Source organism: Dyadobacter jiangsuensis (assembly GCF_003014695.1).
Lineage (GTDB): Bacteria > Bacteroidota > Bacteroidia > Cytophagales > Spirosomataceae > Dyadobacter > Dyadobacter jiangsuensis.
On record NZ_PYAS01000004.1, the window covers coordinates 403,701 to 461,371 of the forward strand.

Below are 57,671 nucleotides of genomic sequence, written 5' to 3' on the forward strand. Positions count from 1 at the left end.
TTTCTGGCCGGAATCTACCGTGTCTGTCAAAGCGGTGGAGAAAAGTTCTCTGCTCGTGATCGAGGTTCCTGAGAAGTGGTAGCATATTAATTTGAAAGGATCGGTAACATGTTGCAAATCAATATCCTGGCAGTAGCCAACCATCCCGAAATCCTGGAAACGATTATCCGGTTGATCAACCAGAACGAGCTCTGGAATGGTTTGCCTGCCGGTTCTTTGGAAGAAGCGGAGGAAGTACTTCGCTTAAATTCGGTTGATTTAGTACTTTTGGGGGTCGGTGTAGATGAGGAAACAGGCGAGAGAATCACATCACTTTGCCAGTCCATCGACCCGCGGATCGTCTGCCTGCGTCACTTCGGGGGCGGCAGCGGACTGTTATATTCTGAGATCCGGCATGCGTTGGCCAGCGGCTGATCGCCGGTGGCCAACCGTCGGTGGCTAACCGCCGGTAGCTAACCCATTAACCTGATGTTTGAAAAAATTAACAACTACGCACTGAGGTGCTTGCCATTTACTCCACAGGACCTCGAATTTTTCGATTCGTTACTCCAATTCAAAACATACTCCAAAAAGACTTTCCTCTTACAGCAGGGGGAAGTTTGTCAGTTTGAGGCCTACATTCTGAAAGGCTGCATTCGTACCTACTTCATCGACAGCGCCGGTGCTGAGGTTACGCTGCAATTCGCGGTGGAAGACTGGTGGGTGAGCGATATTACCAGTTTTCATAACCAGACCCCCAGCCACGTTTACATTGAGACGCTGGAAGACTGCGAAGTGCTTATCCTCACACCTGAAACAAAGGAAAAGCTCCTGGCGACCGTTCCAGGTTTCGAACGGATGTTCAGGCTCATGGTACAGCGCAACCTTGCCCAAACGCAAGAGCGGCTATTCAGGACTATCTCCAACAGCGCCGTTGAGAAATATCTTGATTTTCTGGAACGGTATCCAGCCATTCCCCAGCGTGTGCCGCAGCACTACATTGCGTCATATCTCGGCTTTTCTCCGGAGTTCCTGAGCAAGGTGCGCAGAAAATTGAGCGAAAAATAACTTACCTGAGTTAGCAAGCGGCTGATTACCTGCATATACGGCGCAAAAACATCCACAAATCGCAGGGATACACCGGCCTGGCTGCCTGGGAGCGGTTTGGAACAATAGTTTTTATCAATGCCGCATCACTAATCATGAATAATCATGGCAAATGCAGCAATCATAGAAACATTGAACGACCTGATCCTCATCAACAATGATCGCATCGTGGGCTACGAAAAGGCTTACGACGAAACGGAGACCAGTGACACCGACCTTCGTTCGGTTTACAACAGCCTGGCAAATCATAGCCGCGACAATGTGGTCGAACTGAGTAGCGAGGTTACCGCATTGGGCGGTGAGCCTGCCACGGGGACCATGGTATCGGGTAAATTGTACAGAGTGTGGATAGACGTCCGGGCTGCATTCAGCAGCGATGGCCGAAAAACGTCATTGGAAAGTTCGGAATTCGGCGAGGATGCAGCTCAGAAGGCATATAACTCGGCGCTCGAATCCGATGAGCTGACGCCAGAACTTCGCGCACTGATTACCCGTCAGAAGGCTACGCTGAAAAGCGGCCATGATACGATCAAGCGGCTTCGCGATGCCGAAAATGCTTATCATTAAAATCAGTTACAGTTCATCAGCAAAATGCAAGAGGCCGGCAAATCGCCGGCCTCTTGCATAATACCTCGTTATACTTTGTATGTCGTAATCAGTATTTCAGAATCCGCCATCGCCTTGATCGAGTGGGCGAGGTGCGCGTGGAAGGACATCATCTGGCCGGCTGTGGTGTAAAATACCCGCCCTTCGGTTTCGACTTTCAGTTCCCCGGCCAGCACCTGGAAGGTAAGCGCCTCATCTATCGAATGGTCGTTGACCATCGCACCCGATTTGAGAATGGCGATCACGATCGTGATTTTGTCTGATTTGTAGACGGTGATTGCGTTCCGGTCATTTTTTACCCATGATTTCTCCGATCTGAGCTGTTCAAGGTAGGTAGGAATATCGCTGAAAACATAAGGCGCATCCAGGATACGATCTCCTTCAGGTCGGTTTCCGGTCGAGTGGTTGGATTTGATTTCCATTGACATGGTGAATAAGTTGTTGATCAATAGGTTTTGGGACGCAGGAAAATCATGCCATTATGATATTAATAATTATTTTAATAAATTTTATAAAAAAATCCTGTTAAAGCAACCCTTTGTCCTACTTCGCCCGGGAGCGGAATCGCCTCACCTGAATTGATTTTTACCGAGAAATACTTGGCTCAAACAAATGACTTTTGCCTTTTGATCACAAGATCGACCGTTGAATAAATGAAATGGTACTTTTTTTAGAGTTAATCCATTATTTTTGGGCATCACACTCTTAACTAAAATTTAGCTGTGGAATTTAATAACAGGGAAATCGGCGCTACACTTGTTCTGGTCTGCATGGTAGCTTTTTGGACTTTATCGTCTATCCGCAGGCGGATCGCAGAAGAGAGAAAGAAGAAGATTCTCAAACAAGGCGTTCAGGCGAACGCTACCGTTCTGGCTATCCGGCCGACGGGCGAATACCTCAACAACCTGCCTGAGTTTCAGGTACAGGTGCAGGTACAACCAAAAGCTGGTAATGATTTTGTAACGGAGATGCGGGAGGTTCTTCCTTTTGCCAAATACGACTCCCTCCGCAAAGGCACGCAAGTACTCGTTAAATATGACCCCGAATACTACAAAAGAGCGATTTTCCTGCAAATGGCAGAGACTTTGATCTAAATTCTGACTTCACTGACTTTCATAAAAAAGGGCCTTGCGGCCCTTTTTTATTTACAAAACCATGAAGCAAGTGTGTGCATAGTGCTTACCGAACTGTGTGTGCAGCAGCCTGTGATGTGTATAGCAGATCAGGCTGACTGTTACAAATCAAATACCTAAAATTGACCTTCCCAAAGTTGCTGAATGAGAGGCTGGTGCGAATTATCAATCGGTAAATCGCGCTCTGATTAGCCCGTTTTTGCAGACTTTATGTTATTGTTAAGGGTGTTTTCGGAAGCCACTCCGGTGGTACCTTTGCAATCTCAAAAAAATCTCCCATGAAGCAACTTTTCTCGCTGATGCTCGCCTTTGTTCCGGTAATGTACTCCGCCGACGTATACGGCCAGGGGAAGGCAATCGGTCTGATAGCTCACCGGGGCGGGGTAGTGGATAGCACTTTTACGGAAAATGGACTGCCGGCGCTGCGGGAAGCTGCCCGTCAGGGCTACAAGATGGTCGAAACCGATATGCGTGTAACGGCCGACGGTGTTTTGATCGCCAACCACGATGCTGATTTCAACCGGTTCTATGGCGATCTGCGGAAGGTGACGGAGACGAGCTGGGCGGAAGCCCGGGCGTTGACCAGCAGGCTGGACGGAAATCATCCCATGCTCCTTGAAGATGTGTTCAGGTTTTGTGCTGAAAATAAAATGGCCGTTATGCTCGACAACAAGATCGCCGGGTTGGACACTGCCCTGTTCTCCGGGCTGACCGTCCTGCTGGACCGGTACCATCTTCGGGAGTCGGCCATCATGATCGGTACCGACGAGTCTACCGGATTTTTTACAGGAAAAGTACGGCTAAGCTGCTCCCGGAAGCAGTTAGAGGAAAACATGAAAAAGCCGGGCTATCGGCCGGATCATTATTATCTGTTCGAAAGGCCTGCCAGCCTCACGCGTGAGGACGTGGCGTGGGCACGGAAACATAACATCCGCGTTGTGGCGGCGATCAATAAATACCATTACCGCAAATCGGCAGACATGATGGCCGACGCAAAACGGGATTGCGAGCGCATGCTCGCGTACGGTGTGACCGAGTTTCAGATCGATTCGGAGTTTCGGCAATTCCTGCTGAAATAATTTTTCTAAAGAAAATGACAAATCGTTTTAGGGATTGACGGAAGTTGTTTGACTATACATACAGATCCGAGTAAAGGAGCACCCTCATGACTAAATTTCTAACTGATGAACAGCTGGTGACGCAGCTTCGCGAAGGCAACAAGCGTGCTTTCGAGGAGATCTACGACCGTTACTGGTATAAACTGTTCTGCATTTCCTATCATCAGGTAGGATCCCGGGAGGAGTCGGAGGAACTGGTGCATGATATATTCGAGAGCTTGTGGAACAAACGGTCGGATACCGAAATACGGAACCTGGCAACATACCTGGTGATATCGATGAAATACCGGGTGACCAATTTTATCAAATCGCAGATCACCTGGCGGCGCTATCAGGAATACCTGATCCTGAACAAAATTCAGGAAACCTATTCGACGGACGAGATCGTGCAGTTTTCGGATCTTTCACGGGCGGTGGACGAGGTGATGCGCAAGCTGCCGGAGAAGACCAGCCGGGTGTTCCAGCTGAGCCGGTTTGAGAACCGTCCGGTGAAAGACATTGCCGAGGAGCTGAATATTTCCGAAAAAGCCGTGGAATACCATATTACCAAATCATTGAAAGCATTAAGAGAAAATCTCTGGATGTATTATTCCAGCAACTAAAACCTATACACGCCTCCGCAAATGACATCTGATAACTACGAGAAACTGATCGAGAGATATATAGCCGGGGAAACCTCGGCGGAAGAGGACTTGCAGGTCGAGCAATACCTGAGGAAAAATCCCGCGGACGATTCCGAAATACTGCTGTCGGAAAAAGACGAGATAGGCCAGCGTATCCGGCAAAAGCTGCTGGCGAATACGACCAGAAAGCCCGTGAGAATAGGCTGGTGGGCGGCTGCTGCTGCATCGGTAGCATTGCTGGTGGGGGTATTCTTGTATAATGCCCCGAAACGGACTGCCTATTTTCCCGCATTGAGCTCATTATGGACCTGGAACGATGATGGCGAAGGTTTTGCGGTAAGCAATACCTCACACAAGCCCCAGCGGCTTACTTTGGAGGATGGGAGCGTGGTAATCCTGCAACCCAACAGCCGGATCAGCTATCCCGAGCATTTCGGAGAACGTAAAAGAACGGTTTACCTGCACGGTGAGGCATTTTTCCAGGTAAAAAGAGATGTGACCAAGCCGTTTATTGTTTCGACGGAGAACCTGGCTACACAGGTTTTGGGAACGAGTTTTAATGTAAAATCCTATGACGGCGCCGGCTCGATCGAAGTGCAGGTGGCTACTGGGCGCGTTTCGGTGTACGAGACTTCCGACAAGAAGACGTCCAGTAAGAACGGTTTCATTCTGACGCCGAATCAGAAGGTGGTATTCGATAAGGAATCGCGGAAAATGGAGCTGGGCATTGTGAAAAACCCGGTGGCCGTGAAACGTGCCGAGGCGGGCACGCGGTTTGAGTTTGCCGAAATACCCGCCGCGGAAGTACTGGCATTGCTGGAAAAGACCTATGGTATTGATATTGTCGTAGAGGGCGACGTCCTGCGGAATTGCCTTTTCACAGGAGACCTTAATGAACTGCCGATGTTCGATCAGCTTGACTTGATCTGCAAGGCGGTGAATGTCGAATATGAGCGCCGCGGTGCTTCGCTGTTTATTTCAGGCGAAGGATGCGGTAACTGATGGAAAAAGAAAAAGCAAGCCGGCCATGCGCTAACATGTCCGGCCGTTTTGAATACCCTTCCTGGCAGAAGGATACTGTTTGTTTTTGAGTTGTTCAGTTCACAAAAACCTTTAAAATTATGCATAAAAAAATACCCTACAAAAGGGTTGTTTACAAAGTCATGAGTACTACCGCTAAACAACTTTTGCTTGCTTTGATATGCTGCGGGATCTCCATGGCGCACGGCGTTTATAGCCAGGAGTTGCTGAACAAAGAGATTTCACTGAAAGTCGAATCGTTGGAAATCAGGCAGGTATTGCGCCAGATTGAAAAACAGGCCGACGTCAAATTCGTATACAGCTCGGGCAGTATCCAGGGCAGGAGCACAGTGGCGGCGAAGCAGCTTCAGGGTTCGCTGAACCGTGTGCTCGACCAGCTGCTCACGCCCCTCAATGTGTCTTACGAGGTAGTGGGTAATTCGAGGATATTGCTGAGAAAAAAGAACGACCCGCAAAGCGCAACGCCCTTTAGCGCCAGAACCGCGGGCATTATAGCCGATCGGACGATTACCGGAAAGGTAGTGGACGAAAAGGGCGACGGCCTGCCGGGCGTAAATATCCTCATTGTAGGTAGCCAGCAAGGTACTACTTCCGATCAGAACGGTCAGTATCAGCTTGCTGTGCCGGATAATGGCGCCACACTCCGTTTTTCGTTCATAGGCTACGTGAGCCAGGACGCGTTAGTGGCCAACAGCTCCGTCATCAATATTACAATGGCTCCTGATGTGAGCGCATTAAAAGAAGTGGTGGTAGTGGGTTATGGAACGCAGGAAAAAAAGGATGTAACAGGTGCAGTATCGTCGGTTAAAGGTTCTGATTTTCAAAACCTTCCATCGGGTGGTGCGCAGCAGGCATTGCAGGGCCGTGCGGCGGGTGTGAATGTGATCCGTAACGGCGGTGCGCCGGGTGATGCGGGTACGATCCAGATCCGCGGTTTTGGTACGGTGAACAACGCCGACCCGTTGGTGGTCATCGACGGCGTTCCTGCCGGTTCGATGAACGACGTGAACCCGAACGATATCGAATCTATCGAAATCCTGAAAGATGCTTCTGCGTCAGCTATCTATGGAACGCGTGCGGCAAACGGTGTGGTGATTATCACGACCAAGCGCGGCACTTTCGATAACCCGATCAGTGTAACATTGAATGGCTATGCCGGTATCAGCAACCGCATCAAAACCCTTGATATGCTGGAAGCTCCGGATTTGGCGGCATTGAAACGTGAAGCGTACAAAAACGACGGCTTGCCTGTGCCTCCGATTTGGGAAGATGCCCAGTACCAAACCCAGAAAACCAACTGGCAGGATGCGCTGCTCAAACAAGGCGTTACCCAGAACTACGACGCGGCGATCCGCGGTGGCGGCAAGTATTCGTCGTTCTCGATTTCGGGCGGCTACTATAATGAAAAGGGTATTATCGGCAAATCGTATTATACGCGATACACATTCCGCGTCAACTCGGATCACAAGATCGGATCGAGGCTGAAAATAGGACAGAACCTGCAATTCACGAATACGCACAATACCTCGCCCAACACGACTTCTTCGCAAACCGGTTTGCTCTGGAGCGCCATCCGCTTTCACCCGGGTCTTCCGATCCGCAATGCCGATGGTTCTTACAGCTCAACCAAGGGTATCGGAGCATTCGGGGATATTAACAACCCCATTTTTACGGTCGATACGCAGGATCAGAACAATATCCGCAACCGCATTTTGGGTAGCCTCACCGGCGAGCTGGAATTGTTGAAGGGCCTGAAATTGCGTGCGAACCTGGCAATGGACGCCACTTTTTCAGAAAGCACGAATTTTGAAGTAAAAATCAACGATCAGTTCCGTACCAATTCCTACAACCAGCTGGATTTGACCCATGGTAAATACTGGTCGTTTTTGCAGGAGTATTTCCTTTCTTATGACAAGAAGTTCGGTGCGCACAGCCTGAACCTCGTGGGCGGTTATACTTCCCAGACATTCAATAGCATTTCTTCCCGGCAGCGCGGCCGCGATTTTGCAAGCGAGGATCCTACGCTGCGCTACCTGCAATATGCGGGAACGATCGTATCGGTGGCGGGCGAAGACGGTAACCGCAGCTACGACGCGCTGGCTTCGTGGTTTGGTCGCGCCAACTACTCGTTCATGGACCGCTATTTGCTTACGGCGACTTTCCGTTCCGATGGTTCGTCCAAATTCGCACCGGGTAACCGCTGGGGCTATTTCCCGGCATTCTCATTGGGATGGAGACTTTCGGAGGAAGATTTCTTCAAGAATGCATTGCCGGTGTTTAGCAACTTCAAGCTAACGGGCGGCTGGGGACAGCTCGGCAACCAGAACGTGAACTCATTGCAATACCTGGCGCTGATCAACTCGTCATACCGTTATGCGCTGGGCGCCGGCGGCACGCAAAATCCAATCTCGGGCGCTGCACAAAGCCGTCTGGCTAACCTGCAAATAGGTTGGGAGACTGCCGAAATGAGCAATTTCGGTGTAGAAGCAGGGCTTTGGAAGAATGCGCTGTATTTGTCAGTCAATTACTTCATCAAGGATACCAAGAAAATGCTGCTGGCGCCGCCGTCTGTCGGAACGATTGGTACTTCTATTATTCCTGATCAGAATATCGGTCAGTTGCGCAACAAAGGGGTGGAAATCGAGGCGTCTTACCGTCATTCATTCGGCGACTTGACCCTGAACCTGAGCGGCAACGCAACATTGATCAAAAACCGCATTACGCAACTCGCTACGCCCGGCGGCTTCCTTGCATCGCAGCTGTACGGGCGCGGGCAACAGGAGATCGTGCGCACTTATGAGAACAATCCTTACGGCACGTTCTACGGCTATAAGACCAATGGCCTGTACCAAAGCCAGGCTGAGATCGATGGCGACCCTAACATTGCCAACGATTCGCGCAAAACGAATGGCCAAATTCACCCGGGCGACGTCCGCTTCCTGGATTTGAATGGCGACGGCATTGTTGACGACAAGGACCGGACGATTATCGGAAGCCCGCAGCCAAAGATCAACTACGGTCTGAATGCAGGTTTGAACTACAAAGGATTTGATTTTAATCTGTTCTTCGTAGGCGTAGGCGGCGTTTCGATCTTCAATGCCGACCGTATGCAGGGTCTGGATGCAAGCTATTCTTTCAACTTGTACCAGGAAGCCAATGAGCGCTGGAATGGTGCCGGTACCAGCAACACCGTGCCGCGCCTGAGCATTGATAACCCGAACCGCAACTTCCGTCCTTCGGATCTCTTTATCGAGAAAGGAGACTTCTTCCGCTTGAAAAACTTCACATTGGGTTATACCATCCCTAAAACCGTGATCGAGAAAGTGAAACTGACCCAGGCGCGGATTTACATCACCGGACAGAACGTGTTTACGCTGACCAAATATACTGGTCTGAACCCCGAGTTGGGTTATGTAGGAGGAGACAAGGCAGCAGGATTGTACAATCAGCTGAATGTCGACTATGCGCAGTATCCGCAGGCACGCACCTGGACGATCGGCGCAACTTTGTCCTTTTAATCCCAACCCACACCAGCTCCCAAAGAGAACCCGATATGAAAAAGATATATGTAATGGCCGGATGGCTTTTCCTGATGGCCGCAACCAGTTGTAACGACGACCTGCTCGACAGCACCCCTTACGGACAGGTTACCTCTCAGCAATTCTGGCGCAATGGCGATGACGTGGTAGCTGCTACCAACGCCATTTATGCCCCGTTGCTGAACGAAGACGGCTTTGCCCACACCGAATATACCTTCGACAACTGCTCGGACGACATGAACCGCGCCGGCGACCACTCCGACGAGACCTCGCTCGAAATGTTCACCTTCGATGCAGCCAATTCGCACATTCTGGCCACGTGGTCGACCAAATATGAGGTGATCTCGCGCGCGAATGCGGTGCTGATCAACGCTCCGAAAGTGACGATGGACGAGGCATTGCGTAACCGCAGCATGGGCGAGGCATATTTCCTCCGCGGATTCGTGTACTGGCGCCTTTCGCTGATTTACGGCGAAGTGCCTATTATCCTCGAAGACGACGCGCTGAAAAACAACTATAATAAACCGAAAGCCACCCTCGCCGAGGTACGTGCGCAGGCTGAATCGGATTTTCAGAAGGCGGCTGCGCTGCTGCCCGTGAGCTATGACGATGCACAGTCGGGCCGGGTAACGCAGGGCTCTGCGAATGGTTTTCTGGCGAAATTGTATGTGTACCAGGAAAACTGGGCGAAGGCGATCGAATCGGGACAGAAAGTGATTGGAAATGCGGCTTACAAGCTGGCTTCCAATTATGACGAAAACTTCCAGCTCGTGACCGAGAATAACCCGGAAATCCTGTTCTCGCTGCAATACGAAACCGGCTGGACGACCGACAACTCGCCAACCTTCTACCACACGCCGCAGGCATTTGGCGGTTGGGGCTTCCACGAGCCGATCGAAGACCTCGTGCAGGAGTTTGAAAAAGGTGACCCGCGCCGCTCTTACTCCATTTACAGTCCCGGTGATAAGGTTACCCGCGGTTCGGCAGGTACCACTACTTTCGCGGCTAATATGACCCGCGTAACCGGCTACTCATTCCGCAAGTATACCAGCTTTACCGACGCCGGCGACATGAGCCAAAGCCTGAATGCGCCTTTCCTCCGCTCGGCAGACGTGTATCTGTTGGTGGCCGAGGCGAAGATCCGTTCCGGTCAAAGTGGGGATACCGAGCTCAATGCCGTACGGAAACGCGCCGGACTGGCTGCTAAAACCGGTGCGAAAATGACCGACATCATGCACGAGCGCCGCGTGGAGCTCGCAGGCGAAAACGAGCGTCACCAGGATTTGATGCGTTGGGATAAAGCAGGGCTGATCGACATCGCAGCACATTACAAAATCGCCCGCGGGCCGTTCAAGCCAAGCCGTAATTTCATCAAACCCAAGCATTACTATTTCCCGCTTCCGCAGCGTGAGGTGGATTTGAGTAATGGGGTTTTGAAGCAGAATAGTAATTATTAATGATTGAATGAATAGTCAGTGGGTCAGGAATTGTCATTTATTGAAGTAATTTATTTACAGTTCCTGACCGCTCCTGACTATCAATGACCATTCCTGACTACCAATGACCATTCCTGACTATCAATGACCACAGTACGCTCTTTCCTGATCGTCATCGTTCTACTCTATGCTGCATTCGCTTGCCAAACCCGCGAGCACGCGCTCACCGGCGTGTGGCGCACGGATTCGATCAGCAACTTTGTGAATGGGTTTAGTTTTACCAATAATGCATTCGATGAGCATTGGTCGACATTCGAATATGGTGCAGATGGCGTGATGACCGAGCGCAAGAAAGAGAAGTTTAAGACCTACCGTTACCAGCTCCTGAGCGCCGATTCGCTCGTATATACCGATTCGACGGGCCACCGGCTGAGCGGGTTTCAGATCGTGAAACTCTCGGATGAGCATTTGATATTGAAAAAGGCGCAGAAGCCTTACCTTCCCGGAAAAAACCAGGAGCTGTATGAAGTCCGGTTTTTTACCAAAATCCACGCCGACGGAAAGCAGTAAATGTATTCGCCCATGACCCGCCCGCTAATTCTGTTTATTTGCATTGCCTGCCTGATCGGAGCCTGTACTCCCAAAAAAGACGATCAAAAGCTGTTTGAATTGCTTTCGCCGGATGAAACCGGCGTTCATTTTAACAACCGGCTCCATGAGGACGACCAGCTCAACATTCTCACCTACGAATATTTCTACAATGGCGGTGGGGTAGGTGCGGGTGATATCAACAACGACGGCCTTACCGACTTGTTTTTCACCGGCAATATGACCGAGAGCAAGTTGTATGTCAACAAAAGCAAGGATCAGCGAATTGAATTTGAGGATATTACCACAAAATCGGGTATCGAAATACCCGAAGGCTGGGCAAGGGGTGTGGCGATGGTGGATATCAATGTGGACGGCTTTCTGGATATTTACGTTTGCCGCGCAGGTCCCGCGCAGGCTGGTAAGCTATCCAACCTGCTCTTCATCAATCAGAAAAACAACACATTTAAAGAGGAGGCCAAAGCCTACGGGCTCGATTACAGCGGCAATACCACGCAGGCCGCATTCTTCGATTACGACCACGACGGAGACCTGGACGCTTATCTGGTCACGAACGTGATGAATATGCGAGGGCCGAACAACATCCGAGCGAAGGTCAGCGACGGCTCGTCGGCCAACGCCGACCGCCTTTTTCGCAATAATGGAAATGGCACATTCACGGACGTTTCGAGGGAGTCGGGCATTCTGGAAGAAGGTTACGGCCTGGGCATTGCGGTTACCGACGTGAACAGCGATGGCTGGCCGGATATCTACATTTCAAATGATTATGTGTCCAATGACCTGCTTTACATTAACCAGCGAAACGGTACGTTTAAAAATGAAATAGCCTCTTATTTCAAACATCAGAGCTACTCGGCGATGGGGAACGACGCGGCAGACATCGACAACGATGGGCTCGTCGACTTCATTACCGTGGATATGTTGCCCGAAGACCCGGTGCGCCGCAAGAATATGTTCGGGCTGATGAACTATGACCGGCATTTGTCGGAGCTGAGAATGGGTTACGAGCCGCAATTCATGCGGAATACATTGCAGCATAACGAGGGTATGATCCCGGGGCAACACCGGCCCGCATTCAGCGAAATAGGGCGATATGCTGGGGTGGAAGCGACGGATTGGAGCTGGGGCGCATTGTTTGCCGACTACGACAACGACGGTTTCCGCGACCTGATGATCACCAACGGATACCCCAAGGACATTACCAACCGGGATTTTGTGATTTACCGCATGGCTGAGTACGAAATGCAAATGCGCTCAGGCAGCGGTGACAGTCGCAAGTTAGCCGAAGCACTGAAAAAAGTGGAAAGTGCCCACGTCCCCAATTACCTTTTTTCCAACAATCACGACCTTACATTCGCCAACAAATCGGCCGAATGGGGCTTTGATATTCCTTCATTTTCGAACGGGGCCGTTTATGCCGACTTCGACAACGACGGCGACCTGGACGTAGCGATGAATAACATCGACCGGGAAGCGTTTTTGTATGAAAACCATTCGGACCGGAAGCCTGACCAGCATTCGCTGACGGTCAAACTGAAAGGCCCGGCCCTGAACCGGGATGGTTTTGGCGCGAAAATCTGGGTTTGGACCGCCAAAGGCAAGCAATATGCCGAGCATTCACCTTACCGCGGTTACCAATCGACGACCGAACCGAACCGTGAGCATTTCGGCCTTGGTAATGCTGCGCAAATTGACAGTCTGACGATCGTCTGGCCCGATGCCCGAATTCAGGTATTGAAGCAGGTTAAAGCGGACCAAATACTCGAACTGGATCATACAAAAGCAGCAGGTAGTGCTTCTGCGAACTACCCGGCATCGGCAGTAAATGCTCCTTGGTTTACCGCCTTGAAAAGTGGAGGCATTGATTTTCAGCATAAAGATGATCTCTACATTGATTTCAAAATACAGCCGCTGTTACCTCATTTACTGTCCCAAAACGGCCCCGGGATTGCGGTGGCGGATGTGAATGGCGATGGCCTCGATGATTTTTACGTAGGCGGGGCATTCAATCAGTCAGGCCGTGTTTTTGTCCAGGATAAGCAGCAGCACTTCACTTCGGGAGCGTTGGTAGCCGGGCAAAAATACGAAGAGGATATGGGCTCGCTTTTCTTCGATGCCGATGGGGATGGTGACCAGGATTTGTATGTGGTGAGTGGGAGCAATGAGTTTGAAGCCGGTTCCCGTTATTACCAGGATCGGCTGTATATGAATGATGGGAAAGGCCATTTTAAGTTAAACGCCGACGCGTTGCCGCCACTCGCTGCCAGCGGTTCCACGGTAAATGCGGCCGATTTTGACCGCGACGGCGACCTCGATCTTTTCATAGGAAGCAGGCTTTCTCCCGGTGCCTATCCAATGCCCGGCGAAAGTTACCTACTCAGGAATGACGGTGGCAAGTTTGCGGAAGTAACGCAGCAGATTTGCCCGGAAATCCAGGGCATAGGCATGGTAACCACCGCATTATGGACTGATTTCGACCGGGACGGCTGGGTAGATCTGATCGTTGCCGGCGAATGGATGCCTATTGTTTTTTATAAAAATAACCAGGGAAAACTGGTTAATGTGAGCGCGCAGACTGGCCTGAAAAATACGACCGGCTGGTGGAATAGCATCGTTTCCGGCGACTTCGATGAGGATGGAGACATCGATTACGTGTTGGGCAACGTAGGCCTCAACAGCGAAGGAAAACCTTCTGTCGACAAGCCCCTGACGCTGCTGGCCAAGGATTTTGACAAAAGCGGAACAATGGATCCGGTATTAGCCCGCTACATCGGCGATGACTTGTACCCGGTGCACCCGCGCGACGAAATGACCAGCCAGATGAATTTTCTCAAAAAGCGGTTTGTCTACTATGCCGACTATTCCAAAGCCAAAATCATCGACGTTTTCAAACCGGAGGAGCTTCAAGATGCCCGTCAACTGGTGTGCGAGACTATGCAATCGGTGATGCTGGAAAACAGGGGAGGCGGCAAGTTTGCGTTGAAATACCTGCCACCGGCGGCTCAAATGGGCCCGGTTTACGGCTTGCTGGCCGAAGATTTCGACCACGACGGCCATCTGGACCTGCTGCTATCAGGTAACAGCCATGCTACCGAGTCCATCAGCGGGCGGCTGGATGGGCTGAACGGGCTACTGATGCAAGGTGATGGCAAAGGTGGTTTCAAACCATTGACTGCCGCGCGGAGTGGCATTTTTGTGCCCGGCGATGCCAAGGGAATGGCGTATTTGCGGCTGGCAAACGGCAGCTCGCTAGTGTTGGCGGCGCAAAACAATGCGCCCTTGCTGGCATTCGCTGGCGATGGCGGGCAGAAAATGGCTTACATCAAACCAATGCTGCAAGACGCTATACTCGAAGCGACTTATGGAAACGGAAGCAAAAGGCGCATTGAATTAGCTTACGGTTCGGGCTATTTATCGCAGTCGAGCCGCAATGTGGTGCTACTGCGGGACGGATTGAAAAAGGTTGAATTAATCGATTTTCGCGGGCGTTCGCGCGAGGTACCATTTTAGCGACGCATAGCAGGCTGATAACAGCCGCATTTCAGCAGTTGTTACATGCCTGACGGCATTTTCGGCATCGATTACGCCTGAGATGCTACCAATATTACATGCCTAACGGCATTCATGCGAGTCGTCAAATCGCGTAGCGATGTAATATTGGTAGCAAATAGACCGTAATGCAAACCGTCAGGGATGCAACAACAACTAATTTGCGCGAAAAACGTCCCCCGGCGACTCTACCAGACAAACGTCCCAACCGATCCCGCTTTCAAACGGGTTACCACAAAATTCGCTCCATCCTGAATCGTGAATTTCTTTTCCGCGTCCGAATCGTTCATGACGATCAATACCTTTTTGCCGTCGGGTCTTAAAAACGCCACATTTAGCAACTTTTCATCGGGGCTTTTGCCGATACTGGCGTTCGTACCCGAATCGATCCGCACCGAACCAGGGAGCACGAATTTCGACGCATGCGCGACGACATAATAGGCAGCATTGCGGGTGACATTGTCGCCGTCGATCGTGACGCCGCCCAGGCAGCGGTCGCAGCCGCCGCGGTCGGTGAAGGGGCGGTTTTGCGGGTTGCTGGTCAGGTTCCATTCCAGTACAGTACGAGCCCAGTTTCGCGTGGCGCCTATTGTGAGGTTTTTAATATGATTTGGAAAATCTTTTTCAAAATTTCCGGGCGCGCCCATCCATTGTTCGGTAAAATAGAGGTGCCTGTCGGGATGTGCGTCATGGACTTTCGATAAGGCATCGATGGTGCCGCCGTAGAGGTGAAATGCGGAGCCATTCACATACTTTTTGGCCTCCGGATCGTCCAGGATCGTGATCGGGTATTCGGGTTTATCGGCATTATGGTCGTAAACGATGATCTTGGTATCGATTTTGGCCTTTTCAAATGCAGGTCCCAAATGGTTTTTAACAAAAATGGCCTGATCCTTGGCGAGCATCAGCAAGCTGGGGTTGTTGCCGGGGTGTAGAGGCTCGTTCTGCACGGTAATGGCGTCGATGCGAACCCCTTCTTTTTGCATATCCTGAATGTAGCGCACAAAATATCGGGCATAGGCATCGTACCACTCCGGTTTGAGGCTTCCGCCGCGGGTGTCGCCATTGTCCTTCATCCAAACCGGCGGCGACCAGGGCGAGCCGAGGATTTTCAGTTTTGGGTTAATGGCCAATAGCTCTTTTAAAATGGGTAGCACATCGTTGCGATCGGGACCGAGGTCGAAATGGCGCATTTCGGGGTCGGTCTGGCCTTGCGGAAGGTCGTCGTAGGAGAACACTTTTTCGTTCAGGTCGGATGCCGCGATGCTCACGCGCAGGTACGCCATCCCGATTCCACTACCGGCGGTTGAAAAGAGTTCTTTCAACAACGCCGTGCGGGCCGTTTTGCTCATGCCCATCAAATGCTGCGCGCTTCCGCCAGTGAGCGTAAAGCCGAAACCATCGATCTCCTGGAATTTTTTCTTCCCATTGATACTCACGACCGGCGTTTCGATCGCTTTGCTTTTGTCCAACTTTTGAAGAGGCATAGCAGGCTCGTGCCGAAACAGGGCCGACTTGTCCAGATTGGTCAGCCAGAAGTCGACTTTCTTCGATTGGCCGGATGCGATCAGGGATGTCAGCAAGCAAATGCAGGCGAGCAGAATGGGTTTAGAAGTAAGGATTTTCATGCGGCATTGGGACAGATATGTGAACGACAAAGCAGTGTAACCATTTATGTTGAAATACACTGAAAATAATGTAATATATTGCGAGTTCAAATGTAGGGCAGCCTGCACAAGAACGTGCATCGCGAGCTACTACATTACTACAACAACCCGATAAAAATTGCAAAATAGATACCCTGGCGCAGTTCCCGACTACGTCAATCCTCTCATCGATGTACTACAATGCCGGAATATGATACGGGTAGCCGTTCTGCTTTTGCTTATGCTGTTTGGCCGGGAGCTGCGTGCACAGAACACCATCGGCTTGCCCGAGGTAGTTAACTATTCCAAACAAACCTACCACGCCGGAACCCAGAACTGGGCGATTCGGCAGGGCCGGAATGGCATGATGTATTTTGCCAACAACGAAGGCCTGCTCACTTTCGACGGCATTTACTGGCGGACGTATCCATTACCGAATAAAACGAAGGTTCGGTCACTGGAAATTGGTGCCGACAACCGCATTTACATTGGCGGCGAGAACGAATTCGGCTACTTTACACCCGACGACCGAGGGGTTTTGCATTATGTTTCCCTGCGCAACCTCGTACACGAGCGCGACCGTGGCTTTGCCGATATCTGGAATGTAGCCGTACTCAACGGAAGTGTGTTTTTCAGAGCCAGCAACCGCATTTTTGTATATGAAGATAATGTCGTGAGTGTTTTCAACGGCGGTTCGCACTGGCGCTTCCTGGGCGTTTGCAATGGTATTACCGTGGCGCAGGATGCGGACAGCGGCTTGCTGCGGTATGACAACGGCCGCTGGATTCCCTGGATCACGACAGGCGAGTTGCCTTTGGAATACCTTACCACGGGATTGTTGCCCGTAGATAAGGCAACATCCTTGCTGGTTACCATGGACGCGGGACTCTTCCGGCTCTCCGGCGATCGTGCTATACGGCTGCAATCCGCATTTATCGATCAGGTTAAAAGCGAGCGGATTTATGCAGCGACGCGCGTGAACGATAAGCTGATCGCACTTGCTACGAGTTTGGGCGGGTGTTACATCGTCACCAACGAAGGGGAGTTCGTGCACCGCTTCGCCCGGGCCGATGGTTTACAGAACAATAATGTGCTGAGCGTTTTCCGTGATCAGGACAAAAACCTGTGGCTGGGGCTCGACAACGGCATCGACTTCATTGCTTACGATAACGCCATTAAAACCATGTACCCCGCCGCGACCAAAGACGAAGCGGGTTATGCCTCATTGATTTACAGGGACAAGCTGTATGTCGGTACTTCCAATGGGTTGTATTCGGTGCCGGTGGGGCAGTTCAACGATCTGAGCTACGTCAAGGGCACATTTACTTACGTGGAGCATTCGCGTGGACAGGTTTGGGGGCTTTCCGAGATCAACGGGCGACTGCTGATGGCGCACCACGAGGGTATTTTCGAGGTGGAGGGTAACCAGGCCCGGCCGATTGAAAAGCGAAACGGCTTTTGGGGCTTTTTGCCGCTCTCGCGGATTTATCCGGTTAAAAAAGTTGCTGTCGGGAATTACAACGGAATCAATTTTCTGGAATATGACGGGAATACCTTCCGGCCCTCCGGGGCTGTTGCGGGCTTTGATGTAGCCTCCCGCTTCCTGTGCGCGGATGCCCGCGAGGAAAATGTGATCTGGACGTCGCATCCCTACCGCGGCGTGTACAAGGTGACGCTGTCCGACGACGGCAAATCGCGTGCGCGCCTGTATACGCACAGGGATGGACTGCCGCTTTCACTGAACAACAATTATGTATACAAGGTTAAAAACAAGATCCTTGTCGCTACGGAAAAGGGCATTTACGAATACAATGCGGCCGGGGACCGGTTCGGTGCTTCCGCCTATTATAATGGCATTTTTCAGAACCTCGGCGTGCGCTATCTGAAAGAAGATCACGCGGGTAACGTCTGGTTTGTGCGCGGGAAGGAGCTGGGCGTGGTGGACATGAGCGGCGGCGGCCCGAAGATCATCTTCCTTCCGGAGATCAATCACAAAATGGTGTCGGGTTTTGAATACATTCACCCTTTAAATGAAGAAAATATCCTCATAGGCGGCGAGAAGGGCATTTACCACATCAATTACAAAAAATACAAACAGAACAAGAGCCATATCAACGTGCAGATCAGCGCGATGCGCTCGTTCGGTACGGATTCGCTGCTTTTTGGCGGGTATTTCGGGGAAGTGAATGAGGTGAAAAACCAATCGGATGATCAGGTGCCCCGTGTCGCCAACCGCTTGAATTCGGTAGGATTTGAGTTTTCTTCAACATTGTTCAGCCAGCAGTCCAGCATCGAGTATGCCTATTTTCTGGAAGGATTCGACAGCAACTGGTCGAACTGGTCGGCGCGCAGCTCGAAGGAGTATACCCATTTGCCGCCGGGTCATTACACGTTCAAAGTAAAGGCGCGCAATAACTTTGGCAGCGAATCGGAAATAGCCGGGTACTCGTTCGTGATCCTGCCGCCCTGGTACCAGACGATCTGGGCATATTTGGGATATGGATTGCTGGTACTGGGTCTCGCGTGGCTGTTTTACAAGTGGCAGGAAAAGCGCTTCCTGCAACAGCAGCAAAAACATTTGGAAGAACAGAAACGCCTGCAATACCTGCATCAGCTGGAACTTGAAAAAAGCGAAAAGGAGATTATCAAACTCAAAAACGAGAAGCTGGAAACCGAAATCCTGCATAAAAACACCGATCTGGCTACATCAGCCATGCATTTGGTGCAAAAGGCCGAACTGTTATCCAAACTCAAAACGGACCTGGTTAAAATCACCAAAAGTGCTGAGGATGATAAGATTAACGACGACCTGAAAAAGATGATCAAGGTCGTGGCCGATGAAAACAAGGTCGATAAGGACTGGGGCCAGTTCTCCAAGCATTTCGATAGCGTCCACAGCAATTTTCTCATTGCATTGAAAGAAAAATATCCTAACCTGACGGCCAATGAGTTGAAAATGAGTGCTTATTTGCGCATGAACCTGTCCAGCAAGGAAATCGCCCAGCTGATGAATATTTCGCTGAGAGGGGTGGAGGTGAGCCGCTACCGGTTGCGGAAGAAATTGCAGCTGCCTACCGAGGTGAATATGTTCAATTTCTTTCTCGGTTTTCATATCGACGAGTCAAAAGAAAAGGCTTAGAGCAACGCTCCAAGCCTTTCTGATCTGGGTACGGGACTCGCTACCTTGTTCCGCCCCATTCTTTACTCTGCTCGATTTTCGTGTTTTCCAGTTCCAGCAAGGGAATCGGAAGAATTTCGTGCTTGCCAGCCACAAAACCTTTCGGTCCGAGCACGGCCGCCGCATCGCCCCAGCGCACGAGGTCCATCCAGCGATGGCCTTCGCCCGCGAGTTCCAGGCGGCGTTCTTTTTTGATGTTTTCAAATGTTGCCGCTACGGGTTTCAGCCCCACACGGGCGCGTACCGCATTCAGGAGGGCAGCCGCGCGGGTGAGGTCGCCTGCACCGCGTACGAGGGCTTCCGCTTCCAGCAAATAGGTATCGGCCAGGCGGGTATCGTACATGTTCTGCGGGAAGTTCAGCTCGGGAGCACCGGCGCCGGTCCAGCGGTCGGATTGCCGTCCTGCGAATTTTTCGAGGAAATAGCCCGTATTCATATAACCCTTCTCATAGCTCACGGCGCCCGCTTTTTCGAGGCTGTCGAGGTTGGCGATGGTTGCTTTGTAGCGCGGATCGAAATGGATCGCTTCAAACAGCGAAGGTGTGACGGGCAGGAAGCTCCATCCCGAAACGTAGTCCGGCGCGGTGTCCGACTTACGGTTGTAGCCGCGCGGGCCGGTAATGATGTTCATCACATTGCCCTCGGTACACGACACGCAGCTCCATCCACCGGCAGAGGTGTTGGTATACGAAAGCTCAAAAATAGACTCGCTGTTAAACTTGTTTTTGGTTTTGAACAAGTCGCCGAAATTGGCAAGCAGCTTGTAGCCATAGGCATTGTTGCCGCCCGGGGTGCCGTTTACCTTAGCCAGCTCCTGCGCCGCCTGGGCGAATTTGTTTTGATACAAATACGCTTTCCCCAGAATAGCATGTGCCGCGCCTTGTCCGACGCGTCCTCCCTCGGTAGCCACGTTAATGGTAACCGGCAGATCAACAATCGCTTCCGACAAATCTTTCTCGATTTGTGCGTAAACCTCCGCCGGAGAGGCTTGCAGCACATCGTACATTTCCTGGGTAGAAATCGTGCGCGTGAAAAGCGGCACATTCCTGAACAGCCTTACCAGCTCGAAGTAGAAATACCCGCGCAGGAATTTGGCTTCGGCCGTGTAGCGCTTTTTAAGGGTTTCATCCATCGGCACCGCAGGGAGTTTTTCGAGAATGGCATTCGTACGGAAAACGCCCGAAAAGCCTTTTCTCCATAATTCTCCCTGTGGTCCGGTGGTTGGGTTTAGGGTATAGTTGGAAATGACCTGGAAATCCATGATGTCGCTCGGACCGCCGCCGCCCGCATAATGGTCGTCGGAGGCAGCGTTCATGGTCGCAATGGTAGAAACGTAGCCGTTACCCTGCCAGCCTACCACGTCGTAAGCCGCCACGAGGCCGTTGAACGCCTCTTCCTGGTTGCGGTAATAGTTCGCTTCGAGGTTCAGCCCTTTGGGTTTTACGTCCAGGAAGCTGTCGGAGCAGGACATGAGCTGCAAACCGGCGGTAAATGCCAGCGCAGTCACGAATTTGTTATATCTCAATTTCATTTTATTCGTATTAATCAATTAAAAACCAATGTTCAAACCTACCATGAAGCTGCGCGCCTGCGGGTAAATGCCCTTGTCGATGCTCAGCACGCTTCCGCCTATCTCCGGATCGTAGCCGGTGTATTTGGTGAGGGTAAACAGGTTCTGGCTCATTACATACACACGTGCCTTTTTCATGGCCACTTTGCTGATGATCGATGTCGGCAGCGAATAGCCGATTTGCAGCGTTTTCAGACGGAAGAAGTCGCCTTTTTCCAGGTAGAAGCTCGATGGATTCTGAAAGTTCTTGTTCGGGTCACCGTTCACGATACGTGGGAACGTAGTGGAAGTTCCCGGGCCCGTCCAGCGGTCGAGCGCGTCGGTTTGCCAGTTGGCATTGGCGATATCGAGGCGGCGAAGGCCCTGGAAGATCTGGTTACCCGCCACGCCCTGGCCGAATACCACGATGTCGAAGCCTTTGTAAGCGGCATTCAAAGTCAAGCCATAGTTCCATTTCGGAGTCGGGTTACCGATGAACGTGCGGTCGGTTTCGGTGATCACGCCGTCACCGTTGAGGTCCTGCCATTTGAAATCACCCGGTTTGGCATTCGGCTGGATTTTCTTTCCTTCGGCAGACACGTGCGCATCCACTTCTTCCTGCGTCTGGAAAATGCCCTGATTTACATAGCCAAAGAATGAACCGATCGGCTGGCCCACCTGGGTGCGCGTAATCGGGGGCGCTCCCTGGAAGCTCGCGCCGCCCGACAAATACTGCACACCATTACCTAGGTTTGTTACTTCATTCTTGATATAGGAGACGTTTCCGTTGACAGAGAAATCAACTTGCCCGAGGCGTTTGCGGAAGCCCAGTTCCAATTCCACCCCTGTGTTTTTCATATCGGCAATGTTGGCGGCAGGGTTCGAAATAGCGCCTACGTAGCCCGGAATGCGCGGATTTTGGAGAATATCCTTGGTGGCTTTTTTGAACCACTCGAAAGTCACATTCACATTGTTGAAGATCGTCGCATCGAAACCGATGTTGGTCTGGCTGGTCTGTTCCCATTTCAGATCCGGGTTCGCAGGGGCATTGGGGCTGTACCCGATGATGTAGCTGCCCGAGGTACCGATGGTGTAGTTACGGCCGCTGCCGATGGTCGACAGGTAAGCGAAATCGCCGATGCCATCATTACCCACCACGCCGTAACCGCCGCGGAATTTCAGGAAGTTAACCGCATTATTGGTCGGGAAGAAAGCCTCACGCGACAGCACCCAGCCTAGTGAGAACGACGGGAACACACCGTATTTGTGATTGGAACCAAAGCGGGAGGAACCATCACGGCGAACCAATGCCTGCACGAGGTACTTCTCGTCAAAATCGTAGTTCAAACGTGCGAAAAGCGAGCTAACCGTGTGTTTTGCGCCTTCGGAACCATCCGAGTTACGCTGATCGGCCGGTACCTTGAAGTTCAGCGAAGCGTCGTCGAAGTTGTCGGCAGGAACGTTGAAGAACGTCACGCTCGTCATGCGGGTGTTGTTGTCCAGGTATGCACCTTGTCCGAGCAATACATTCACATTATGCAGGCCGAATCCGCGCGTGTAGGAAATGGTGTTTTCCAGGTTGTAGTCCAAACGGCGGTTGTTGGTACGGTTGAAGCTGGTCTGTGAAACGATCGAAGCCGCATTCAGGTATGAAATAGGCGTGAAGCTCTCGTTGCCCCAGAACGCCAGCTTGCTGCCGATGGTCGATTTCAATTGCAGTCCTTTGATTGGCTCGGCCATGAGGTAAGCATTGCCCACGATGTTGTCCGACCAGCTGTAATTGCCCAAACGGTTTTGGATATACGCAAGCGGGTTGCTCATTTCCTGACCAACCGCCTGTGAAATACCGTAGGGGTTGCCATTGGCGTCGCGGCGGATGCCTTTGTTGGTGTAAGGAGCTGCGCCGGCCACCGCAGGGTCGGTGAGGACTGCCGGTGTGATCGGGTCGAGGTTGATGGCAGAACTCAACGGGCCGCCGAACTCGCTGTTCGTATTACCCAAGCCCACTGATTTATCGTGCGCATAGCCGAGGTTCTGGCCGAATGTAAGCCATTTCGCGAGTTTATGCTCCGAGTTCAGACGAATGCTTGTCCTTTTATATTTAGAAATATCGGTCGCTACGATACCTTCCTGGTTGAGGTAACCCAATGAAAGATAGAAGGTTGACTTGTCGGATCCGCCGCTGATGCTCAGCTCGTGGTTCTGGCGTTTGGCGCTGTTGTTGAAGATCAGCGACTGCCAGTCGGTACCCTTGCCGAATGCGGCAGGATTGGCGTATGGAGCCGGTTGGCCTGCATTCACGGCCGCTTCGTTACGGATCGTGGCGTATTGGGTCGCGTCCAGCAGATCGAGCTTCCGCGCTGGCGCCTGCACACCGATGTAGCCATTGTAGTTCACGCGAATGCCGCCCGCTTTGCCTTTTTTAGTGGTAACCAAAATTACCCCGGCCGCAGCACGCGCACCGTAAATGGCCTGGGAGGCAGCATCTTTCAGTACTTCAATCGACTCAATATCAGATTGGTTCAAGTATCCGATACCGCCATTGTCGACCACCACACCATCCACTACATACAATGGATCGTTGTTGTTCAGCGTCGTGACCCCGCGTACACGCACGGTTGCGGCCGAACCCGGCTGGCCGGAGTTTGAAGCGATTGTAAGGCCGGAAGTCCGGCCTTGCAACGCTTCTTCCAAACGGTTAATCGGCATTGACTGTAAGTCGGAGGCCTTCACGCTCGAAATAGCGCCCGTAACGACGCTTTTCTTTTGCGCACCATAGCCCACCACTACTACTTCATTGAGGTTATCGACGGATTCTTCGAGTTCAACGTTGATTTCGGATTGGTTACCGACGGGGACTTTCTGAGTGATCATCCCGATGAAACTAGCTACCAGGACGGAGTTGGGTTGCACCTCGATCGAGTAATTACCGGTTGCGTCGGTGATTGTCGCGTAATTGGTGCCTTCTACTACCACGGTAGCGCCTACCAGCTCTTCGCCCTTTGTTTTGACAGACACTTTGCCTTTGATGACCCGGCTTTGGGCTAAGGCGGTCTGTACCAGGCCATATAGCATCAGCACACTACATAATAGTACAATTTTTCTGCTCATAAATGTTAGTATTAAAATTAGTAGAAGTGGCAAATGACCTTTGCCCAATTAATTATTGAAAAAGTAATACTTGCGTATCGCTGACAAAGGTAGAGGCGCAAAGAGGCAGCAACGCAGCAAATCATTACTACATTACTACCTCATATTGCACAAGTGAAATGTTTTCACGGAAAAATCACCCCTACATTACTACTACAATGAGGGGTTTGCTGGTTATTTATTGACAAAAAGTAGGAGGATTTTGACTTTTAGCCCGCAGTGACATCCATTTTAGCGATTACTTCTTCGAGGTCAATACCCTCGCCCAAAACCGGTCTGAAAAGGTCGCCTTCGCGCTGAATGCGCTCGATCGCATTGTAAATCGTGAAGTCTTTCAGTTGCAGCCCCTTTTTTACCTCTTCCCAATGCAGCGGCATGGAAACGGTGGCGCCGGGTTTCGGCCGCACGGAGTAGGGCGCCGCGAGCGTCGCTTTGGGCCGGTTTTGCAGGTAGTCGATGTAGAGTTTGCCTTTGCGGTTTTTGGTAAGGCGCTCCACGCTGGTGAAATCGGGGAGCTGCTGCTGTACCTGCCCTGCCACCCATTCGGCGAAGAGCTGGCATTGGTCGTAGCTGTATTTCGCACCGAGGGGAATGTAGATATGCAGGCCCGTCGAGCCGGATGTTTTGCAATAGGAGGGTACACTCAGCGAATCCAGGAGGTTTTTGATCGCCCGGGCAGTTTCGATCACCTGCTCGAATGTGTTGCCGGTGTCGGGATCGAGGTCGAGCAGGCACCAATCGGGATTATCGGGTGTTTCGATGCGGCTGTTCCAGGGGTTCACGTCGATGGCGCCCAGGTTGGCCATGTAGAGCAATGTGGCTTCGTCGTTGCAAAGGATGAAATTCTTGTGCTCGCCCTCTGTAACGTAAGGTGTCGTTTCGATCCAGTCGGGTACCTTGCCGGTGACGTCTTTCTGGTAAAAACTCTTGCCTTTGATGCCGTTGGGGAAGCGGTTTAAGGACAATGGCCGGTTTTCGAGGTAGGGCAAGATGAATGGCGCCACCTGGTAGTAGTAATTAATCAGCTCGCGTTTCTGGATTTTGTCGTCGGGCCAGTACATTTTACCCAAATTCGAGAACTTAACTTCGTGCCCGTTGATTTTCCGCACCTGCGTTTCCTCTTTGGGATTCAAAAGCGTTTTTCTTTTAGCCTTTTGAGGTTTTTTGATGATTTCTTTCCCTGTATTTTCAGGTTCGTCCACGATGCCTTCCGCAGGTTTCTCAATTTCCCGCACCACTTCTTTCGCCGATTTGTCTTCCCGCATGCCCTCGAATGACGGGTGCCTGAACACGCCGTCGGCTGTGATTTCGGTAAAGCTGATCTCGCAAACGAGTTCCGGTTTCAGCCAGGTAGCGTTCGCGTGCGGCGGGTTCGGGCGGAAGCGCGAAGGCTTGTTGTAATCCGGTGTTTCCTTGAACGGGCTCTTTTTGGTAACCAGAGGTTTGAAAAGCGCCAGCATTTCTTTCTGCTGTTTTTCCTTAAAACCGGTTCCCACTTTGCCGACATAGCGCAGCTCACCCTTTTCATAAGCCGCCAAAAGCAATGCACTGAAGAGCTTGGAGGAACCCTCGTTGAGCGTATAACCGGCAATAATTACCTCTTGCCGCTTGTTGATCTTGATTTTCAGCCAATCGCGCGTGCGGATGCCCGGATAGTATTCACTGTCTGATTTTTTGGCCATAATGCCTTCGAGGCCCATCTTTTGGGCGGCTTCGAAGAATGCCTTGCCGTCGGCGGCGACGCTGTAACCAAGTTGTACCGGACTGTTTTGATCGACAATGCTTTGTAAAATTGCCTTTCGGTCAGTTAATGGCAAGTGTATGAGGCTTTGACCTTCCATCCAGAGAATGTCGAATGCGTAATAGACCAGCTCGCCGTCGGCCTCACTCCGCCAGTTTTGTAATGCATTGAAATCGGAGAGGCCGTTTTCATTGATGACCACAATTTCCCCATCGATCACGGCATTGATCTTCCATTCCCGCAATTGCTGATAAACCGGGTAAAACTTGTCATTGAAGGATTTCCGGTTCCGTGATTGCAAACTGACCTCGCCCTTGTTCAGGTAGGCCAATGCCCGGTACCCATCCCATTTGACCTCGTATTCCCAACCGGGATCGTCAAACGGGCCATCGACCAGCGTTGCCAGCATGGGCTGCATATCATCCGGAAACTTTTGCTTTTTACCCTTTTTCAGAATGGTCGTTATGTCGACGTCCGGACTTTTTTTTTCTGTGGCTGCGTCTTCCGCAGGATCTTTGGCCTCTGTTTTCGTCGATTTCGATTTATCGGAGCCTTTGGTCTTCGACGATTTTTTCTCCTCATGGTTACTTTCCCAAACTGCATCACCGGCCTTTTCAATGCTGTTCAGCGTCCGGCGGGAAATGGCGGAGCGGTCTTTTTCGGTAATGTCGTCCTCAGAAGCATATTTGTCGCGGTGCTTGATGAGCAGCCACGCATTCTCTTCCATGCCTTTCGTTTTCACCAAAGCATATTCTCCCTTCAATTTCTTGCCATTCAGCCGCACTTTCAAGGATCCTGAGTACAATTCTTTCAACGCGAGCTTCTCCTGCGCCCTTTTTCCCTTAACACCTTTCAATTGACCGTTCTTTTCTTCCAAAGGCTCGTAAGTGCCGAAATCCCAGACCATCACCGTTCCCGCGCCGTAGTTGCCTTCGGGAATAATGCCCTCAAAATCCTTGTAGTCGTAAGGGTGGTCTTCCACCATCATAGCCAGCCGCTTCACCGACGGGTCAGTCGACGGACCTTTCGGGACTGCCCAGCTTTTGAGTACACCATCCATTTCCAGCCTGAAATCGTAATGCAGGCGGGTAGCATCGTGTTTTTGTATCACGAAAATGAGCTCGTCCTTGGCTGCTTTGCCGCCTTTGGGCTCCGGAGTTCTGTCGAAGGAACGTTTTTCGTTGTATTTGGAAAGGCTCATGGCGGTACGGGGAATCGGTGGTCAGAGATTGTCATTTGTGGTCAGGTATTGTATGAGCGAGTCAGGAGGTTGTCAAGCCACCGCAAATTCCGTCAGGGATGTAACAACAGAAAATACGTCGACGCTATCACGGTGCATTGTTGTTTCATGCCCAAGGGCATTTAGCGAAATACACATTAGCTTGGTTTGCTACCAGTATTACATGCCTAACGGCATTTAGAATTCATTCAATCATTTGCCGTCTCGCGGTGACTCGCTCAATCATTCAACTGCGAACAGCAATAACTGTGCCGATTAAGTGCCGATTTATTTCGAAATTGGCCCGTTAACTCATTATTACTGCATTTGCTCATGAAGGATATCACTGTTCAGGACTTGCTGGCTATCGAGGTTTTTAAGGATGTGCCTGAGGATCAGTTGCAATGGATGATCGACCGCAGCCGGCATTATGATTTGCAGGAGGGCGATATGATGATCCGTCCGGGAGAGCCGCTGGTAGGCACGCACGTCATTTTTTCGGGCCGGATCGAGCTGTACCGGCTTCAAAACAATACCAAACAGATCATCGCCGAATTGTTGCCGGGTACCGTCACGGGCGCTCTGCCGTTTTCGCGGGGGAAAATAGCCATTGCTTACGGGGTGTGCCTCGAAACCGCTCAGCTGATGACTTTTCCGAAAGAGTTATTACGGGATCTCGTGACCTCGCATTACGAGCTCACGCAGGCGCTCGTGATCGTGATGACCTCGCGCGTGCGGGAATTCACCGAACTGGAACAGCAGAATGAGAAGATGATGGCGCTCGGGAAGCTTTCAGCGGGATTGGCGCATGAGCTGAACAACCCGGCAGCGGCCATCGTGCGGAGTTCGGCCTCGTTGAAGGAGCATTTGCTTATGCAGCCCGATTCGTTCAAATCGCTGCTTTCGATCCATTTGTCGCACGAGGAAATCGACCTTTTGAATAATAAAATGGTGAGTTTGCTCAACAATTCCAATCGCCCGGTGTTGTCGATGATGAAGCGCTCGGAGAAAGAGGATGAAATCCTCGATTGGCTGGACCTGAACAATATCGACGGCTGCGAGGACATTGCGGATAATCTCGTCGAATTCGGGGTAGGAGAAGCCGACCTGGAAGTGCTGAAAAGCAAAATCAACCATGAGGATCTGTCGCCTGTGCTGACGTGGATCAATAACAGCCTGACCACCGAGCGAATGGTGGCGGATATTCAGGAGGCGTCCAAACGCATTGCCGAACTTGTAGGCTCGGTGAAGACCTTCACACACATGGACCGCGGAGGTGAGCGCGAGTACGTGGACATTCATGTGGGCATCCGCAACACGCTCATTATGCTGAATTACAAGCTGAAAAAGGGTAATATCAAAGTGACGGAGGATTTTGACCTGACTTTGCCGCCGGTGAAAGCGATGGTAGGCGAGCTCAACCAGGTTTGGACGAACCTGATCGACAATGCGATCGACGCGCTTGAAAACCAGCCCGAGGCGGAATTGACCCTCATTACCCGGCGCGACAAGGAATTTGTGAAAGTGACCGTGTGCGATAATGGTCCGGGCGTTCCGGCCGAGATACGTTCGAAGATTTTCGACCCGTTTTTTACGACCAAGTCGGTCGGGAAGGGTACGGGACTGGGACTCGACGTCGTGAACCGGATCGTGCGCCAGCACCGGGGCACGGTGACGCTGCATTCGCAGACCGGGCGTACCGAATTTGTGGTATGTTTCCCGTTTAATGGATAATTTTAATTCTCAACTCATATTTAAAGGAGGCTCCTATGGCTTTGCCCATTATTTTTTCGATTGACGATGATCCGCAGGTGCTCCGGGCGATCAGCCGCGACCTGAAATCCCATTACCGTGAAAAATACAGGATATTGAGCACGACTTCCGTGGCCGAGGCGATGGAAAGCCTGCTCGAATTGCAGAACCGCGGCGACGAAGTGGCGATGTTTATTTCTGATCAGCGGATGCCAGAAATGCAGGGTGTGGATTTCCTTCAAAAGGCGATGAAAATGTTTCCCTTTGCCAAACGGGTGCTGCTCACGGCCTATTCCGATACCGAAGCGGCCATAAAGGCGATCAACGACGTTCAGCTCGATTATTACCTGATGAAACCCTGGGACCCACCGGAGGAAAAGCTGTACCCGGCGATCGACGAGCTGCTCCGCGACTGGCAGGGCAACTACCGCCCCGATTTCAAGGGTATTAAAGTGATAGGTTATCAATTCTCACCCAAAGCGCATGAAATCAAGGACTTCCTGGCTGGGAATCTGGTACCTTACCTGTGGCTGGATGCGGAATCCAATGAAACCGGCAGGCAGATTTCCCAGAGTAACGATCTATGCCCTGTTGATTTCCCGGTGGTGATTTTCGAAGACGGCTCTTTGTTGAAAACGCCGTCGCTGATCGACATTGCCGAGCGCATTGGATTGAATCCCAAGACGAAACAGCAGATTTACGACGTGGTGATTATCGGTGCGGGCCCGGCTGGGTTGGCGGCGTCGGTGTATGGTGCTTCCGAAGGTTTAAGTACTTTATTGATCGAGCGTAAAGCGCCTGGGGGACAGGCCGGTACGAGCTCCCGGATTGAGAACTACCTCGGCTTTCCGACCGGTTTGAGCGGCGCCGAACTGACGCGCCGTGCGATCACGCAGGCAACGCGCTTCGGTACCGAGTTCCTTTCGCCCCAGTTTGTGAAAGAGATTAAATTGAAGGATAAATATAAAACCGTGGTGCTCGGCGATGGCAGTGAGGTGAATGCGAAGGCGGTCGTGATCACGACGGGCGTCGATTACCGCAAGCTGGATACGCTCGGTGTGGAGGATTTTACGGGAAAGGGCATTTACTACGGTGCGGCGAGTACCGAGGCCAGCTCATGCGGAAACAAGGACGTGTATGTGCTGGGCGGCGGTAATTCTGCCGGACAAGCGGCGATGTATTTGTCGAAATTTGCGCGCAATGTGTATGTCCTGATCAGGCGCAATGACCTGACGTCGTCCATGTCGTCGTACCTGATCGACCAGATCGCCGGCACGGAGAATATCAGCGTACTGGGCTGCACCGAGATCGTGGAAGCGCAGGGTGACGGCCACCTGGAAAGGTTGAAACTTGTGGATTTGAATACCAACGAGGAGCGTACCGTTCCCGCTGATGCCCTGTTCATTTTCATCGGCGCGAAGCCTTATACCGAATGGGTAGGTCTGGAAATCATCAAGAACAAGAAGGGGTTCATCGAGACAGGCCGAGAAATGAAGAATTACGAGAATTTCAGGGAAATCTGGAAAGCCGATCGCGACCCATACCTGCTTGAAACGAGCTCGCCAGGCATTTTCGCCGCAGGAGACGTGCGTGCGGGTGCGATGAACCGCGTGACGTCGGCGGTAGGCGAGGGATCGATGTCCATCAGTTTTGTTCACCAATATTTAAGCGAAGTATAATGGGCCAGGTTTGTAAGCATATTGAAGATATTCAGGAGATTAAAGTCGCTGAGGAGCTGGTTTGCGAAGAGTGTAAGAAAGTCGACGGCTGGTGGGTGCATTTGCGTACCTGCCAGACTTGCGGCGCCACCTTATGCTGCGACAGCTCGCCGTCCAAGCACATGACCAAGCATTTCCACCGCACCGGCCACCCCGTAGCCTCCTCCGCCGAGCCAGGGGAGAAGTGGCTGTGGTGTTATAAGGATGAGGCGTTTGTGGAGTATGAGTGATTGATTTTCGTAACTTTGCCCCATGACGAAATCTGCGACGATCGAACAATTTTACCGGGACACCTCCATGCTGATACCCGCGCAGGTGCAGAAGGAGGTGGGGCATTTCAATATTTTCAGGACGGACGAGCTGTATCGGGTGGCCGCGAAAAACAGGGTAATGCCTTACAACCGCCGGGCTTATTATAAAATCAGCCTGATTATCGGTCGAAACAGGGCGGAATATGCGGATAAAGTTGTTGATATTGAGCATAATGCATTGCTTTTTGCAACGCCTCTGATACCCTATAATTATGTGCCGCAGGACGAGAACCAGGCGGGGTTCTTCTGCATTTTCTCCGAAGATTTCCTCACACAGGACAACAGCGGCGTGCGCCTGCGTGAGCTGCCGGTTTTCAAACCGGGCGGGAACCCGATATTTTTTCTCAACGACGAGCAGATCGAGGATATCAAATACATTTTCAGGAAGATGTTTCGGGAAATCGAGTCGGATTATGCGTATAAGTATGATTTGCTGCGCAATTATGTGATCGAGCTCATCCATTTCGGTCAGAAGTTGCAGCCCGCTACTTCGCTTTTTACGGAAACAAATGCCTACAAGCGTGTTTCATCACTATTTATCGAGCTGCTCGAACGCCAGTTTCCGGTAGAGCCGCCCCATCAGAAGCTCAGTTTGCGCTCGGCAAAGGATTATGCCGACCAGCTTTCAATCCACGTCAATTACCTTAATAAAGTTTTAAAGGAAATCACAGGAAAAACTACGACGGAGCTCATTACGGAGCGTATTATCAAGGAATCCAAGGTCCTTTTGAAACACACCGACTGGAATGTTTCGGAGATCGCATACAGCCTCGGCTTTGAAGAGGCCTCCCATTTCAATAACCTATTCAAGAAGCATACTGCACTTAGTCCCCGGTCATTCAGAGCCTAGATTTGAATTTCGTAAGTTTTGATTTGAAAGCCGCAAATCCGGCGGGATAGCGCCCGGTACCTTTGTTCCATCAATTTTAACAACAAAAAAAGATGGAATCAGCAAGTAAAATAGCATTGGTAACGGGCGGCAGCCGAGGTTTGGGAAAAAATATGGCGCTTCGCCTGGCAGAGAAAGGGAACGACGTGCTCATCGTTTACCGGAGCAAGGCACAGGAAGCCGCCGAGGTGGTGGCGGCCATCGAGGCATTGGGGCAGAAAGCGGCTGCCATTCAACTGGATACTTCGGATGTAAAGTCCTTCGATCAATTCTTCATCCAAGTTTCGGGTATCCTGAAAGACAAATGGAACCGCGATTCTTTCGATTTTCTGATCAATAATGCGGGTATCAGCCGTCCTTCGGTATTTCCCGAAACCAGTGAGCAGGATTTCGACGACCTGATGAACGTGCACTTTAAAGGCGTTTATTTTCTCTCGCAAAAAGCATTGCCGCTCCTCGCAGACGGCGGGCGGATCGTGAACCTTTCTACGGGCCTCGCGCGCTTTTCCACACCCGGATACGCCGCGTACGCCTCCATGAAAGGCGCGATCGACACGCTCACACGCTATATGGCCAAGGAACTGGGTGGTAGGGGCATTACCGTGAATGCACTGGCACCGGGTGCGATCTACACCGACTTCAATAGTGAGTCGTTCGACAGCCACCCCGGCCTGACCGACTTTATCAGCAGCATTACCGCGCTGGGCCGTGTGGGCAAGCCCAACGATATTGGTGGTGTAGTGGCGTTCCTGTGCTCGGAAGACGCGCGCTGGATCACCGGTCAGCGGGTCGAAGTTTCAGGGGGCATGTTCCTCTGAAACCTGAAAAGCCGCCGCAAATCTGCGGCGGCTTGGTGTGTACAGGTCTCTCTCAGTTAGTTTTTGTTACCAGAGAGTTTCAGATGGACCTCAATTCCCGGCTTGATGGACGCGTCGTCCGGCAGGCCGGGTTCTGTGGCATAATTCATGCCCCATAGTGTGCGATCGAACGTCGTGATTGCCTCCAATTTGAAGGAATCGCCGGTCAGATCGATCCGGGCAGGGAATGTGACCGGATTACTCTTGCCTAACAGTGTTAAATGTCCTGTCACCTCGAAATTCGCACCGGAAACCACACCTGGCTCACTTCCGGCGTAGGGTGCTACGCTCATAATTTCAAATGTGACGTTCGGATGGAGCGCCATATTGAAGAAATCGGGGCTTTGCAGGTGGTGCACCAACTGGTGTTTCAACTCGTCGGTGGGCAGGTTCAGATTGACGATCGACGCAAGCGGGAGCGTGAATGCCCCGCTTTTCACTTTGCCGCCTTCGATCACCAGGCTGTTGCTTTCCACGTCGAGCGTACCTTCATTGAAGTAACCCGTTTTGAGGTAACCCTTCCATTCCGCCATCGAAGTTTCATCGAGATGGTAGTTGGTGGCGCCGACAGGAGCATCGTGGTCGGTGCAGCTCGTGAACAGCGCTGCAACTGTTAACAGTGTTAGAAGTTGTTTTTTCATGGTTTGATTTGTTTTCATGGCTGATTTTGATTCTGATGCAAAACTAAGGGACGGTTTCGTGGCGGAGCCTACGCGAAACGGATGAAAAACTACGCGCGGCGGATTTTGACGCAATCGGGAGCCGATTGGTATTGGATGCATTTATTGCGTTATTTGCAACCAGGATTTTAGTCATTAAGCTACGGGCAATGTCAACCAAAGGACCCATTATTTCGATCGAAGACGACGCCGATGATCAGTTTCTAATCAAGAGTGTGGTGGAGGAGCTGGACATACCCAACGAGCTTTTGTTTTTCAATAACGGCGTCGAAGCCTTACTTTACCTCGAAACCACGCGTGACCAGCCATTCCTGATCATTTGTGACATCAACATGCCCGTGATGAACGGCCTGGAACTTCGCGAGCGGATCGACAAGAATGAGTACCTGCGCAAGAAATCGATCCCGTTTGTGTTTCTGAGCACTGCGGACAATCCTCTGGTGATCGAAACCGCATACGAGTCGACTATCCAGGGTTTTTTCAAAAAAGAGAATAGCTTCGAGGAGCTGAAAGCGAGGATCAGGGTGATGTACGACTACTGGGCCTATTGCCTGCATCCTAATCATTATCATTGACTTTTAACTTTTAACCAGGGATTTAAATCCCTGGCTTTGGCTTTGGCCTGCGCTATGAAAAAAATACTAATCGTCGACGACGAGGAAAAACTGCGTGGCCTGATGGGCCGCGTGATCAAGCTGGAAGGCTTTGACGTGTTTGAAGCGGGGGATATCAAATCGGCCTGGAAAAAGCTCGACCAGTCGGAGATCGATGTGGTGTTGTGTGATGTGAAGTTGCCGGATGGTAACGGCGTCGAATTCTCGAAAGCTTTGAAGGAGAAATATCCATTGCTGGAAGTGATCCTGCTGACCGCCTATGGCAATATCCCCGACGGCGTCCAGGCCATCAAGAATGGTGCATTCGACTACATTACCAAGGGCGATGACAACAACAAGATCATTCCGCTGTTGTACAAGGCCATTGAAAAAACGGAGCTGAACCGCCGGGTGGTGAGCCTGGAAAAGCAATTGGGGGAGAGGCGGTCGTTCGATGCTATAATCGGCAAATCCAGAAACCTACAAGCCTGCATTGACCTGGCACGTCGCGTAGCGCCAACGGATACGACCGTGTTACTGCTCGGCGAAACGGGTACGGGTAAGGAGGTTTTCGCGCAATCCATCCACCAGGCCAGTAACCGGGCCAAGAAGTCGTTTGTGGCCATCAACTGCTCGGCATTTGGCAAGGATCTGCTCGAAAGCGAGATGTTCGGGCATAAGGCAGGCGCTTTCACAGGTGCGGTACGCGACAAAAAAGGCCTTTTCGAAGAGGCGAACAACGGTACCATCTTCCTTGATGAAATAGGCGAGCTCGCGCCCGAACTGCAGGCCAAACTACTGCGTGTGCTAGAATCGGGGGAATTTATCAAAATAGGGGAAACGCATCCTACGAAAGTGAATGTGCGGGTGATTGCCGCTACACACCGCGATTTACCCAAACAAATAGAGGCCGGTGAGTTCCGCAGCGATTTGTTTTACCGACTGTCAGTTTTCCAGATCACACTGCCCGCGCTACGGGAGCGCTCGGCCGATATAGGCGCGCTCGCGAGCAGTTTTGCCACGCAGTTTGCATTGAAAACCAATAAGAAAATCACTTCGCTCTCGCCGGATTTCATCCACGCATTGGAGAAAAATCCCTGGAACGGCAATATCCGCGAGCTTAAAAATGTGATCGAGCGCAGCGTGATCCTCACCGACGGCCCTATGCTGGATATCGAGAGCCTGCCTTTCGAAATGCAGCATCCGAGGCAGGACGGCGGTAAAAATATGTCGGCATTCTCCCTGGCGAGCTCCGAAAAACTGCATTTACAAAAAGTACTAAACTATACCAACGGCAACAAAGCCGAAGCAGCGAGGCTATTAGAAATAGGCATCGCAACGCTCTACCGCAAGATCGACGAGTATAAACTCTGATTGCAAGCACCAGTACCGGCATTTCCATTCTGATAAAGAAGCTTATCATTTTGATAGGCTTTTTTTATGCCCAAAAAAGTGCATCCCAAGCATCTATCTATCAATCAACACCTTGCCGTCGACTTCGGTCGACGGAACAGGAGTTGCTATATGCTGCAAAGAGTTTATTATAAAAAATAGAAAAGACAATGACAACACTCCTTCTTCTGGCAGCCGGCGCTCTGAGTTTCGCCCTGTTTTACAAAATCGTTCACTATTTCGAAAAGATCTGAAATCATGCTCGCGCTATTCATCGTCTCGATCCTGGTTTTCGTGTACATGTGCTATGTGCTCGTGAAGCCTGAAAAATTCTAAAAAACACCCAATCCAATGAACACTGAATTATTTGGCATAATCGCATTATTCGTCCTGACGGTGGCCCTCGCGGTACCGTTCGGCAAGTACATCGCGAAAGTATATGGCGGAGAGAAAACGCTTCTCGATCCCGTTTTTAGCCCTTTGGAAAAAGGGTTTTACCGTTTGAGCGGTATCCGCCCGAATGTCGAAATGAACTGGAAACAGCATTTGTCCGCATTGCTGACGATCAACATGGTCTGGTTTTTCCTGGGGATGTTCGTCCTGATGAACCAGGGTTGGCTTCCGCTCAATCCGGACGGCAACCCGTCGCAATCGGCTGACCTGGCATTCAACACCACCATTTCATTTGTCGTCAACTGTAACCTGCAACACTATTCGGGCGAAACGGGCATGAGCTACCTCGGGCAGCTGTTTTTGATGTTCCTCCAATTCGTGACTGCCGGTACCGGTATGGCCGCCGCGGCCGTGGTGATCATCGCCCTTAAAGAGCGTACAACCGAGAAGCTGGGCAACTTTTACGACTTGTTTGTGAAATCCTGCACCCGCATTTTGTTGCCGGTTTCATTCGTGATCGCATTGATCCTGCTAGCCAACGGTACACCCATGACATTCAACGGCAAGGATACCATGTACACCATGCAAGGCGACACCGTGCAGGTCTCGACCGGCCCGGTGGCCGCATTCGTGCCGATCAAGCACGTAGGTACCAATGGCGGCGGTTTTTTCGGGGCCAACTCGGCGCACCCGCTCGAAAACCCAAATTACGCAACCAATATGACCGAAATGTTCGGCCAGATGATCATCCCGTTAGCGATGATTTTTGCATTAGGTTATTATGTCAAAAGAAGAAGATTGTCCTGGATGATCTTCGGCGTGATGACGCTGGGCTTTTTACTGCTGACTATCCCGACAATCGTTACCGAACTGCACGGCAATCCTAAAATCGCACAAATGGGTGTGGACATGGGCTCGGGCGCGATGGAAGGGAAGGAGACCAGGTTCGGAACTACCGCCTCTGCGTTTTGGAGTATAGCCACTACCGTTATCTCCACGGGGTCGATTAATTCCATGCACGACAGCTTTATGCCGGTCTCCGGACTGACCCAGATGCTGTCTATGATGACCAACGCATTTTACGGCGGCGCGGGCGCGGGTATCCTCAACTTTTATATATTCATTATCCTGGCCGTGTTTATCAGTGGTTTGATGGTAGGCCGGACGCCCGAATTGATGGGTAAAAAGATAGAAGCGCGGGAAATGAAGATCGCGATGATCGTTGCTTTGCTGCACCCGCTGCTGATCCTGGCTGCCACCGCATTGGGCGTGTCGATGCCCGAACTGACGGCCGGAACGCTGAATAACCCCGGTTTCCACGGTTTCAGTGAAATGCTGTACGAGTATACTTCCTCGGCAGCCAACAATGGTAGCGGTTTTGAGGGCCTGGGCGACAATACGCCGTGGTGGAACATCAGCTGCGGTATCGTGCTCATCCTCTCGCGGTTTATCCCGATTATCGGTCCGGTAGCGATTGCAGGCATTCTCGCATCCAAAAAACACGTTCCTGAGAGCGCCGGAACGCTCAAAACCGATACCGGTACATTTGGTATCATGGTGTTCGCCGTGATCGTGATCATCACCGCATTATCCTTCTTCCCCGCATTGACCCTCGGGCCGATCGCCGAATATTTTTCAATGCAATAATTAACTGAATAGCAGAAATGAAAGCTCAAAATACATCCCTCTTTCAGGGAGACCTCGTACGGGAGGCACTGGCGCAATCCTTTGTGAAGCTCAACCCCCGGATCATGTTCCGCAACCCGGTGATGTTCACCGTCTGGATCGGTACGTTTGTGATGCTGATCGTGAATATATGGGTCATTTCCGGTGAAAAATCGCAGGGCAGCATGGTTTACAACCTTGTCATATTCCTGATCCTGTTGCTCACCCTTTTGTTTGCCAACTTCGCCGAAGCCATTGCGGAAGCGCGTGGTAAGGCACAGGCCAACAGCTTGCGCAAAACCCGTGAGGAAACACCCGCCAAATGGATCCAGGCTGTGGGTGATATGTATGTGAATGAAATTAAAGTAGTTCCTTCCTCGCAGCTGCGCAAGGGCCACATCTTCCTGTGCGAAGCGGGCGATATTATCCCTACCGACGGCGAAATCATCGAGGGGCTTGCTACCATCGACGAAAGCGCGATCACCGGTGAGTCCGCGCCCGTAATCCGCGAAGCGGGTGGCGACAAAAGCAGCGTCACGGGCGGTACCAAAGTGCTTTCCGACCGCATTAAGGTAAAGGTGACTACCGAACCGGGTGAAAGCTTTCTCGACAAAATGATTGCCCTCGTAGAAGGGGCCAGCCGTCAGAAAACGCCTAACGAGATTGCATTGACGATCCTGCTGGCTGGTTTTACGCTGGTGTTCGTCATCGTGTGCATCACCCTGAAACCTTTCGGTGATTTCGCGAACACGCCTATTACGATTGCCGCATTCATCTCCCTGTTCGTCTGCCTCATCCCAACCACCATCGGCGGTTTGCTCTCGGCCATTGGTATTGCGGGTATGGACCGTGCATTACGCGCCAATGTGATCACCAAAAGTGGTAAAGCGGTGGAAACAGCCGGTGATATCGATACCTTGCTGCTCGACAAAACCGGTACGATCACGATCGGGAACCGCAAAGCCACCAATTTCTGGCCTGCCAAAGGCATCGACAAAAGCTACTTCATTAAAGCAGCCGCATTGAGCTCCATTGCCGACGAAACGCCAGAAGGGAAGTCGATCATCGAACTTGCGGATTTACATTCCGATCAGCTCCGTGTCGAAAACCCGACGTTCATCGAATTCACCGCTGAAACGAGAAGCTCAGGCGTGAACTTCCTGGACACGCGCATACGCAAGGGCGCTTCCGATGCGATCCGCAAGCTTAGCGAGAAGGCAGGCAATGCATTCCCCGCCGACATTGCCGAAAAAGTGCGTGACATTTCCAGCAACGGCGGTACGCCGCTGGTGGTGGCTGAAAACGAGGTGGTTATCGGTGTGATCGAGTTGCAGGACATTATCAAGCCGGGCATTCAGGAACGTTTCGAAAGGCTGCGTAAAATGGGTGTCAAAACCGTGATGGTAACCGGTGATAATCCGCTGACGGCCAAGTTTATTGCCGAGAAAGCCGGGGTTGACGACTACATCGCCGAAGCTAAGCCGGAGGATAAAATGAATTACATCAAAGCCGAGCAGCAAAAGGGGAAACTCGTAGCCATGATGGGCGACGGTACCAACGACGCGCCCGCGCTCGCACAAGCCGATGTGGGCGTAGCCATGAACAGCGGTACGCAGGCTGCAAAAGAGGCCGGTAACATGGTCGACCTGGATAACGACCCGACCAAACTGATCGAGATCGTCGAAATCGGAAAGCAGTTGCTCATGACCCGCGGTACGCTCACGACATTCAGTATTGCCAACGACGTCGCCAAATACTTCGCCATCGTGCCCGCGCTGTTTATCGCGTCGATACCTGCCCTGCAAGGCCTCAATATCATGCGCCTGCACACCCCAGAAAGCGCGATTTTATCCGCGATCATTTTCAACGCGGTAATCATTCCGCTGCTTATTCCATTGGCTCTGAAAGGAGTAGCCTACAAACCCATCGGCGCGAGCGCATTGCTGAGACGGAACTTGCTGATCTACGGATTGGGCGGGGTACTCGTGCCTTTCGCAGGGATCAAGGCGATTGATTTGATCGTGAGTGTTTGGTTTTAAGTAGTTAAATGAAAGGATTGACGATTCTCAGTCGATTTTCAATCACAAGCCCGTTTTGCATGTCTTCCGAGTATAAAATACTGCAACCCGCTTCAAGTGCTGATGCTACGATCTTCGCATCAAATGGTTGGAGCAGATATCGGTCCATGATAAAAAGAGCGGTATTGACAACCGAGGTATTTTCCGGTTGGATTAGTGAAGCGTATGTCAACCACTTGACGAACATGCTGGCAGCCTCGCGATCCATTTTGTGTTTTCGCAAGCAAACATTCATGCATTCAAAAACGACCTGCGGACTGATAAACGGAACGTCCCGCATGAGGTCCATGGCAGTCAGCCTTTTGTCAGTTTCATTTAGGTCAATCAGGTATAGCGCGATGTTGGTATCGATGAAGAAGTTATCGCTCATTGGCTTCATCGCGATCGAATTTAAAACCGGAACGATCTATCTGAATTGTTTTGAAGAATTCAACCGCTTTTTCCGCGGCTTCTCTCTTGCTTGTCCTGAGCTCCTCAAGCGATTCGTGAAGATCAAAGGCTATCACCTCGATATCCTTATGAAGATATTCGTCCGGGAGCCTGACATTCAGGTCCTCAGCGTTTTCTACGACAAAAATTTTCCTATACATAGTGCGATTTCTTTTTTCTCAAAAATAAAAATTTCAAAACCATGAAACAACACATTCTTCCAGCGGTACGGTTGACGATCGTGACGCTGATATTCTTCTCAGGCGTGTATACGCTGGTGGTTCTGGGCGTGGCCCAGCTCTTTCCGAACCATGGTAAAGGTGAGGTTATCGAGCAAAATGGTAAACGGTATTATGCCAATATCGGGCAGTCGTTTACGGACGACAAGTACTTCAATTCGCGGCCTTCCGCGGTGGGCTATAATGCAGCCGGTAGCGGCGGTAGTAACAAGGGCCCTTCCAATGAAGAGTACCTGGGCGTGGTGCAAGCCCGCATCGATACTTTCCTGGTGCATAATCCTGGCGTGCAAAAGACCGACATTCCCGTGGAGCTGGTAACGGCGAGCGGGAGCGGCCTAGATCCCGATATTTCCGAAAAAGCGGCATTGGTGCAGGTGGAACGGATCGCGAAAGTGCGTAACGTACCCGCGCAAAAGTTGCAGCAGTTGGTGAAGGAGCACATCAGCGGACCGTTAATGGGAATGTTCGGCCCTGCGAAGATTAATGTGCTGAAACTGAACCTCGCGCTCGATCAATTGAAGTAACCCATTCAAAACGCCGCCCGTTTCCAGTGCCGTCGCAGCGGGCTGCGTTTCTTCTTACCGCGCGGCTATGATTGAACAGATTACCATTTTATGAAAACCTTGATTTTAAGTACGCTTGCCATTGCCTCCGTTTCACACGCTATCGCCCAGGATTCAGCCGCGGTGAGCACTTCGCCCTTTGCGGTGAGCGCTTATGTGGAGTCGTATTACCTGCACGATTTCCGTAAAAACGACAACCACACGATGCCCGGTTTTATTTATAACCACAACCGCACCGGGGAGGTGAACCTGAACCTGGCATTTCTGAAAGGTTCGTACACGGGCGACCGCGTGCGTGCAAACCTGGCACTGGCGGCCGGTACTTATATGAATGCGAACTACGCCGCGGAGCCGGGTGTGCTGAAAAACGTATTTGAAGCCAATGCAGGTGTGAAGATTGCGAAAAACCACAACCTCTGGCTCGACGCGGGTATTATGCCCTCGCACATCGGCTTCGAAAGTGCGATCGGGAAAGACAACTGGGCCTTGACGCGTAGCCTGGTGGCGGAAAATACACCCTATTTCGAGACCGGCGTGAAGTTGGGATACACCACACAGGATTCGAAATGGTACCTCTCGGCGATGTACCTCAATGGCTGGCAGCGCATTCAGCGGGTGGACGGTAACTCGACCCCCGCATTCGGGACACAGGTTACTTTTAAGCCAAATGCGGCTGTGACGCTGAATTACAGCACTTTCATCGGCAGCGATAAGCCGGATAGCACCCGGCAAATGCGCTACTACCACAATATTTATGGAGTATTTCAACTATCCGACAAATGGGGCCTTACCACAGGCTTCGATATAGGTAGTGAGCAGAAAGCGAAAGGAAGCAGCACTTACAACACGGTTTACGTGCCGGTAATGATCCTGCGTTATTCGCCTTCTTCCAGAGTGAGTATTGCGGCCAGAGGCGAGTATTACCATGATAAAAACGGGGTGATCATCGCTACTGGCACCGACAATGGCTTCCAGACATTCGGAACGTCACTCAACTTCGATTACCAGATCGCCCCGCAGGTCATGTGGCGCATCGAAGCCCGTAACCTCAGTAGCCGCGATGCGATATTCAATGGCAAGGGCAGTGATTTATCCAAAAACAAAACCTACCTGACTACCGCCTTAACCTTTGCATTAAACTAAACATCAGCCGGGCCGGGAGCGACTCCCGCCCGGTTTTTAACCCATACAGCCATGTTTACCCAGTTGCAAATCATTAACCTGCTCAGAAATGAACTTCCTGTCGTGGCCGGAGCGGATTGCGCGGCAGTATCAGCACATACTTTCAATTCTATCCATTCATCAATCCATTACCTGTCGGCTTGCACGAAGAACGCGATGGAGCACCGGCATTTCCGGGCGGCGGGAAGCTGTTTCGGCCTTGCGGAAAAAGTGTACCGCGAAGGCGACGCGATGGTGAAGCTGCTGATCGAGAATGTGTTTGTATATGCCAATGTGTGGACAAAAACCAGAAATGCACCGTCGCCATTGCCCGCGGATATTGTCCCCGATGTTTTATACAAAATACATTTGAAACAACTGAACGACAGCGGCTGCTAGCATTAATACTCAACGTTATAAACCCAAGCCGTAACGACGGACCTAAACCTTTAACCCTGAACTCCAAACTCTCCGAACCAATGGAAAACAGCGCCGAACATTTTCTCGAACTGATCAAGAAGTCGAGGAGGGGTAAATTCAAGATTTACATCGGGATGAGCGCCGGGGTAGGCAAGACTTACCGCATGTTGCAGGAAGCTCATGCGCTCCTGCGTACGGGCATCGACGTGAAGATCGGTTATATCGAAACCCACAATCGAAAGGAAACCCATGAACTGCTGGAAGGGCTGCCGGTGATCCCGCGGCGGAAGCTGTTTTACAAAGGGAAAGAGCTGGAAGAGTTCGATGTGCAGGCAGTGATTACCCTCCGGCCGGAGGTAGTGATCGTGGATGAACTGGCGCATTCCAATATTGAAGGCAGCAAAAATGCCAAGCGCTGGCAGGATGTGCTGGATATTCTCGAAGCGGGGATCAATGTGATTTCGGCCGTGAATATCCAGCATATCGAAAGCCTGAACCAGGAAGTACGCGAAATCACCGGCGTGGAAGTGGCAGAGCGCATTCCCGATAAAGTGCTGGGGATTGCCGATGAGGTAGTGAATATAGACCTCACCGCCGATGAGCTTATTACCCGTTTGAAAGAAGGCAAAATTTACCGGGAGGAGAAGATTCAGGCTGCATTACAGAACTTCTTTAAGCCGCAGCATATTCTCCAATTGCGGGAGCTGGCGCTGAAAGAGGTGGCGTCGCAGGTGGAAAGGAAGGTGGAGAGCGAAATACAGCCGGGCATGGCGCTCAAACACGAGCGTTTTCTGGCGTGCATCAGCAGTAATGAAAAGACGGCCCGGAATGTGATCCGCAAAACCGCGCGGCTGGCCAACTACTACCATAGCAGCTGGTTTTTGCTGTATGTGCAAACCCCGGGCGAATCGGCGAGCCGGATCGGACTCGCGAAGCAACGGCATTTGATCAATAATTTCAAGCTGGCCACCGAGCTGGGCGGCAATGTGATCAAGATGGAGAGCGGCAGCATTGCCAAAACGATCGTGGAAGTAGCCGAAAAGAACAAGATCACCACCATATGCATCGGCAAGCCGCATTTGAACCTTTTCAAGGTCATACTGGCCACGAATGTGTTCAACGGGCTTTTAAATAAAATGTCTTCTTCCGACATTGACCTCGTAATACTTTCCTGAAATGAAGATCAAAACCAAACTGAGGCTGGGTATCGGCCTGCTTTTCGCCATGATCACGGTGCTGGCCGTGGTGGGTATCAGGCAGGTGAGCCTGCTTTCGGCCGACTCACGCAATATCCTCATCGCCAACCATAACTCGCTGGAATATACCCGCCAGATGCTTCATGCGCTCGACGAGCTGGAAGTACACGCGGGGGCATTGGATGTATTCAAAAAGAACCTCGAAGCCCAGCAGAAGAATATCACGGAAATCGGGGAAAAGGAGCTTACAGCGCAGCTGACCGGCCATTTTGAAAAGCTGAAAGTCAATGTCCGGGACAAGGAAATCGTCGCGCTGATCCGGAATGACGCGCTGGAAATCATGAGTATTAACCTTGACGCGATCAACCGGAAAAGTCACATTGCGAGCCAGACGGCCAAAAGCTCCATGGTGTGGATCGGTATCACGGGTACATTGTGTTTCATTATTGCATTCACATTGTTTGTAAACCTGCCGGGTAACATTGCCAACCCGATCCGCGAGCTCACGGAAAGTATCCGGCAGATAGCCAACGAGAACTATACCGAGCGGGTGCATTTCGGCAGCCGGGATGAATACGCGCAGCTCGCACAGTCGTTCAATACCATGGCCGAGAAGCTGGAAGAGTACAACAGCAGTAATCTGGCAAAGCTGATGATCGAGAAAAAGCGGGTGGAGACGCTGATCGACAACATGCACGACCCGGTAATAGGCCTGGATGAAAACCGGAAGGTGATATTTGCCAACGAAGTGGCCCGGAAGGTGACCGGCTTGCAGGCATCCGAGCTGGTAGGCCGCAACGCGACGGAGGTTGCATTGCACAACGACCTCGTGCGGTCGCTGGTGAAAGACCTTTTCGAGCCGCAGGCTAAGGCTAATGGGCAAAGTGCAGCCATGAAGATCTATGCCGACGATAAGGAAAGCTATTTTGAAAAGGAGTACGTCGATATTTCCATCGTCCCGACCGGCGAGCAGCAGCCGAGCTCGATCGGCCATGTGATCATTCTCCGTAATGTGACACCGTACAAAGAGCTGGATTTTGCCAAAACGAATTTCATTGCTAATGTCTCCCACGAGCTTAAAACGCCCATTTCTTCCATTAAAATAACGCTTGACCTGCTTCGCAACGAGCGGGTAGGCGATACCAATGAGGAGCAGCGCAGCCTGCTCGATAGTATCCGCGAGGACGCCGACCGGCTGTTGAAAATCACGGGTGAGCTTTTGAATATTACCCAGGTGGAGAGCGGTAAAATCCAGCTTAACATCACAGGCTCATCAGCACGGGAAATCGTGCAATATGCCATAGCGGCCAACGAAACCCAGGCCGAAAGCCGGGATATTAGCCTCCAAATCGAAGATAGGGGCGTGCAATCCAGCATACTGGCCGATTCGGAGAAGACGGCCTGGGTGCTTACCAACCTGGTTTCCAATGCGATCCGCTACTCCTACGATCATTCCAGCATCCGCATTATCCTCGAAGAAGACGTGCAAGTTGTGCGCATTGCCGTCACCGACAGTGGCCAGGGCATTTCACAGGAATACAGGGACAAAATCTTCGACCGCTATTTTCGTGTGCCCGGTTCTACGAAGGAAGGTACCGGCCTGGGCCTCGCGATCAGCCGCGAATTTATGGAAGCCCAGGACGGCACGCTTACCGTGGAAAGCGAGTTGGGGGCGGGGAGTACCTTCACCATCGCATTGAAAAAACTCACCTGACGCGCGTTACTCGACCACCCGCACGCCTACGTACGAGGATGCCTGACCCGATAGGTAAACCCGGTGTGTGGCTTTTTGGAAATCGGAGGCATTGGCTTTGTAGATATTCACAAACTTCTGCGGGTTGCGGTCCACGAGTGGAAACCACGAGCTTTGCACCTGTACCATGATTTTGTGCCCTTTTTTGAAACGGTGCGCCGCATCCTGCATATCGAATTTCACATTTTCAATCTTGCCGGGTGCCATGGGTTCGGGTTTGGAGAAGCTCTTCCGGAATTTGGAACGCATGACCTCACCGCGGATCAATAACTGAAAGCCACCCATTTTCATATTGGGGTTAACGGGGCTGTCGTTCGGTGCATCGCCGGGGTAAACGTCGATGAGTTTTACCACAAAATCGGCGTCGGTGCCCGTGGTGGACACGAAAAGATCGGCAAATACATTCCCGGAAATAGTCACATCTTCTTTCAAAACTTCGGACTCGTACACGAGCACGTCCGGGCGCGAGGCGGCGAAGCGCTGGTCTTCGTACATGAAATCACTGCCGCGGATAATGCGGATCTCCGAAGTGTAAGGTACCGGTTTATCGGGATCGCTGAGGTATTGGTGGAAGGCGGGTTTCGCGCCTACCTGCATGGTAGTCATGGTCGGCGAGAACGACAATGTGCCGTCCGGATGCAGGTACAGCTTTTTCTCGACGGTATTTTTCGGCGGCCACTGGTCGTATTTACGCCATTCGTTGGCCCCGGTCTCAAAAATGTAGGCCTTGGGCAGGTTAGGATCAAGCTGGTCTTTCAGGTAATGGTTGAAAATCGGCAGCTCTATTTCCTTTTGGTAAAATGCGCTGGTTTTGGCTCCAAACCGGATATTCCCAAGTGACTCTCCTGTTCCGCGCGCCCAGCCGCCGTGAATCCACGGCCCCATGATGAGCCAGTTCGGTGTCTGCGGGTTTTGGGAGGAAACCGCCTGGTAGGTTTTCAGCGGCCCGTACAAATCCTCCTGGTCGAACCAGCCGCCGACGACCATTACCGCGGGTTTGATATTCTTCAAATGCGGCACCGGCGTACGGGCTTTCCAGAAATCGTTGTAGGTTTCATGCTCCATCATCTGGTTCCAGATGCGGTTTTGGCCTTTGAAAATCTGTTCGTTGAAGTTTTTCAGCGGGCCCATTCTCTTATAAAACTCGTAAGAATCCGGCGTGCCATATGCCGAGTACTGTGGTGAGGCCTTGGGCGTAGGCGCTGGCCGCGGTGCACCGTACGACGACAGGAATGAGAATGTGCCCATCAGGAAAAATGCACCGTTATGGTGGCGGTCGTCGCCCATGAACCAGTCGGTGACCGGTGCCTGCGGCGAAGCGATTTTCAATGCCGGATGCGCGTCTACGGCCGTCATGGTAGCGTAGTATCCCGGTGCCGAAATACCCCAGGTGCCCACTTTGCCATTGTTGCCGTCGATATTCTGAATGAGCCATTCGATCGTGTCATACGTGTCGGAACTTTCGTCGATGTCCGTCTTGCCCTTTTTGACAGGGATGAACGGACGGTAAGCCTCGAAATCGCCCTCAGACATGAGCTTGCCTCTTACATCCTGGTACACAACAATATAACCCTCCCTGGCGAAGAGCATGCTGGGCCCCAGGGCCGTTTTGTACAAACCTTCGCCGTAGGGCGCCACGCTGTACGGCGTGCGATTGAGCAGGATAGGGTAGGTTTTACTTTTTGAAATATCCTTCGGCAAATAGATGGAAGTGAAGAGCTTCACGCCGTCACGCATCGGGATCTGCCGCTCGATTTTGGTGTAGTGCTCGCGGATGTAGAGGGAGTCTTCTTTCGTGCTGGTTTGGGCGTGGGCAGTTGCGCCTGCGAGGATGGCAAAAATAAGGAGTAAAGTCACGCACGGTCGTTTCGTGAACCGGCAAATCAAGGAGTGAAGTAAGGTTGTTTTCAAGGCGGTTGCAGGATTTGTTTAAGCCAATTTAATACAAAACACCTAACTATCGCAGGGGAAGGCCTTTTTCGCAACTTGTACTTTGCCCAAACGTTGCCGCTCGTCACATCATAGTTGCAGATTTAAAACCAGTACTGTATATTGCATAGTACCTTGTAAAACAATTTTTAGCTATGAAAATAAAATCACTAATGCTCTCTCTAATGGTCATGCTCGCCATGTTTGTTTCCTGTAACAATGGCGATGTGAGCATTGCCGTGAAGGACGAGGATGACTATTACCGCTTCAAGGCGCGTTTCGATGATAACCTGTCGACCGAGGTCACCGGGTTTCTGAATGACCACCTGTCGACCGTGCGGATCGATCCGGAGAAAGACTCGAAGGTAATCACCGTTTTGCCGGACCAGACCAGGCTCACCGTAGAGTCGTCGCCCGGCGAGGTGATGATTTACCTCGACAAGGAGGAGAACAGCCGGGATTCCTACCACCGCATCAAGAACCTCTGTGAGGGCGTTAAGGACGTCATTCTGAAACATAGTAAAGGAAACAGCCGCTTGGAAAATGCCCGTTCAAACTAGACCGCTGACCGAAAATTTTTATTTTTGGTAATCCAACGGACTGGTTACAAATGACTTCCCGAACAATCAGCGATTTTTACCGCAAGCACAGGCAGGAGTTGCTCTACGGAGTATCGCTTGCCTTGCTGCTTTTTGTACTCAGGTGGCTCGAATTGCGGTTCCTGGTCCTGGACCATCTCATTGAAATTTACGTAGGAGCCATTGCTTTGCTATTTACAGGGCTGGGTATCTGGCTGGCCCACAAGCTGACAACCCCCAAGGTAGAAACCCGGATTGTGGAACGCGCGGTGTACGTGGCTGCGGGCGATGAATTCACCGTCAACGAGCCGGAACGGTTGCGGCTCGGGATCAGTCACCGGGAGCTGGAAGTGTTGCAGCTCGTGGCGGAGGGCCTCAGTAACCAGGCAATCGGCGAGCGGCTGTTCGTGTCGCTCAATACGGTTAAAACGCATTCGTCGCGCATTTTCGAAAAACTCGAAGTCCGTAACCGCACGCAGGCCGTGGAGCGCGCAAGGCGTCTCGGGCTCATCGGCTGATGCGGGGTATATGGTGGACGTTGCGGTCAGGTGTGGTCATGTGTAATCAGGTGTGGTCATGTGTAATCAGGTGTGGTCATGTGTAATCAGGTGTGGTCAGGTGTAGTCAGGTGTAGTCAGGTGTAGTCATGTGTAGTCATGTGTAGTAATGTATTGTTAAGTGTTGTAATGTATTGTCAAGTTTAGTCAATGTCTCATTAGCTTAGAGTACCTGACCATACCTGACCAAAAGATCCGTGGAATGTAAAATCACCCGAAAGTATGACTCGAAAACGGCCAATACGCTTCAATTTCGCAACATTATCGGACATTAAAATCAAATGATATGAACAGGATCATCGTTATTTGCGGACTGATTTCGGGTGTGCTGGTGTCAACTTTCATGGTTTGCTCGATGGCGGTCTGCTATCAGAAGGAAGCTTTTGAAGGCAATATGCTGCTGGGATATGCAGCTATGCTGCTGTCGTTTTCCATGGTTTTTGTGGGGATCAAAAACTATCGAGACAAGTATAGCAGCGGGTCGGTGTCTTTTGGAAAGGCATTTAAAATAGGGCTGTACATTACGCTGGTGGCTTCGACGGTGTACGTGATCGTCTGGCTGATCGACTATTACCTTTTTATTCCTGATTTCATGGACAAATACACGGCGCATTTGCTGAAACAGTTCCAGGCCGAAGGCCCTACCGCTGCCGAGCTTGACGCAAAGGTGGTTGAGCTGGCCGGATATAAAGAGATGTACCGGAATCCGCTGATGGTTATCCTATGGACTTACGCCGAGATTCTCCCGGTAGGGCTGGTGGTAACGCTTATTTCAGCATTGATTCTCAAAAAGCCTCGTACGGAAGCGCGGCCGGCCTAGGAGCGGCTGGCCAGGTGCAGCCGGCCAGGTGCAGCCGGAAACACAATATTTAAAACTAATACTACGGGTAAGGGTTTGTGTTTCAAAGGTTTTTAGCTATAATCGCCTGAAAATCTTTTAGTAAACACAAACCCTTCTTTTTGTGAAGAAATTCTACCTCCTGCTGGTGGCGCTACTGCCGTTCGCCGCGTTTGCACAATGTCCCACCGACCTCATTATCAGCGATCAGGCGACGCTCGATAATTTTGTTACAAACAATCCTGGCTGCGTAAACCTGCCGGGGAATCTCACGATCGAAGGCGCTGATATTGTAGACCTCGGTACGTTGAATACGCTGACGAGCGTAGAGGGAAGTGTAACGGTGCGAAATAACCCTTTGCTGACCACACTTGCCGGCCTGGGGAACATTACTTCGGTGGGTTCTTCGGTGGAAGTATATCGTAATCCATTGCTGGAAAGCCTATCCGGGCTTGAAGGACTTACCGCGGTGACCGGTAGCGTGGTGATCGATTCCAATGTTGTTCTGAAAGATCTCGCAGGAATCAAAAACATCGTTTCTGTGAGCGATTCATTGGTGATAGCCGAAAACGATTCGTTGAAATCGATTGCGGATCTGACGATTACGTCGGTGGGTTCGGTGGTGGAAATATATGATAATGCGGTTTTGGAAAGCCTCGCCGGGCTGGAAGGCCTCACCATCGTGCCCGGGGACCTGATTATCGATGGTAACCTGGTACTCAAAAGCCTGGCAGGGATAGCGAACATCGGTGCGGTGGGCGGTTCGCTGATTATCGGCACAACCGATTCGTTGACGTCCATCAACGATCTCACAATTGCCTCGGTCGACAGCTCGATCCGGATCGGATACAATACCAAACTGGCCTCGCTGGCAGGCCTCGAAGGCATTACGCAGATCAATGGCGACCTGGAAATCACGAATAACTATTCGATCAAGAACCTGACGGGGTTGAACGGGTTGACTGCTGTCGGAGGCAGCGCCTACGTCGATTTCAATGACAGCCTTATGAATATGCAGGGCCTTAACCAGCTGACATCCATTGGCGGAGAGCTCTTTCTTGAATATGATCTCATGCTCGAAAACCTGGGCGGACTCGAACAACTCACGTCGATAGGCAGCGACCTCACCATTGCCGACATCGATTCGCTGCGGGATATTTCGGCATTGAGCAACCTTACATCCGTGGGGGGCGGTTTTTATTTGTTTGGTAATCTGGTACTGAAATCGCTGGATGGTTTGCAGAATGTGCCGTCTTTCGGCAACGAAATGGTGATTACGTTTAATCCAGCGTTGGAAAGCCTCGACGGCCTGAACGGCCTGACGTCCATCGGAAGTCTCGGTGCGCAGATTGTCTTCAACTTTTCATTGAAAAACCTGGATGGACTATCCTCGCTGAACACGATCAATGGCGATCTGGCGGTGTTGTATAATTTTGCATTATCCAGCCTTTCGGGGCTGAGTAACCTGCAAGCGCTGGGTCCCGAGGGCACACTGATAGTCGTAGCGAACGATTCGCTTGCTGATTTGCAGGGGCTGAACGGCCTAACGACCGTCCATCGGCTTTTCGTGGAAATGAACCTTGGTTTGAAATCGCTGTCGGGTTTGGATAATCTAACTTCGATAACCGATTCATTGTCAATATCTTTTAATGATAGTCTGACCAACCTTAATGGATTGGCAGCACTGCAAAGCATTGCGGGCGGGTTGCTGATCACCGAAGATTCACTGCTTACAAGCCTGGATGGCCTGAGCAACCTCAGTTCCATTGGCGGAACGATCACCATCGCGGATAATGCTGCACTCACTACCTGCGCCAGCACCAAGTTCTGTGCGATACTGAAAACGAAGGCTCTCGATGAGGTGATAATCGAAAACAATATCGGCGATTGCGAGACGCGCGAGGCCGTGGACGTCGCCTGCGTTGCGCTGCCGGTGACACTGATTGCCTTTACTGCCAAAAAAGAAGGACGAACAGCCGTCCTCGAATGGTCGACGAGCGCGGAAACGAACAGCGATTATTTTGAAATACAGCAAAACAATGGCAAGTCGTGGGCGGTTGTAGGCAAAATGACCGCCGCCGGGGAGAGTGCGGTGGTAAAACCCTATACTTTCACCCATTCCAATCCCGTGAAAGGCAGCAACCTCTATCGTCTCAAAATGGTAGATAAGGATAATACTTTCGCATTCAGCAGCATCCAGGCAGTGCGGTTCGATGATCTGCCGGTGTTTGAAATCTATCCGAATCCCGTAGCCGCAAGCCTGATCGTCCGTTCGCCCAATGGCACGATCAAAGAAGTTACATTGTATAATGCCGCCGGCAAATGTATCGCGGTCAAATCGTTCAATGCAATGGCCCTGCCTGAGCCTGCCACGATTGATACGAGCCATTTGCCGGGCGGAATGTATGTGGCAAAAGTCGCTTACGCGGACGGTGCCGTGCATACAGGTCGGTTTGTCAAGAAATAATCCCTACTGAATCGCCAGTTTTTTGACCGTGCTCCTGCCATTGATGTTCACTTTCAGGAAGTAAATACCTGTGGTAAGCTGATTGGGCAGGAATGCGGCGGGTGTCTGGCTGATCGTCATTTTGCGACTGTTCAATATCCTTCCCGATACGTCGGTGAGCGTCAGTTCGGCGAGTTGCGTGGTCAGTCCGGTGGTCCGGATCTGCATTTGACTTGCCGATGACGGGTTCGGGATGATCTCTATTTCGAGCGACAGGTTTGGTTCGGCTGCAAGCACAATTTCGAAAAGTGAAACTTTCATGATGGCAGTATATAGCAGGCGCCCGTCCGCTGCCGTTGCCACGACCCGGTAATAGTACTGCGTATTCACGGGCAAAGTGGGGCTTTCCTGATCCTCGAACGTGTAGTTCTTGTTTTGTTGGGAGTTCGGACCGCCGGATACTTTCGCTATTTGTGTAAAGTTTTGTGCATCGGTAGACCGCTGGACGGCAAAATAGGCGAGCTCGTTTTCAGCACTCGTTGCCCAGCTCAGCGTCACCAGGTTCTTTTCATCCTTTTTTGCATTGAACCCTATGAATGTGGCGGGATCGGGTTTAGGAGCCGGTACCTTTACATGAAAAACATCCTGAATGCAGTTCTGTGCATCTTTCACCGTATAGTCCGTATTTTCTGTCGGCTTAACGGTAATTGCCCTTGTTTTGGCACCATTGCTCCACAGATAATCACCCAAAAACGACGCTTTCAGCTCGATGGATTGATCCCGGGCGATTTCTTGCGTTGTCTCCTTATTCACACCCTTTTCCATCGTGAATTTGTCGCGGATCACGCCATCGGCTGCGATCCATTTCAAATCGAGCCGGTTGCCTTCCACTTCCATCATAAGCCCGCCGCCATGCTCGGCGTCGGAATGGTACATGGCCTTGTGTGGCCAATCCGGCTTAGGATTACCCAGCTGTCCGCCCGAACCGGCTACCACATACACCGTCCCGCGGCTTTGCGGGGAGTTTTTGATGTAGGGACACGAGTTATCCGAGCCGTCATACCGCGCCGAGGAGGCGTCTATGACATGTTTCGCGGGATCGAACGTATTCGCATATCCGTAATGCCCGCCCATGAGGCGCGAGCGCTCGTACACGTGGCTATGCCCGCAGATGATCAGGTCCACGCCCAGGCGTTCGAGAATGCGGATGAAATTCTGGCGGATGGCCGTCATTTCGGGATCGCCATCCGATTCCCGCGATCCTTTCGAATACGGCGGGTGGTGCCAGTAAGCTACTACCCAATCTTTGTTTTTGTTAACTGCGAGGTCCTTTTTAATCCATTGCACCTGCCTGCCGAGCGTGTCGTAAAGGCGCGTCGCATTGTCTTCGCGGCCGTACGAATCGAGGGAGAGGAAGTGGACATTGCCATAGTCGAAAGAATAGAATGCCTCGGTACCGGAAGGTTCTCCGCCGGCCTCGCCTTTGGTTGGCATCGTGAAAACATCGTAATAGGGTACCTGGTGGTCGTCTTGCCGGGCCGGGTTATCATTATCGTAGTCGTGGTTGCCGGGCGAGGGGAAGAGCGGATACATTTTAAGCAGGTTATCCTTATACCGGTTGAAAAAATTGGATTGGTACTCGGCATCGCGGCCAAAAGAATAGGCATTGTCGCCGAGCAAGAGCCAGGCATTCATATAGTTGGAGCCCAGGTAATCCATCATTCTGGCCCGGACTTCATCTTGTATGATGGAATTCGTGCCGCAGTCGCCCAGCAGCCCGAAACGGTATTTTCCTGGTTTTCCCGCTACGGCGGAAGTCTGGAAATAGTTATGGTCGCCCGTTTGCAAAACAGCACTCTGCGAGCCGATGGAGTAATAATAGCGTGTTTCCGCTTGCAGCCCGGTGACCTTTACCTCGTGCTCGGTAACAGGCGTGTTATCGGCAAATGTCTGGCCGAGCGATTGCGAGCTGCTGCCGATTTTGACGACGGACTCGGAAGGCTTATCGGTGCGCCAGCGAATGACGATGCTGGTTGGCGTCGCTACCTGCAGGTAAGGCCCGCGCAGGAGTGTGCCTTGCGCGTGGGCGGCGATGAATGCAAAAAATAGAAGGAAGGTGAGTAAATATGTTTTCATAGACGGTCGGTGAGCGAATGTAAAAAGGCAATGATATCGGATTTTTCCTCGTCCGATAGATTAAGCGGTTCTCCGGGCAATGTTTGGTCGGGAATATCGAGGCCCAGGCCGGCACCTCCGCCTTTATCGTAAAACTCCATGACTTTTTCGAGACTTCCGAAGGAGCCGTTATGCATGTAGGGAGCCGTTACGGCAGCGTTGCGGACGGTGGGTGTTTTAAATGCGCCCCGGTAATAGGGGGTAGGGCGGGTTTCGAAACGCCCCTGGTCGGGATCTGCTTTCGGGTGAAGAAAATCATCCGAGGCGGTCGTTCCCAGTATTTCAAACTCAGTGAGGGTGTAGGTGGGCGGGATCAGCCCGTTGAATAGCGGCGCAAAATGGCACGTTCCGCATTGCGCTTTACCCATGAATAGGTTGAACCCATTCACCTGATGATCGGTCAGGGCCGCTTTGTCTCCTGCAATATATCTGTCAAAATCCGAGTTGAATGGCTGCAAAGTGCGTACATAGGCTGCTATGGCCTTGTAAATAATGGTATCATTTAAAGTGCGCCGCTTTCTGGACACTTTGCGGATCAGCCGGCGATATGGGCGCTCTTTGGCCAGTTTTATGATAGTCTCGGCAGGCCTGCCATTCATTTCGAGGCTGTCGTGGATCACGGTGCGGATCTGCTCTTCCAGCGTTTTGGCACGACCGTCCCAGAATTGCGCGTGTTGAAATGTGCTATACAGTAATGAAGGTGCATTACGCCGCACCTCCTGGCCGGGGTGAATGCCCATGCTGCGGGGCAGACCGTCGGTAAAATGCAAAGCGGGGTTATGGCAAGATGCGCAGCTGCGGCTGCCGTTGGAGGACAAACGTGTTTCGAAAAACAGTTTTTCACCCAGTTCAGCCAATGCAGCATTGGAGCTTGCACCTCCGGCAAAAGCAGGTTCGGCAAAAGCATCCCGGCTGAAAATGTTCCTGGCGTTGTAATTTAAAATACCCTTTTCATTGATCTCCAAACCCATGCTGATCATCAGGCCAAGGCTCTCCTGCAATGGCAAGGCATAGTTAGTCAGAAAGAATAGCCGGTCGAACTGGTCGAAATCCGTTTTTCCGGTGAGATAAATCTCGCAGGAAGTCAGCAATTTTCGGACAGACCCTTCATCCGAATGCATTAAATAGGGATTCAATACTTCGTGAAGCGCTTGGAGGGAAACCAATGCTTCGTCGAGGCCGCTTTTGAGTAACGGTGCGTCAAACCCCGTAATGCTGAGCGTCATAACCCGGATCAGTTCCAGCCGCACACTTTCGAGCACCTGCGCGTCGGTCGCTTTGAAATTGTAAAGCAAAGCGGGCAGGTCTTCCGCCGAAGTTTCCAGGAACCGGCATTGCTGTATCATTTCCGCTTTGTGTAAACCGGGATTGTCGAAAAGCAATGCCTCGATGTATTGCAGACCGGTAGGCGCGCCGTATTCCAGATGCGGTTCCTCTATTTCGTTTTTGGGCGGCCGGTTGTAAATCCGGGAGGACGTGAAGAAGAAGTAGTCGAGAAAAAAGGCGATCCGTTTGTAAGCCAGGCGGGTGGCTTTCAGCTTTTCTTTCGCTTGTTCAATGCTTTGGGCGTCGGCGGAATCAGTTTTTTCGATCGCAATGCGCATTTCAGTCACGCTGGCCGCGAATGCCCGGGCATCGGCACGAAAGCGATCGGTACAGTTTTGCACGCCGATGGTTTCCTGCTCCGATGCCGCAGCAAGCAATAACAACGCCATACACAATGCAAGGGCTTTCCACATCGCGGAAAAAGGGTTTTGGAAACATCCGCAAGATACAGAAGAGGTGCCAAATCACGAATAAGCATTAAATTGCCGGCCCTGACCCAATTTCCGAATTGCCATGCACGGTTCATTTCCCCGGCTCGATATCGGCCCGCTTTCCGAATACCGCGAAGATCATATTATGATCGCACGGTTCTCCGATTACGTTCACGAACATCAGAGCCTTGTTTTTCCGCACCGCCACAGCTTCTATCACCTGGTACTTTTCACCGAAGGCAGTGGTCGGCACACGATTGATTTTCACCATTTTCAGGCTGCGCCTTATCAAATCTATTTCATGATCCCCGGACAAGTGCATACGTGGGATTTCCAGGGGGATATGGAAGGGTATGTGGTCAATTTTTCGGATTCATTTTTTAAATCCTTCCTGCTGCAACCCGAATACCTCGATTCGTTCTCTTTCCTCGATCAGGACAGCAGCAACAACGTGCTGACGCTCTCCGAGTCCATTCGTGCGAACGTTTGCAGGCTATTCGAGGAGTTGCTCAGTCAAAATGCCCGCGCAACGGCCTGGCGCGACGATATGGTGCGCGTTTTACTGCTCCAAATTTTTATGATTGTTGAACAGAGCGATTCTGTCGACAGGAAGAAGAATGCGGAGAAAGGGAAGAATGCGACGGTACGGAACTTCATCCGCCTTATCGACAAGCATTACGACCGCCTGAGACTGCCGGGGCAATATGCCGAAATGCTGAATGTGACGCCCAATCACCTGAATGCGTTGTGCAAGGAGCACGTAGGGATGCAGGCGGGAGAGCTGATCCGCAACAGGATCGTTTTGGAGGCCAAAAGGCTGTTGATCAACCTCGATCTGACCGTTTCTGAAATCGCCTACAAGTTGAATTTCAATGATAACTCCTATTTCACCAAGTTCTTCCGGAAAGAAACCGGCATGACGCCGGAAGATTTCCGGAAGAGCCCGGCTTTATAAATACCCTATACCCGTTCTTCGGAAGCGGCCGGTTTAATGAACAGCGCAAGCCATGTACGGCGCGCCATGCGGTAAAAGAGCGGCGTCAGCACTACGAGGATCGGAATGATGCTCACCAGGAAGTAGTCGAGGTACTGTTTGAAAAAGTTGACGAAAATCAGAAAGTAAATCACCATGAATGCCACGTAGAAGGCATAGCTGATGTACAATGCACCCTGATAGAAGCCCGGTTCCGGCACGAAATCGGCACCGCAGCTCGGACAGCGACGGTTCATTTTGTCGAAATTCCGCAGGTTATAGGCGCTTTTGGTGATAAAAAAGTCACCCTCGCCGCATTGGGGGCATTTGTTGAATAAAACGCTGTATATTTTGTTGGGCTTTGCCATGATCTTACTGTTTTAAACTCAATACAAATTTCCTGAATTGACTGTTTAAAAAGAAAGACTGAATCTCGCTTTTGTGGTAGAAATCAACGATCGGTCTGAGAAACTACGTCAGTGAGTTGATGAAAGCGGCCATTTCGATGGTGTCGAACACATGGTCGATAGGCAGGTGGGTAATGGCATAATGCGGCATGAAGGGCATTTGAGCGGTGTCCGGATTTTGCGCTACGGCCATGCCTCCGGCTTGTTTTACGGCTGTGAGACCGCTAGTACCGTCCTCATTCGCACCGGAGAGCAATATCGCCACCAGCCCCGGCCCATAAACCTCGGCGGCAGATTCAAACGTGACGTCGATGCTGGGCCGGCTGAAATTGATTTTTTCGGAATAGTCCAGCGAAAATGTGCGGTTATGCTCGATGAGCAAATGGTAATCTGCGGGTGCTAAGTAAATCGTTCCGGGGGTAACAGGCTCTTTGTCTTCGACCTCCTGGGTTGGATTTAAAGTTTTGGAAGCCAGCAGCTCAGATAAGGTTGAGTCTCCGGAATTGCGCCGGTGCAGCACCAATGCCACGGGAAACGGCAGATCGGCACGCAGCAGCGGAAGCAGCCTGAACAGCACTTCCAGGCTACCCGCCGAACCTCCGATCAGCAGGAGTTCGCAGCGACGGTTCAAATGATTTTCTTCCATATTTTCTCCCGGTTCAGTTGCTTGAACTTGTGTTGTACAGCCGAGAATTTCAG

47 protein-coding genes (2 of these 47 cut by a window edge) are annotated in these 57,671 nt (G+C 51.4%); 33 read left to right on the top strand and 14 right to left on the bottom strand.

From position 1 onward, the window contains the following. From CLV60_RS10150 to CLV60_RS10165, 4 genes are all read left to right on the top strand, one after another. Positions 1-82 carry the end of a pirin family protein gene (locus tag CLV60_RS10150; RefSeq protein WP_106595260.1) on the top strand. 635 nt of this gene lie to the left of the window's left edge, so only the last 82 of its 717 coding nucleotides appear in the window; the start codon falls outside the window, past its left edge; the stop codon is at positions 80-82. A 26-nt stretch (positions 83-108) separates the two neighbouring features. Then, entirely contained in the window at positions 109-414 is a 306-nt protein-coding gene (locus CLV60_RS10155) for a response regulator (protein ID WP_106595261.1), read from the top strand. 54 nt (positions 415-468) lie between these two features. Continuing rightward, entirely contained in the window at positions 469-1,047 is a 579-nt protein-coding gene (locus CLV60_RS10160) for a Crp/Fnr family transcriptional regulator (protein WP_106595262.1), read from the top strand. A gap of 144 nt (positions 1,048-1,191) precedes the next feature. Beyond that, a complete protein-coding gene (locus CLV60_RS10165; RefSeq protein WP_229210905.1) occupies positions 1,192-1,653 on the top strand; it encodes a PA2169 family four-helix-bundle protein in 462 nt (153 codons plus the stop codon). A 68-nt stretch (positions 1,654-1,721) separates the two neighbouring features. Here the strand turns inward: CLV60_RS10165 and CLV60_RS10170 are convergent, their stop codons facing one another. Next, positions 1,722-2,114: a cupin domain-containing protein gene (locus CLV60_RS10170; protein WP_106595264.1), complete on the bottom strand. Its 393-nt coding sequence runs from the start codon at positions 2,112-2,114 to the stop codon at positions 1,722-1,724. A 300-nt stretch (positions 2,115-2,414) separates the two neighbouring features. Here CLV60_RS10170 and CLV60_RS10175 point away from each other — a divergent pair, with 300 nt between their 5' ends. The 8 genes from CLV60_RS10175 to CLV60_RS10210 all read left to right on the top strand — a co-directional run bounded on the left by CLV60_RS10175 (position 2,415) and on the right by CLV60_RS10210 (position 14,701). Next, entirely contained in the window at positions 2,415-2,786 is a 372-nt protein-coding gene (locus CLV60_RS10175) for a hypothetical protein (protein ID WP_106595265.1), read from the top strand. Positions 2,787-3,103: 317 nt separating this feature from the next. Continuing rightward, positions 3,104-3,904: a glycerophosphodiester phosphodiesterase gene (locus CLV60_RS10180; RefSeq protein ID WP_106595266.1), complete on the top strand. Its 801-nt coding sequence runs from the start codon at positions 3,104-3,106 to the stop codon at positions 3,902-3,904. 86 nt (positions 3,905-3,990) lie between these two features. After that, entirely contained in the window at positions 3,991-4,545 is a 555-nt protein-coding gene (locus CLV60_RS10185; RefSeq protein WP_106595267.1) for an RNA polymerase sigma factor, read from the top strand. A 21-nt stretch (positions 4,546-4,566) separates the two neighbouring features. Next, entirely contained in the window at positions 4,567-5,568 is a 1,002-nt protein-coding gene (locus CLV60_RS10190; RefSeq protein WP_106595268.1) for a FecR family protein, read from the top strand. A gap of 119 nt (positions 5,569-5,687) precedes the next feature. Further along, a complete protein-coding gene (locus tag CLV60_RS10195; RefSeq protein WP_106595269.1) occupies positions 5,688-9,125 on the top strand; it encodes a TonB-dependent receptor in 3,438 nt (1,145 codons plus the stop codon). A 35-nt stretch (positions 9,126-9,160) separates the two neighbouring features. After that, a complete protein-coding gene (locus tag CLV60_RS10200) occupies positions 9,161-10,603 on the top strand; it encodes a RagB/SusD family nutrient uptake outer membrane protein (RefSeq protein ID WP_106595270.1) in 1,443 nt (480 codons plus the stop codon). A gap of 123 nt (positions 10,604-10,726) precedes the next feature. Beyond that, on the top strand, positions 10,727-11,152 hold the full coding sequence (locus CLV60_RS10205) for a hypothetical protein (RefSeq protein WP_106595271.1): 426 nt from the start codon (positions 10,727-10,729) through the stop codon (positions 11,150-11,152). 12 nt (positions 11,153-11,164) lie between these two features. After that, a complete protein-coding gene (locus CLV60_RS10210) occupies positions 11,165-14,701 on the top strand; it encodes a VCBS repeat-containing protein (RefSeq protein WP_170118757.1) in 3,537 nt (1,178 codons plus the stop codon). A gap of 227 nt (positions 14,702-14,928) precedes the next feature. Here the strand turns inward: CLV60_RS10210 and CLV60_RS10215 are convergent, their stop codons facing one another. Then, positions 14,929-16,368, bottom strand: a complete 1,440-nt coding sequence (locus CLV60_RS10215; RefSeq protein WP_106595273.1) for a glycoside hydrolase family 30 protein — start codon at positions 16,366-16,368, stop codon at positions 14,929-14,931. 157 nt (positions 16,369-16,525) lie between these two features. Between CLV60_RS10215 and CLV60_RS10220 the strand changes: the two genes are divergently transcribed. After that, a complete protein-coding gene (locus CLV60_RS10220; RefSeq protein WP_146151547.1) occupies positions 16,526-19,525 on the top strand; it encodes a triple tyrosine motif-containing protein in 3,000 nt (999 codons plus the stop codon). Between the two features lie 40 nt (positions 19,526-19,565). Here CLV60_RS10220 and CLV60_RS10225 read toward each other — a convergent pair whose 3' ends face one another. The 3 genes from CLV60_RS10225 to ligD all read right to left on the bottom strand — a co-directional run bounded on the left by CLV60_RS10225 (position 19,566) and on the right by ligD (position 27,205). Continuing rightward, the gene (locus CLV60_RS10225; protein ID WP_106595459.1) at positions 19,566-21,095 is read right to left on the bottom strand and encodes a RagB/SusD family nutrient uptake outer membrane protein; all 1,530 of its coding nucleotides are present in this window, start codon (positions 21,093-21,095) and stop codon (positions 19,566-19,568) included. A gap of 18 nt (positions 21,096-21,113) precedes the next feature. Next, positions 21,114-24,224 carry a SusC/RagA family TonB-linked outer membrane protein gene (locus CLV60_RS10230; protein WP_229210906.1) on the bottom strand — a complete coding sequence of 1,037 codons (3,111 nt, stop codon included), beginning with the start codon at positions 24,222-24,224 and terminating at the stop codon, positions 21,114-21,116. Positions 24,225-24,472: 248 nt separating this feature from the next. Further along, entirely contained in the window at positions 24,473-27,205 is a 2,733-nt protein-coding gene (gene ligD / locus CLV60_RS10235) for a DNA ligase D (RefSeq protein WP_106595276.1), read from the bottom strand. Between the two features lie 351 nt (positions 27,206-27,556). Between ligD and CLV60_RS10240 the strand changes: the two genes are divergently transcribed. The 5 genes from CLV60_RS10240 to CLV60_RS10260 all read left to right on the top strand — a co-directional run bounded on the left by CLV60_RS10240 (position 27,557) and on the right by CLV60_RS10260 (position 32,711). Next, complete coding sequence (locus tag CLV60_RS10240; protein WP_106595277.1) at positions 27,557-28,957, top strand: ATP-binding protein; 1,401 nt, start codon at positions 27,557-27,559, stop codon at positions 28,955-28,957. A gap of 35 nt (positions 28,958-28,992) precedes the next feature. Further along, positions 28,993-30,654: a response regulator gene (locus CLV60_RS10245; RefSeq protein WP_106595278.1), complete on the top strand. Its 1,662-nt coding sequence runs from the start codon at positions 28,993-28,995 to the stop codon at positions 30,652-30,654. Further along, on the top strand, positions 30,654-30,923 hold the full coding sequence (locus CLV60_RS10250) for a UBP-type zinc finger domain-containing protein (protein WP_106595279.1): 270 nt from the start codon (positions 30,654-30,656) through the stop codon (positions 30,921-30,923). Before CLV60_RS10245 ends, CLV60_RS10250 begins: the two co-directional genes overlap by 1 nt. Before the next feature lie 22 nt (positions 30,924-30,945). Next, on the top strand, positions 30,946-31,854 hold the full coding sequence (locus tag CLV60_RS10255) for a helix-turn-helix domain-containing protein (RefSeq protein WP_106595280.1): 909 nt from the start codon (positions 30,946-30,948) through the stop codon (positions 31,852-31,854). A gap of 92 nt (positions 31,855-31,946) precedes the next feature. After that, positions 31,947-32,711 (top strand): SDR family NAD(P)-dependent oxidoreductase, encoded by a 765-nt coding sequence (locus tag CLV60_RS10260; RefSeq protein ID WP_106595281.1) that lies wholly within the window; start codon positions 31,947-31,949, stop codon positions 32,709-32,711. A 56-nt stretch (positions 32,712-32,767) separates the two neighbouring features. Here CLV60_RS10260 and CLV60_RS10265 read toward each other — a convergent pair whose 3' ends face one another. After that, positions 32,768-33,391 (bottom strand): YceI family protein, encoded by a 624-nt coding sequence (locus tag CLV60_RS10265; protein ID WP_229210907.1) that lies wholly within the window; start codon positions 33,389-33,391, stop codon positions 32,768-32,770. A 188-nt stretch (positions 33,392-33,579) separates the two neighbouring features. Here CLV60_RS10265 and CLV60_RS10270 point away from each other — a divergent pair, with 188 nt between their 5' ends. From CLV60_RS10270 to kdpB, 5 genes are all read left to right on the top strand, one after another. After that, a complete protein-coding gene (locus CLV60_RS10270) occupies positions 33,580-34,005 on the top strand; it encodes a response regulator (RefSeq protein ID WP_106595283.1) in 426 nt (141 codons plus the stop codon). A 54-nt stretch (positions 34,006-34,059) separates the two neighbouring features. After that, positions 34,060-35,397: a sigma-54-dependent transcriptional regulator gene (locus CLV60_RS10275; protein WP_106595284.1), complete on the top strand. Its 1,338-nt coding sequence runs from the start codon at positions 34,060-34,062 to the stop codon at positions 35,395-35,397. Positions 35,398-35,673: 276 nt separating this feature from the next. Further along, positions 35,674-35,751, top strand: a complete 78-nt coding sequence (locus tag CLV60_RS35000; protein ID WP_090379866.1) for a potassium-transporting ATPase subunit F — start codon at positions 35,674-35,676, stop codon at positions 35,749-35,751. Positions 35,752-35,766: 15 nt separating this feature from the next. After that, a complete protein-coding gene (gene kdpA / locus CLV60_RS10285; RefSeq protein ID WP_106595285.1) occupies positions 35,767-37,455 on the top strand; it encodes a potassium-transporting ATPase subunit KdpA in 1,689 nt (562 codons plus the stop codon). Positions 37,456-37,472: 17 nt separating this feature from the next. After that, a complete protein-coding gene (gene kdpB, locus CLV60_RS10290) occupies positions 37,473-39,512 on the top strand; it encodes a potassium-transporting ATPase subunit KdpB (RefSeq protein ID WP_106595286.1) in 2,040 nt (679 codons plus the stop codon). 4 nt (positions 39,513-39,516) lie between these two features. Here the strand turns inward: kdpB and CLV60_RS10295 are convergent, their stop codons facing one another. Next, positions 39,517-39,930: a PIN domain-containing protein gene (locus CLV60_RS10295; protein WP_106595287.1), complete on the bottom strand. Its 414-nt coding sequence runs from the start codon at positions 39,928-39,930 to the stop codon at positions 39,517-39,519. Continuing rightward, entirely contained in the window at positions 39,911-40,141 is a 231-nt protein-coding gene (locus CLV60_RS10300) for a hypothetical protein (protein ID WP_106595288.1), read from the bottom strand. Before CLV60_RS10300 ends, CLV60_RS10295 begins: the two co-directional genes overlap by 20 nt. 41 nt (positions 40,142-40,182) lie before the next feature. Between CLV60_RS10300 and CLV60_RS10305 the strand changes: the two genes are divergently transcribed. From CLV60_RS10305 to CLV60_RS10325, 5 genes are all read left to right on the top strand, one after another. Then, positions 40,183-40,743 (top strand): K(+)-transporting ATPase subunit C, encoded by a 561-nt coding sequence (locus CLV60_RS10305; RefSeq protein WP_106595289.1) that lies wholly within the window; start codon positions 40,183-40,185, stop codon positions 40,741-40,743. A 90-nt stretch (positions 40,744-40,833) separates the two neighbouring features. Continuing rightward, positions 40,834-41,925, top strand: coding sequence for a porin (locus tag CLV60_RS10310; RefSeq protein WP_106595290.1), 1,092 nt, complete (start codon positions 40,834-40,836; stop codon positions 41,923-41,925). Positions 41,926-41,976: 51 nt separating this feature from the next. Beyond that, positions 41,977-42,342 carry a DUF7674 family protein gene (locus CLV60_RS10315; protein ID WP_106595291.1) on the top strand — a complete coding sequence of 122 codons (366 nt, stop codon included), beginning with the start codon at positions 41,977-41,979 and terminating at the stop codon, positions 42,340-42,342. Positions 42,343-42,422: 80 nt separating this feature from the next. Next, on the top strand, positions 42,423-43,538 hold the full coding sequence (locus CLV60_RS10320) for a universal stress protein (protein WP_106595292.1): 1,116 nt from the start codon (positions 42,423-42,425) through the stop codon (positions 43,536-43,538). A 1-nt stretch (position 43,539) separates the two neighbouring features. Then, positions 43,540-45,273 (top strand): ATP-binding protein, encoded by a 1,734-nt coding sequence (locus CLV60_RS10325; RefSeq protein WP_106595293.1) that lies wholly within the window; start codon positions 43,540-43,542, stop codon positions 45,271-45,273. A gap of 6 nt (positions 45,274-45,279) precedes the next feature. Here the strand turns inward: CLV60_RS10325 and CLV60_RS10330 are convergent, their stop codons facing one another. Then, the gene (locus CLV60_RS10330; protein WP_106595294.1) at positions 45,280-47,169 is read right to left on the bottom strand and encodes a CocE/NonD family hydrolase; all 1,890 of its coding nucleotides are present in this window, start codon (positions 47,167-47,169) and stop codon (positions 45,280-45,282) included. 227 nt (positions 47,170-47,396) lie between these two features. Here CLV60_RS10330 and CLV60_RS10335 point away from each other — a divergent pair, with 227 nt between their 5' ends. From CLV60_RS10335 to CLV60_RS10350, 4 genes are all read left to right on the top strand, one after another. After that, complete coding sequence (locus CLV60_RS10335; protein WP_106595295.1) at positions 47,397-47,801, top strand: hypothetical protein; 405 nt, start codon at positions 47,397-47,399, stop codon at positions 47,799-47,801. Positions 47,802-47,851: 50 nt separating this feature from the next. After that, entirely contained in the window at positions 47,852-48,337 is a 486-nt protein-coding gene (locus CLV60_RS10340) for a helix-turn-helix transcriptional regulator (protein WP_106595296.1), read from the top strand. Positions 48,338-48,662: 325 nt separating this feature from the next. After that, a complete protein-coding gene (locus tag CLV60_RS10345; RefSeq protein WP_106595297.1) occupies positions 48,663-49,196 on the top strand; it encodes a DUF4199 domain-containing protein in 534 nt (177 codons plus the stop codon). Positions 49,197-49,338: 142 nt separating this feature from the next. Then, positions 49,339-51,681, top strand: a complete 2,343-nt coding sequence (locus CLV60_RS10350) for a T9SS type A sorting domain-containing protein (protein WP_106595298.1) — start codon at positions 49,339-49,341, stop codon at positions 51,679-51,681. 3 nt (positions 51,682-51,684) lie between these two features. Here CLV60_RS10350 and CLV60_RS10355 read toward each other — a convergent pair whose 3' ends face one another. Together CLV60_RS10355 and CLV60_RS10360 are read right to left on the bottom strand one after the other, a co-directional pair. Continuing rightward, complete coding sequence (locus CLV60_RS10355) at positions 51,685-53,796, bottom strand: metallophosphoesterase (protein WP_106595299.1); 2,112 nt, start codon at positions 53,794-53,796, stop codon at positions 51,685-51,687. Continuing rightward, positions 53,793-55,574, bottom strand: coding sequence for a cytochrome-c peroxidase (locus CLV60_RS10360; protein ID WP_229210908.1), 1,782 nt, complete (start codon positions 55,572-55,574; stop codon positions 53,793-53,795). The genes CLV60_RS10355 and CLV60_RS10360 overlap by 4 nt, the downstream gene beginning before the upstream one ends. Before the next feature lie 100 nt (positions 55,575-55,674). On the opposite strand from CLV60_RS10360, the gene CLV60_RS10365 reads away from it, so the two are divergent. Then, entirely contained in the window at positions 55,675-56,547 is an 873-nt protein-coding gene (locus tag CLV60_RS10365; RefSeq protein ID WP_106595300.1) for an AraC family transcriptional regulator, read from the top strand. 5 nt (positions 56,548-56,552) lie between these two features. Here CLV60_RS10365 and CLV60_RS10370 read toward each other — a convergent pair whose 3' ends face one another. The 3 genes from CLV60_RS10370 to CLV60_RS10380 form a co-directional block, all read right to left on the bottom strand. Further along, the gene (locus CLV60_RS10370) at positions 56,553-56,933 is read right to left on the bottom strand and encodes a DUF983 domain-containing protein (RefSeq protein ID WP_106595301.1); all 381 of its coding nucleotides are present in this window, start codon (positions 56,931-56,933) and stop codon (positions 56,553-56,555) included. Positions 56,934-57,036: 103 nt separating this feature from the next. After that, the gene (locus CLV60_RS10375; protein WP_106595302.1) at positions 57,037-57,618 is read right to left on the bottom strand and encodes a chemotaxis protein CheB; all 582 of its coding nucleotides are present in this window, start codon (positions 57,616-57,618) and stop codon (positions 57,037-57,039) included. Then, positions 57,600-57,671 carry the 3' end of a CheR family methyltransferase gene (locus CLV60_RS10380; RefSeq protein ID WP_106595303.1) on the bottom strand. It continues 738 nt past the right edge of the window, so the window shows 72 of its 810 coding nt (coding positions 739-810); its start codon lies beyond the right edge, outside the window — the gene reads right to left on this strand; the stop codon is at positions 57,600-57,602. Before CLV60_RS10380 ends, CLV60_RS10375 begins: the two co-directional genes overlap by 19 nt.

What these genes read in the sequence shown, in the direction of transcription:
- CLV60_RS10320 (WP_106595292.1), top strand. Translation starts at nt 42,423, where the DNA reads ATGGAAAACAGCGCCGAACATTTTCTCGAACTGATCAAGAAGTCGAGG.
- CLV60_RS10195 (WP_106595269.1), top strand. Translation starts at nt 5,688, where the DNA reads ATGCATAAAAAAATACCCTACAAAAGGGTTGTTTACAAAGTCATGAGT.
- CLV60_RS10165 (WP_229210905.1), top strand. Translation starts at nt 1,192, where the DNA reads ATGGCAAATGCAGCAATCATAGAAACATTGAACGACCTGATCCTCATC.
- CLV60_RS10340 (WP_106595296.1), top strand. Translation starts at nt 47,852, where the DNA reads ATGACTTCCCGAACAATCAGCGATTTTTACCGCAAGCACAGGCAGGAG.
- CLV60_RS10325 (WP_106595293.1), top strand. Translation starts at nt 43,540, where the DNA reads ATGAAGATCAAAACCAAACTGAGGCTGGGTATCGGCCTGCTTTTCGCC.
- CLV60_RS10190 (WP_106595268.1), top strand. Translation starts at nt 4,567, where the DNA reads ATGACATCTGATAACTACGAGAAACTGATCGAGAGATATATAGCCGGG.
- CLV60_RS10370 (WP_106595301.1), bottom strand. Translation starts at nt 56,933, where the DNA reads ATGGCAAAGCCCAACAAAATATACAGCGTTTTATTCAACAAATGCCCC.
- CLV60_RS10245 (WP_106595278.1), top strand. Translation starts at nt 28,993, where the DNA reads ATGGCTTTGCCCATTATTTTTTCGATTGACGATGATCCGCAGGTGCTC.
- CLV60_RS35000 (WP_090379866.1), top strand. Translation starts at nt 35,674, where the DNA reads ATGCTCGCGCTATTCATCGTCTCGATCCTGGTTTTCGTGTACATGTGC.
- CLV60_RS10345 (WP_106595297.1), top strand. Translation starts at nt 48,663, where the DNA reads ATGAACAGGATCATCGTTATTTGCGGACTGATTTCGGGTGTGCTGGTG.
- CLV60_RS10215 (WP_106595273.1), bottom strand. Translation starts at nt 16,368, where the DNA reads ATGAAAATCCTTACTTCTAAACCCATTCTGCTCGCCTGCATTTGCTTG.
- CLV60_RS10300 (WP_106595288.1), bottom strand. Translation starts at nt 40,141, where the DNA reads ATGTATAGGAAAATTTTTGTCGTAGAAAACGCTGAGGACCTGAATGTC.
- CLV60_RS10365 (WP_106595300.1), top strand. Translation starts at nt 55,675, where the DNA reads ATGCACGGTTCATTTCCCCGGCTCGATATCGGCCCGCTTTCCGAATAC.
- CLV60_RS10225 (WP_106595459.1), bottom strand. Translation starts at nt 21,095, where the DNA reads ATGAAATTGAGATATAACAAATTCGTGACTGCGCTGGCATTTACCGCC.
- CLV60_RS10305 (WP_106595289.1), top strand. Translation starts at nt 40,183, where the DNA reads ATGAAACAACACATTCTTCCAGCGGTACGGTTGACGATCGTGACGCTG.
- CLV60_RS10250 (WP_106595279.1), top strand. Translation starts at nt 30,654, where the DNA reads ATGGGCCAGGTTTGTAAGCATATTGAAGATATTCAGGAGATTAAAGTC.
- CLV60_RS10315 (WP_106595291.1), top strand. Translation starts at nt 41,977, where the DNA reads ATGTTTACCCAGTTGCAAATCATTAACCTGCTCAGAAATGAACTTCCT.
- CLV60_RS10160 (WP_106595262.1), top strand. Translation starts at nt 469, where the DNA reads ATGTTTGAAAAAATTAACAACTACGCACTGAGGTGCTTGCCATTTACT.
- CLV60_RS10310 (WP_106595290.1), top strand. Translation starts at nt 40,834, where the DNA reads ATGAAAACCTTGATTTTAAGTACGCTTGCCATTGCCTCCGTTTCACAC.
- CLV60_RS10360 (WP_229210908.1), bottom strand. Translation starts at nt 55,574, where the DNA reads ATGTGGAAAGCCCTTGCATTGTGTATGGCGTTGTTATTGCTTGCTGCG.
- CLV60_RS10375 (WP_106595302.1), bottom strand. Translation starts at nt 57,618, where the DNA reads ATGGAAGAAAATCATTTGAACCGTCGCTGCGAACTCCTGCTGATCGGA.
- CLV60_RS10155 (WP_106595261.1), top strand. Translation starts at nt 109, where the DNA reads ATGTTGCAAATCAATATCCTGGCAGTAGCCAACCATCCCGAAATCCTG.
- CLV60_RS10210 (WP_170118757.1), top strand. Translation starts at nt 11,165, where the DNA reads ATGACCCGCCCGCTAATTCTGTTTATTTGCATTGCCTGCCTGATCGGA.
- CLV60_RS10240 (WP_106595277.1), top strand. Translation starts at nt 27,557, where the DNA reads ATGAAGGATATCACTGTTCAGGACTTGCTGGCTATCGAGGTTTTTAAG.
- kdpA (WP_106595285.1), top strand. Translation starts at nt 35,767, where the DNA reads ATGAACACTGAATTATTTGGCATAATCGCATTATTCGTCCTGACGGTG.
- kdpB (WP_106595286.1), top strand. Translation starts at nt 37,473, where the DNA reads ATGAAAGCTCAAAATACATCCCTCTTTCAGGGAGACCTCGTACGGGAG.
- ligD (WP_106595276.1), bottom strand. Translation starts at nt 27,205, where the DNA reads ATGAGCCTTTCCAAATACAACGAAAAACGTTCCTTCGACAGAACTCCG.
- CLV60_RS10270 (WP_106595283.1), top strand. Translation starts at nt 33,580, where the DNA reads ATGTCAACCAAAGGACCCATTATTTCGATCGAAGACGACGCCGATGAT.
- CLV60_RS10260 (WP_106595281.1), top strand. Translation starts at nt 31,947, where the DNA reads ATGGAATCAGCAAGTAAAATAGCATTGGTAACGGGCGGCAGCCGAGGT.
- CLV60_RS10205 (WP_106595271.1), top strand. Translation starts at nt 10,727, where the DNA reads ATGACCACAGTACGCTCTTTCCTGATCGTCATCGTTCTACTCTATGCT.
- CLV60_RS10295 (WP_106595287.1), bottom strand. Translation starts at nt 39,930, where the DNA reads ATGAAGCCAATGAGCGATAACTTCTTCATCGATACCAACATCGCGCTA.
- CLV60_RS10180 (WP_106595266.1), top strand. Translation starts at nt 3,104, where the DNA reads ATGAAGCAACTTTTCTCGCTGATGCTCGCCTTTGTTCCGGTAATGTAC.
- CLV60_RS10170 (WP_106595264.1), bottom strand. Translation starts at nt 2,114, where the DNA reads ATGGAAATCAAATCCAACCACTCGACCGGAAACCGACCTGAAGGAGAT.
- CLV60_RS10335 (WP_106595295.1), top strand. Translation starts at nt 47,397, where the DNA reads ATGAAAATAAAATCACTAATGCTCTCTCTAATGGTCATGCTCGCCATG.
- CLV60_RS10255 (WP_106595280.1), top strand. Translation starts at nt 30,946, where the DNA reads ATGACGAAATCTGCGACGATCGAACAATTTTACCGGGACACCTCCATG.
- CLV60_RS10185 (WP_106595267.1), top strand. Translation starts at nt 3,991, where the DNA reads ATGACTAAATTTCTAACTGATGAACAGCTGGTGACGCAGCTTCGCGAA.
- CLV60_RS10265 (WP_229210907.1), bottom strand. Translation starts at nt 33,391, where the DNA reads ATGAAAAAACAACTTCTAACACTGTTAACAGTTGCAGCGCTGTTCACG.
- CLV60_RS10275 (WP_106595284.1), top strand. Translation starts at nt 34,060, where the DNA reads ATGAAAAAAATACTAATCGTCGACGACGAGGAAAAACTGCGTGGCCTG.
- CLV60_RS10355 (WP_106595299.1), bottom strand. Translation starts at nt 53,796, where the DNA reads ATGAAAACATATTTACTCACCTTCCTTCTATTTTTTGCATTCATCGCC.
- CLV60_RS10200 (WP_106595270.1), top strand. Translation starts at nt 9,161, where the DNA reads ATGAAAAAGATATATGTAATGGCCGGATGGCTTTTCCTGATGGCCGCA.
- CLV60_RS10230 (WP_229210906.1), bottom strand. Translation starts at nt 24,224, where the DNA reads ATGAGCAGAAAAATTGTACTATTATGTAGTGTGCTGATGCTATATGGC.